This window comes from Mesorhizobium humile (assembly GCF_033977215.1).
In the GTDB taxonomy this organism is placed as follows: Bacteria; Pseudomonadota; Alphaproteobacteria; order Rhizobiales; family Rhizobiaceae; genus Mesorhizobium; species Mesorhizobium humile.
Genome location: NZ_JAVIIV010000026.1, coordinates 1 through 54,243 on the forward strand (window position 1 = coordinate 1; position 54,243 = coordinate 54,243).

General features: G+C 63.9%; 60 protein-coding genes (1 of these 60 only partly in view). 21 read left to right on the plus strand and 39 right to left on the minus strand.

Annotation, left to right across the window (positions count from 1 at the left end; genetic code table 11):
- Positions 1-80 precede the first annotated feature (80 nt).
- The 7 genes from RFM52_RS28175 to RFM52_RS28205 all read right to left on the minus strand — a co-directional run bounded on the left by RFM52_RS28175 (position 81) and on the right by RFM52_RS28205 (position 5,746).
- Positions 81-551, minus strand: a complete 471-nt coding sequence (locus RFM52_RS28175) for a MaoC family dehydratase (protein ID WP_320293375.1) — start codon at positions 549-551, stop codon at positions 81-83.
- The gene (locus RFM52_RS28180) at positions 548-1,009 is read right to left on the minus strand and encodes a MaoC family dehydratase (RefSeq protein WP_320293376.1); all 462 of its coding nucleotides are present in this window, start codon (positions 1,007-1,009) and stop codon (positions 548-550) included. The genes RFM52_RS28175 and RFM52_RS28180 overlap by 4 nt, the downstream gene beginning before the upstream one ends.
- Positions 1,010-1,121: 112 nt before the next feature.
- Positions 1,122-2,096 (minus strand): magnesium/cobalt transporter CorA, encoded by a 975-nt coding sequence (gene corA / locus RFM52_RS28185; protein ID WP_320293377.1) that lies wholly within the window; start codon positions 2,094-2,096, stop codon positions 1,122-1,124.
- A 135-nt stretch (positions 2,097-2,231) separates the two neighbouring features.
- On the minus strand, positions 2,232-3,335 hold the full coding sequence (ychF, locus tag RFM52_RS28190; RefSeq protein ID WP_320293378.1) for a redox-regulated ATPase YchF: 1,104 nt from the start codon (positions 3,333-3,335) through the stop codon (positions 2,232-2,234).
- Positions 3,336-3,452: 117 nt separating this feature from the next.
- Positions 3,453-4,205 (minus strand): tetratricopeptide repeat protein, encoded by a 753-nt coding sequence (locus tag RFM52_RS28195; RefSeq protein WP_320293379.1) that lies wholly within the window; start codon positions 4,203-4,205, stop codon positions 3,453-3,455.
- A 63-nt stretch (positions 4,206-4,268) separates the two neighbouring features.
- Entirely contained in the window at positions 4,269-4,991 is a 723-nt protein-coding gene (gene pth, locus RFM52_RS28200; protein WP_320293380.1) for an aminoacyl-tRNA hydrolase, read from the minus strand.
- Positions 4,992-5,101: 110 nt separating this feature from the next.
- Positions 5,102-5,746 carry a 50S ribosomal protein L25/general stress protein Ctc gene (locus tag RFM52_RS28205; RefSeq protein ID WP_320293381.1) on the minus strand — a complete coding sequence of 215 codons (645 nt, stop codon included), beginning with the start codon at positions 5,744-5,746 and terminating at the stop codon, positions 5,102-5,104.
- Positions 5,747-6,096: 350 nt separating this feature from the next.
- Here RFM52_RS28205 and RFM52_RS28210 point away from each other — a divergent pair, with 350 nt between their 5' ends.
- Positions 6,097-6,741, plus strand: coding sequence for a glutathione S-transferase family protein (locus tag RFM52_RS28210; RefSeq protein ID WP_320293382.1), 645 nt, complete (start codon positions 6,097-6,099; stop codon positions 6,739-6,741).
- A gap of 76 nt (positions 6,742-6,817) precedes the next feature.
- On the opposite strand, the gene RFM52_RS28215 is transcribed toward RFM52_RS28210, so the two are convergent.
- On the minus strand, positions 6,818-7,261 hold the full coding sequence (locus RFM52_RS28215) for a MarR family winged helix-turn-helix transcriptional regulator (protein WP_320293383.1): 444 nt from the start codon (positions 7,259-7,261) through the stop codon (positions 6,818-6,820).
- A gap of 147 nt (positions 7,262-7,408) precedes the next feature.
- Here RFM52_RS28215 and RFM52_RS28220 point away from each other — a divergent pair, with 147 nt between their 5' ends.
- Entirely contained in the window at positions 7,409-8,266 is an 858-nt protein-coding gene (locus tag RFM52_RS28220) for an alpha/beta fold hydrolase (protein ID WP_320293384.1), read from the plus strand.
- A gap of 78 nt (positions 8,267-8,344) precedes the next feature.
- On the opposite strand, the gene RFM52_RS28225 is transcribed toward RFM52_RS28220, so the two are convergent.
- Positions 8,345-9,574, minus strand: a complete 1,230-nt coding sequence (locus RFM52_RS28225; RefSeq protein ID WP_320293385.1) for an MFS transporter — start codon at positions 9,572-9,574, stop codon at positions 8,345-8,347.
- A gap of 112 nt (positions 9,575-9,686) precedes the next feature.
- On the opposite strand from RFM52_RS28225, the gene RFM52_RS28230 reads away from it, so the two are divergent.
- Positions 9,687-10,556 (plus strand): AraC family transcriptional regulator, encoded by an 870-nt coding sequence (locus RFM52_RS28230; RefSeq protein ID WP_320293386.1) that lies wholly within the window; start codon positions 9,687-9,689, stop codon positions 10,554-10,556.
- A gap of 115 nt (positions 10,557-10,671) precedes the next feature.
- Positions 10,672-11,241 carry a dihydrofolate reductase family protein gene (locus RFM52_RS28235; protein WP_320293387.1) on the plus strand — a complete coding sequence of 190 codons (570 nt, stop codon included), beginning with the start codon at positions 10,672-10,674 and terminating at the stop codon, positions 11,239-11,241.
- Between the two features lie 181 nt (positions 11,242-11,422).
- Here RFM52_RS28235 and RFM52_RS28240 read toward each other — a convergent pair whose 3' ends face one another.
- From RFM52_RS28240 to RFM52_RS28275, 8 genes are all read right to left on the minus strand, one after another.
- Complete coding sequence (locus tag RFM52_RS28240) at positions 11,423-11,938, minus strand: hypothetical protein (RefSeq protein ID WP_320293768.1); 516 nt, start codon at positions 11,936-11,938, stop codon at positions 11,423-11,425.
- A gap of 94 nt (positions 11,939-12,032) precedes the next feature.
- The gene (locus RFM52_RS28245) at positions 12,033-12,968 is read right to left on the minus strand and encodes a ribose-phosphate pyrophosphokinase (protein WP_320293388.1); all 936 of its coding nucleotides are present in this window, start codon (positions 12,966-12,968) and stop codon (positions 12,033-12,035) included.
- Between the two features lie 170 nt (positions 12,969-13,138).
- Complete coding sequence (locus tag RFM52_RS28250) at positions 13,139-13,753, minus strand: hypothetical protein (protein ID WP_320293389.1); 615 nt, start codon at positions 13,751-13,753, stop codon at positions 13,139-13,141.
- A gap of 55 nt (positions 13,754-13,808) precedes the next feature.
- Positions 13,809-14,960 carry a M24 family metallopeptidase gene (locus RFM52_RS28255; protein WP_320293390.1) on the minus strand — a complete coding sequence of 384 codons (1,152 nt, stop codon included), beginning with the start codon at positions 14,958-14,960 and terminating at the stop codon, positions 13,809-13,811.
- Entirely contained in the window at positions 14,960-15,748 is a 789-nt protein-coding gene (gene pgeF, locus RFM52_RS28260; protein WP_320293391.1) for a peptidoglycan editing factor PgeF, read from the minus strand. Before pgeF ends, RFM52_RS28255 begins: the two co-directional genes overlap by 1 nt.
- 88 nt (positions 15,749-15,836) lie before the next feature.
- Positions 15,837-16,904, minus strand: coding sequence for a class I SAM-dependent methyltransferase (locus RFM52_RS28265; protein WP_320293392.1), 1,068 nt, complete (start codon positions 16,902-16,904; stop codon positions 15,837-15,839).
- Positions 16,901-17,755: a prolipoprotein diacylglyceryl transferase gene (gene lgt / locus RFM52_RS28270; RefSeq protein ID WP_320293393.1), complete on the minus strand. Its 855-nt coding sequence runs from the start codon at positions 17,753-17,755 to the stop codon at positions 16,901-16,903. Before lgt ends, RFM52_RS28265 begins: the two co-directional genes overlap by 4 nt.
- Before the next feature lie 107 nt (positions 17,756-17,862).
- Positions 17,863-18,102 (minus strand): BrnA antitoxin family protein, encoded by a 240-nt coding sequence (locus RFM52_RS28275; RefSeq protein WP_320293394.1) that lies wholly within the window; start codon positions 18,100-18,102, stop codon positions 17,863-17,865.
- A 205-nt stretch (positions 18,103-18,307) separates the two neighbouring features.
- Here RFM52_RS28275 and RFM52_RS28280 point away from each other — a divergent pair, with 205 nt between their 5' ends.
- The 3 genes from RFM52_RS28280 to RFM52_RS28290 all read left to right on the plus strand — a co-directional run bounded on the left by RFM52_RS28280 (position 18,308) and on the right by RFM52_RS28290 (position 19,803).
- Positions 18,308-18,610 (plus strand): accessory factor UbiK family protein, encoded by a 303-nt coding sequence (locus RFM52_RS28280; protein WP_224636597.1) that lies wholly within the window; start codon positions 18,308-18,310, stop codon positions 18,608-18,610.
- A gap of 314 nt (positions 18,611-18,924) precedes the next feature.
- Positions 18,925-19,425, plus strand: coding sequence for a type III secretion system chaperone family protein (locus RFM52_RS28285; protein WP_320293395.1), 501 nt, complete (start codon positions 18,925-18,927; stop codon positions 19,423-19,425).
- An 18-nt stretch (positions 19,426-19,443) separates the two neighbouring features.
- Positions 19,444-19,803: a tRNA-binding protein gene (locus tag RFM52_RS28290; protein ID WP_320293396.1), complete on the plus strand. Its 360-nt coding sequence runs from the start codon at positions 19,444-19,446 to the stop codon at positions 19,801-19,803.
- On the opposite strand, the gene RFM52_RS28295 is transcribed toward RFM52_RS28290, so the two are convergent.
- From RFM52_RS28295 to RFM52_RS28315, 5 genes are all read right to left on the minus strand, one after another.
- On the minus strand, positions 19,795-20,859 hold the full coding sequence (locus RFM52_RS28295) for a glycosyltransferase family 4 protein (RefSeq protein ID WP_320293769.1): 1,065 nt from the start codon (positions 20,857-20,859) through the stop codon (positions 19,795-19,797). The genes RFM52_RS28290 and RFM52_RS28295 overlap by 9 nt on opposite strands.
- 273 nt (positions 20,860-21,132) lie before the next feature.
- Positions 21,133-22,548, minus strand: a complete 1,416-nt coding sequence (locus tag RFM52_RS28300; protein ID WP_320293397.1) for an ATP-binding protein — start codon at positions 22,546-22,548, stop codon at positions 21,133-21,135.
- A gap of 52 nt (positions 22,549-22,600) precedes the next feature.
- On the minus strand, positions 22,601-23,320 hold the full coding sequence (locus RFM52_RS28305; RefSeq protein ID WP_040989639.1) for a response regulator: 720 nt from the start codon (positions 23,318-23,320) through the stop codon (positions 22,601-22,603).
- Positions 23,307-23,837: a MarR family winged helix-turn-helix transcriptional regulator gene (locus RFM52_RS28310; RefSeq protein ID WP_430699204.1), complete on the minus strand. Its 531-nt coding sequence runs from the start codon at positions 23,835-23,837 to the stop codon at positions 23,307-23,309. The genes RFM52_RS28305 and RFM52_RS28310 overlap by 14 nt, the downstream gene beginning before the upstream one ends.
- 20 nt (positions 23,838-23,857) lie before the next feature.
- Positions 23,858-24,097: a hypothetical protein gene (locus RFM52_RS28315; protein WP_320293398.1), complete on the minus strand. Its 240-nt coding sequence runs from the start codon at positions 24,095-24,097 to the stop codon at positions 23,858-23,860.
- Here RFM52_RS28315 and RFM52_RS28320 point away from each other — a divergent pair.
- From RFM52_RS28320 to RFM52_RS28330, 3 genes are all read left to right on the plus strand, one after another.
- On the plus strand, positions 24,096-24,989 hold the full coding sequence (locus RFM52_RS28320) for a branched-chain amino acid aminotransferase (RefSeq protein ID WP_320293399.1): 894 nt from the start codon (positions 24,096-24,098) through the stop codon (positions 24,987-24,989). The genes RFM52_RS28315 and RFM52_RS28320 overlap by 2 nt on opposite strands.
- Before the next feature lie 147 nt (positions 24,990-25,136).
- Positions 25,137-25,439, plus strand: a complete 303-nt coding sequence (locus RFM52_RS28325; protein ID WP_320293400.1) for a hypothetical protein — start codon at positions 25,137-25,139, stop codon at positions 25,437-25,439.
- Between the two features lie 132 nt (positions 25,440-25,571).
- Positions 25,572-26,210 carry an MBL fold metallo-hydrolase gene (locus tag RFM52_RS28330; RefSeq protein ID WP_320293401.1) on the plus strand — a complete coding sequence of 213 codons (639 nt, stop codon included), beginning with the start codon at positions 25,572-25,574 and terminating at the stop codon, positions 26,208-26,210.
- A gap of 236 nt (positions 26,211-26,446) precedes the next feature.
- Here RFM52_RS28330 and RFM52_RS28335 read toward each other — a convergent pair whose 3' ends face one another.
- From RFM52_RS28335 to RFM52_RS28345, 3 genes are all read right to left on the minus strand, one after another.
- Positions 26,447-26,878, minus strand: coding sequence for a BA14K family protein (locus RFM52_RS28335; protein ID WP_320293402.1), 432 nt, complete (start codon positions 26,876-26,878; stop codon positions 26,447-26,449).
- A 291-nt stretch (positions 26,879-27,169) separates the two neighbouring features.
- Complete coding sequence (locus RFM52_RS28340; RefSeq protein ID WP_006202521.1) at positions 27,170-27,382, minus strand: cold-shock protein; 213 nt, start codon at positions 27,380-27,382, stop codon at positions 27,170-27,172.
- 239 nt (positions 27,383-27,621) lie between these two features.
- Positions 27,622-27,834, minus strand: coding sequence for a cold-shock protein (locus tag RFM52_RS28345; RefSeq protein WP_006202520.1), 213 nt, complete (start codon positions 27,832-27,834; stop codon positions 27,622-27,624).
- Positions 27,835-28,271: 437 nt separating this feature from the next.
- Between RFM52_RS28345 and RFM52_RS28350 the strand changes: the two genes are divergently transcribed.
- Both RFM52_RS28350 and RFM52_RS28355 read left to right on the plus strand, forming a co-directional pair.
- A complete protein-coding gene (locus RFM52_RS28350; RefSeq protein ID WP_320293403.1) occupies positions 28,272-28,658 on the plus strand; it encodes a Kazal-type serine protease inhibitor domain-containing protein in 387 nt (128 codons plus the stop codon).
- 192 nt (positions 28,659-28,850) lie between these two features.
- Entirely contained in the window at positions 28,851-30,491 is a 1,641-nt protein-coding gene (locus tag RFM52_RS28355; RefSeq protein ID WP_320293404.1) for a tetratricopeptide repeat-containing sulfotransferase family protein, read from the plus strand.
- Between the two features lie 269 nt (positions 30,492-30,760).
- On the opposite strand, the gene RFM52_RS28360 is transcribed toward RFM52_RS28355, so the two are convergent.
- The 7 genes from RFM52_RS28360 to RFM52_RS28390 form a co-directional block, all read right to left on the minus strand.
- Positions 30,761-31,114 (minus strand): DUF1428 domain-containing protein, encoded by a 354-nt coding sequence (locus RFM52_RS28360; protein WP_320293405.1) that lies wholly within the window; start codon positions 31,112-31,114, stop codon positions 30,761-30,763.
- A gap of 194 nt (positions 31,115-31,308) precedes the next feature.
- On the minus strand, positions 31,309-31,725 hold the full coding sequence (locus tag RFM52_RS28365; RefSeq protein ID WP_320293406.1) for a VOC family protein: 417 nt from the start codon (positions 31,723-31,725) through the stop codon (positions 31,309-31,311).
- Between the two features lie 148 nt (positions 31,726-31,873).
- Positions 31,874-32,056 (minus strand): hypothetical protein, encoded by a 183-nt coding sequence (locus RFM52_RS28370; protein WP_320293407.1) that lies wholly within the window; start codon positions 32,054-32,056, stop codon positions 31,874-31,876.
- 93 nt (positions 32,057-32,149) lie between these two features.
- Positions 32,150-32,539, minus strand: coding sequence for a nuclear transport factor 2 family protein (locus RFM52_RS28375; RefSeq protein ID WP_320293408.1), 390 nt, complete (start codon positions 32,537-32,539; stop codon positions 32,150-32,152).
- 100 nt (positions 32,540-32,639) lie between these two features.
- Positions 32,640-34,166 carry an ABC-F family ATP-binding cassette domain-containing protein gene (locus RFM52_RS28380; protein ID WP_320293409.1) on the minus strand — a complete coding sequence of 509 codons (1,527 nt, stop codon included), beginning with the start codon at positions 34,164-34,166 and terminating at the stop codon, positions 32,640-32,642.
- A 432-nt stretch (positions 34,167-34,598) separates the two neighbouring features.
- The gene (gene uvrB, locus RFM52_RS28385; RefSeq protein ID WP_320293410.1) at positions 34,599-37,733 is read right to left on the minus strand and encodes an excinuclease ABC subunit UvrB; all 3,135 of its coding nucleotides are present in this window, start codon (positions 37,731-37,733) and stop codon (positions 34,599-34,601) included.
- 369 nt (positions 37,734-38,102) lie between these two features.
- Positions 38,103-39,356 carry a hypothetical protein gene (locus tag RFM52_RS28390; protein WP_430699205.1) on the minus strand — a complete coding sequence of 418 codons (1,254 nt, stop codon included), beginning with the start codon at positions 39,354-39,356 and terminating at the stop codon, positions 38,103-38,105.
- A gap of 140 nt (positions 39,357-39,496) precedes the next feature.
- Here RFM52_RS28390 and RFM52_RS28395 point away from each other — a divergent pair, with 140 nt between their 5' ends.
- On the plus strand, positions 39,497-40,540 hold the full coding sequence (locus tag RFM52_RS28395) for a CapA family protein (RefSeq protein ID WP_430699215.1): 1,044 nt from the start codon (positions 39,497-39,499) through the stop codon (positions 40,538-40,540).
- A gap of 360 nt (positions 40,541-40,900) precedes the next feature.
- Positions 40,901-41,872 (plus strand): DUF3137 domain-containing protein, encoded by a 972-nt coding sequence (locus tag RFM52_RS28400; RefSeq protein WP_320293413.1) that lies wholly within the window; start codon positions 40,901-40,903, stop codon positions 41,870-41,872.
- Here RFM52_RS28400 and RFM52_RS28405 read toward each other — a convergent pair.
- Positions 41,779-42,327 carry a YegJ family protein gene (locus RFM52_RS28405; RefSeq protein WP_320293414.1) on the minus strand — a complete coding sequence of 183 codons (549 nt, stop codon included), beginning with the start codon at positions 42,325-42,327 and terminating at the stop codon, positions 41,779-41,781. The genes RFM52_RS28400 and RFM52_RS28405 overlap by 94 nt on opposite strands.
- Positions 42,328-42,537: 210 nt before the next feature.
- On the opposite strand from RFM52_RS28405, the gene RFM52_RS28410 reads away from it, so the two are divergent.
- Positions 42,538-43,164: a hypothetical protein gene (locus RFM52_RS28410; RefSeq protein ID WP_320293415.1), complete on the plus strand. Its 627-nt coding sequence runs from the start codon at positions 42,538-42,540 to the stop codon at positions 43,162-43,164.
- 65 nt (positions 43,165-43,229) lie between these two features.
- On the opposite strand, the gene RFM52_RS28415 is transcribed toward RFM52_RS28410, so the two are convergent.
- Positions 43,230-43,745, minus strand: coding sequence for a hypothetical protein (locus RFM52_RS28415; RefSeq protein ID WP_320293416.1), 516 nt, complete (start codon positions 43,743-43,745; stop codon positions 43,230-43,232).
- 141 nt (positions 43,746-43,886) lie between these two features.
- Positions 43,887-45,020 carry a hypothetical protein gene (locus RFM52_RS28420; RefSeq protein WP_320293417.1) on the minus strand — a complete coding sequence of 378 codons (1,134 nt, stop codon included), beginning with the start codon at positions 45,018-45,020 and terminating at the stop codon, positions 43,887-43,889.
- Between the two features lie 903 nt (positions 45,021-45,923).
- Here RFM52_RS28420 and RFM52_RS28425 point away from each other — a divergent pair.
- Positions 45,924-46,862, plus strand: a complete 939-nt coding sequence (locus tag RFM52_RS28425) for a diacylglycerol/lipid kinase family protein (protein ID WP_320293418.1) — start codon at positions 45,924-45,926, stop codon at positions 46,860-46,862.
- Positions 46,863-46,934: 72 nt separating this feature from the next.
- On the opposite strand, the gene RFM52_RS28430 is transcribed toward RFM52_RS28425, so the two are convergent.
- The 3 genes from RFM52_RS28430 to RFM52_RS28440 are packed head-to-tail and all read right to left on the minus strand — an operon-like array spanning position 46,935 to position 50,676.
- Entirely contained in the window at positions 46,935-47,855 is a 921-nt protein-coding gene (locus tag RFM52_RS28430) for an NAD(P)-dependent oxidoreductase (RefSeq protein ID WP_320293419.1), read from the minus strand.
- Entirely contained in the window at positions 47,852-49,063 is a 1,212-nt protein-coding gene (locus RFM52_RS28435; RefSeq protein ID WP_320293420.1) for a mandelate racemase/muconate lactonizing enzyme family protein, read from the minus strand. The genes RFM52_RS28430 and RFM52_RS28435 overlap by 4 nt, the downstream gene beginning before the upstream one ends.
- Positions 49,060-50,676, minus strand: coding sequence for a GMC family oxidoreductase (locus RFM52_RS28440; protein ID WP_320293421.1), 1,617 nt, complete (start codon positions 50,674-50,676; stop codon positions 49,060-49,062). Before RFM52_RS28440 ends, RFM52_RS28435 begins: the two co-directional genes overlap by 4 nt.
- Before the next feature lie 188 nt (positions 50,677-50,864).
- Here RFM52_RS28440 and RFM52_RS28445 point away from each other — a divergent pair, with 188 nt between their 5' ends.
- Together RFM52_RS28445 and RFM52_RS28450 are read left to right on the plus strand one after the other, a co-directional pair.
- On the plus strand, positions 50,865-51,260 hold the full coding sequence (locus tag RFM52_RS28445; protein WP_320217521.1) for an acyl-CoA thioesterase: 396 nt from the start codon (positions 50,865-50,867) through the stop codon (positions 51,258-51,260).
- A gap of 116 nt (positions 51,261-51,376) precedes the next feature.
- A complete protein-coding gene (locus RFM52_RS28450) occupies positions 51,377-51,580 on the plus strand; it encodes a hypothetical protein (RefSeq protein ID WP_320293422.1) in 204 nt (67 codons plus the stop codon).
- Between the two features lie 170 nt (positions 51,581-51,750).
- Here the strand turns inward: RFM52_RS28450 and RFM52_RS28455 are convergent, their stop codons facing one another.
- Positions 51,751-52,119, minus strand: coding sequence for a winged helix-turn-helix transcriptional regulator (locus RFM52_RS28455; RefSeq protein ID WP_320293423.1), 369 nt, complete (start codon positions 52,117-52,119; stop codon positions 51,751-51,753).
- Positions 52,120-52,209: 90 nt separating this feature from the next.
- Between RFM52_RS28455 and RFM52_RS28460 the strand changes: the two genes are divergently transcribed.
- From RFM52_RS28460 to RFM52_RS28470, 3 genes are all read left to right on the plus strand, one after another.
- Positions 52,210-52,815, plus strand: a complete 606-nt coding sequence (locus RFM52_RS28460; protein ID WP_320293424.1) for an NADPH-dependent FMN reductase — start codon at positions 52,210-52,212, stop codon at positions 52,813-52,815.
- 196 nt (positions 52,816-53,011) lie between these two features.
- Positions 53,012-53,377, plus strand: coding sequence for an avidin/streptavidin family protein (locus tag RFM52_RS28465; RefSeq protein WP_320293425.1), 366 nt, complete (start codon positions 53,012-53,014; stop codon positions 53,375-53,377).
- Between the two features lie 348 nt (positions 53,378-53,725).
- Positions 53,726-54,243 carry the 5' portion of a winged helix-turn-helix transcriptional regulator gene (locus RFM52_RS28470; protein ID WP_320293426.1) on the plus strand. 31 nt of this gene lie beyond the right edge of the window, so the window shows 518 of its 549 coding nt (coding positions 1-518); the start codon lies at positions 53,726-53,728; its stop codon lies off the right edge, out of view.

Here is a 54,243-nt window from a genome sequence, read left to right on the forward strand (position 1 = left end):
CTCCGCTGGAACACCCCTCATCCGTCTCGGCGCTGCGCGCCGATCCACCTTCTCCCACAAGGGGAGAAGGAGAGGTGCAACTACTCCACCTTCACCAGCACGGCGCTGTCGAACTCGATGACCTTGTCGCCGGTCGAATCGGAGGCCTCGCAGCGCAGCGTGAGCAGGTTCCAGCCCGGACGCCCGGCAAGCGGGCGGTGGGCCAAGGCGGTGCGCGTGAAGGTCACCGTCTCGCCGGCATAGACCGGCTTCAGCCATTTCAAATTGCGGAAGCCGGGCGAGGGGCCGAATTCGGGTTGCGGGCCGGGGCCGGTCCAGCGCACGCCCTCGGTCTCCATGCGCTTTTCGAGGTTGTATTTCATCCAGGTGGCGGCGGTGTGCCAGCCGGAGGCACAGAGCCCGCCAAGCACGCTGTTCTTCGCCGCCTCCTCGTCGACGTGGAAGACCTGCGGATCGTATTTCCTGGCGAACGCCTTGATCTCGTCGGCCTCGAATTTATGCGAGCCGAGCGTGACGGTCTGGCCGATCAGGAAGAATTCGTCGAGGGTCATGCCCCGGCCCCGCGGGTCAGGAACATACCGGTGTTCTCCAGCTCGAAGACGCTTTCGCCGCGCTGGTTGACGAGCTCGCTGCGCATGGTGATCAAGCCGAGCTGCGGCCTCGATTTGGATTGGCGCTTGGACAGTATGGTGACCGTGCCGGTCAGCCGGTCGCCGGCCAGAACCGGCTTCTTCCATTTCACATGCTCGATGCCGGGGGAGCCCTGCGAGGTCGAATCGAGCAGGAAGGCGTCGCACAGCATGCGCATGAACATCGCGCAGGTGTGCCAGCCCGAAGCCGAAAGCCCGCCAAGGATGCTCGCCTTGCCGGCTTCCTCGTCGAGATGCATCGGCTGGGCATCGAATTCGCTGGCGAATTCGATGATTTCGGCAGCTTTTACGTCCTTGCTGCCGATGTCCAGCGAGGCGCCCTCGACAAAATCCTCATAGGCCCAGGTCTTTCCGGTCATGCTGACAATCCGGTTGACGACGTGCGATCCGTAGGTCGGGCACCCCGGATGAAGGCCAATGGCGATTTGGTCAAGTGATTTCTGGTAAGCCAGCCGTCGCCGGCAAACACCGTCAGAGCCAGCCGCGGCGGCGGAAATACCAGAAGGGCAGGATCGCCGAGACCACCATCAGGCCGATGGCGAAGGGATAGCCCAACTCCCATTTGAGCTCGGGGATGATGTCGAAATTCATGCCGTAGATCGACGCGACCAGCGTCGGCGGCAGAAAGATGACGGCGGCGACCGAGAAGATCTTGATGATGGCGTTCTGCTCGATCGAGATCATGCCAAGCGTGGCATCGAGCAGGAAGGAGATCTTCTGCGACAGGAAGGTGGCATGGTCGGCAAGCGAGAGCACATCGCGCGACAGCGTCTTGATGCGGGCGCGCACATCCTTGCTCATCTTGGTCTGGGCCGCGACATGGGCGAGGAAGCCGGCAAGGCGTTGCAGCGAGATCAGGCTGTCGCGGACCGAGGAAGCGATGTCCTCCTTGCGGCCGATGCCTTTCAGGAGCTCCTGGAAATCGCGGTTGCGCTTCGAGGCTTTGGTCGAGCGGGCTTCGAAGATGTCGCGCGAGATCACTTCGACCTCACGGCCGGCGCGCTCGAGGATGTCGGCCAGGCGATCGACGATCGCTTCCAAAAGACCGATCAGGATGGTGTCGCCGCTGGTACAGCCGGTCGCCACTTTCTCGGCGCGCAGCGGGAAGGTCTTGAAGGCTTTGGGTTCGTGGTAGCGGATGGTGATCAGCCTCTTGCCGGCAAGCGCGAAGGTCACCGGCGACATCAAGGGATCGTCGGCCTCGGTCTGCGCCGGCAGCACGGCGGTCATGAAGTAGCCGCCGTCCTCGATATAGAGGCGGCTCGAAATCTCGATCTCCTCCATCTCCTCGCGGGTCGGGATGGCAATGCCCAGCCAGCCCTCGACGCGCGCCTCTTCCTCCTTGGTCGGGTTGAAGAGATCGGCCCAGACGACCCTGTCGCCATCGGCCGCAAGGTCCTCGGTGAGGCGCAGGCGATCATTGTCCACGACGAAGGTTTTTATCATCGCCGGGTCTCCCTTGCCGGAAAGGGTTTCGTTCGATTGCACCGGGATTGCCGACGAAACACCGCCTGCAATAGCCGACTAGCCCCGTGATATCACAAGGTCAAGACAGCGGGCGGTAGCGGCGGAGGACGGGAATCAGGTGTTGAACTTGAACAGCATGATGTCGCCGTCCTGGACGACATATTCCTTGCCTTCGTCGCGCGCCTTGCCGGCTTCCTTGGCCGCCACTTCGCCGCCCAGCGTGACGAAGTCGTTGTAGGAGATCGTCTGGGCGCGGATGAAGCCGCGTTCGAAGTCGGTGTGGATGACGCCGGCCGCCTGCGGCGCCTTATCGCCCTTGTGGATCGTCCAGGCGCGCGTCTCCTTCGGCCCGACGGTGAAATAGGTGATCAGATGCAGGAGGTCGTAGCCGGCGCGGATCACCTTGTTGAGGCCGGGCTCATCGAGGCCGAGCGAGGCGAGGAACTCCATTTCCTCCTCGTCGGAAAGCTGGGCGACTTCGGCCTCGATCGCCGCCGAGATCACCACCGTGCCGGCGCCCTGCGCGGCCGCCATCTTCTCCACCGCGTGCGTGTGTTCGTTGCCGGTGGCGGCGTCCGCCTCGGCGACGTTGCAGACATAGAGAACGGGATGCGAGGTGAGCAGGTTCAGCCCCTGCAGGATGCGCAGATCCTCCGCCGCAATGCCGTTGAGAAGGAAGCGCGTCGGCTTGCCGGCCTGCAGCAATTCCAGCGCGGCCTCCATCATCGGCAGGACGGCCATGGCCTCCTTGTCCTTGCCGGCGGCGCGCTTGCGGATCTGGGCGATGCGGCGCTCGAGGCTTTCGAGGTCGGCGAGCATCAGCTCGGTCTCGACCGTCTCGGCGTCGGCGACGGGGTCGATGCGGCCTTCGACATGGGTGATGTCGTCATCCTCGAAGCAGCGCAGCACATGCACGATGGCGTCGACCTCGCGGATGTTGGCCAGGAACTGGTTGCCCAGCCCTTCGCCCTTGGAGGCGCCGCGCACCAGGCCGGCGATGTCGACGAAGGAGATGCGGGTCGGGATGATCTCCTTCGACTTGCCGATCGCCGCGATCTTCTGCAGGCGCGGATCCGGCACCGCCACCTCGCCGGTGTTCGGCTCGATGGTGCAGAAAGGATAGTTGGCGGCCTGCGCGGCCGCCGTCCTGGTCAGCGCATTGAACAGCGTCGACTTGCCGACGTTGGGCAAGCCAACGATGCCACATTTGAAACCCATGTTCGTCCAGTCCTGTCGGAATTCGATTTTGGTGAGGGCTATGGGCGATAGGGGTGACGAACGTCAAGCCCCGATCGGCCGGGCCGCCTCACGGCCGCTAATCTGGTTATCGCCGGATCACCGCGCAAGCTGGCGCAGCCGGGCAAGACGCTCCGGTTCGCCGCTGACGAAGGCCTGGTCCTTCTCCAGCACAGCCAGCGCCTCTCGGGCGCTGTCGCGAGCGCCGTCCAAGTCGCCGAGACGGGCGCGGCATTCGGCCAGCTCCTCCAGCACATAAGGCGCCTGCGCGCCGTCGGCGGCCGCCGCAGCTGCGGTTTCTTCGGCAAGCCGGTGGGCTTCTTCCAGGCGCTCCAGCGCACGCAACGTCCTGATCACGGCATAGCGCGCGATGCGCAGCTCGCGTTTCTCGCCGGCCGAGCGGCGCAGCTCGACCGCCTGCTCGAACAGCGCCAATGCATCCGCGAGCCGGCCGGCGTCGAAATAGGACCAGCCGAGATTGTTGAGCAGGGGGCCACGCCAGATACCGGCCTCCGGATGCTCGCCGATATGGGCAAGGGCCGTCGCGGTCCATTCGACGGCGTCGTCAAGCGTACCGACGATTGCCAGCATATGCGCGGCATCCGCGGCCAATGCATGAGCTCCGGCTGCCCGCGCCAGTCGCCAGGCTTCGCCGAACAGCGGCCGCGCCGTCTCGCGCTCGCCGGCGGAATTGTAGAGGCGACCGCGTTCGAGGGCGCAGAGCGCGCGGGCTTGCGGATCGTCGCTGGCCAGACGACAGGCCTGGTCGATCAGCGCGTGACCCGCGGCGAAGTCCCCGGCCAGGCCGAGTTTTCTGGCGCGTGCCGCGATATCCGAAACACTGTCCGCCATGCCGATCTCACTTGTGGCCCGGGTGCGATGCCGCTGAGCGATCCCGCGCGGACGCGCCGCCCTTTAGTCTTTTCCAAACAGCTTCTTCAGCATGGCGGCCATCGGGCCGCTTTCGGGAAGTTTTGCCGCCGGCTGTTGCGGGCGCGCCTGGCGGACATGGCTTTGCTGCTTCGGCGGCTTGGGCGGCGGGCGGTCGTCATCGCCGGTCGGCACGAGCTTGTCGCGCAAGGCGAGCGTGACGCGGTTCATGAACGAGCTGTCGTCGCCCTTGGCCAGCAGACCGGCGTCGTCGGCGATTGCCGCCAGCAGGACATCGAGCCATTCGCGGTCGGCCTTGGCGAAATCGCCGAGCACATGGCCGTGCACCATCTCCTTGACGCCGGGATGGCCGACGCCAATGCGCACCCGACGAAAGGCGTTGCCGACATGCTGGTCGAGCGAACGGATGCCGTTATGGCCGCCGGAGCCGCCGCCGACCTTGACCCGAAGCTTGCCGGCGGCAAGGTCGATCTCGTCATAGAAGACGGTGAGGGCGGAAGGTTCGAGCTTATAGAAGCGCAGCGCTTCGCCGACCGACTGTCCGGAGAGATTCATGAAGGTCTGCGGCTTGATCAGCAGCACCTTCTCGCCGCCGAGCGTGCCTTCGCAGATCAGGCCCTGGAATTTTCTCGACCACGGCGAAAAGGAATGGCGGCGGGCAATCGCGTCCGCCGCCATGAAGCCGACATTGTGCCGGTTGTTTTCGTATTTCGCGCCCGGATTGCCGAGGCCTGCAAAGACAAGCATCGCCGTCTCCGGACCTAGAGCATGATGCCGAAAAGTGTGAAGCGGTTTTCGGAAAACATCATGCTCTATTCTCTGATTTGGAGCCGGATGAAATCATCCGGCTCGGAGAATTACTTCTCTTCGGCCGCCGGGGCCGCCGTCTCGGTCGCCGCCGGCTCGGTGGTCGCTTCCGTCTCCGGCTTCATCGCCGACGAGCCTGCAACGGTCGCGATGGTGAAGTCGCGATCGGAGATGACCGGCTTGACGCCGGCCGGCAGCTTGACCGCCGAGATGTGGATCGAATCGCCGATGTCGGTGCCGGTGAGATCAACGGTGATGAATTCCGGGATCGCGTTGGCCGGGCAGTGGAACTCGACTTCGTGGCGGACGATGTTGAGCACGCCGCCGCGCTTGATGCCGGGCGACTTGTCCTCATTGATGAAGTGGACAGGCACGTCGACATTGACTTCGGTGTCCTTGCCGATGCGCAGGAAGTCGACATGGACAGGAAAATCCTTGACCGGGTCGAGTTGGAAATCCTTCGGCAGGACCTGGATCTTCTTGCCGTCGACATCGATCGTGGCGATCGTGGTCAGGAACCCGCCGCCATGGATCTTGTAGAAGAGATCCTTGTAGTTGAGCGCAATCGCCAGGGGAGGCTGCTTGTCGCCGTAGATAACTGCAGGCACTTTACCGTTGCGGCGAACTGCACGGGCGGACCCCTTACCGACCTGTTCGCGCGCTTCGGCCTTGAGCTCGTAAGCATCGTGGCTCATGGCATTTCCTTTCGCGTGTTATGGAGCGCTTGCGGCAAGCACGAGGCCAACCGTAAACGTCGAAAGCCGTCGCGGCCCTGCACGATCTGTCCGATGCGTTTGGCGATCCAAATGCGTCTGGGGATCATGCGAGGCCTGGCCGGCCTTCCTCCGCGTTGCCTCCAAGGGTGTCTACGCGGGTGGCGGCTCTATAGCGGAAGGCGGGCAAGGGCGCAAGCGGTTGGGCTGGAAGGCTTGCAGGGTGGTTTCCAGCACCGAATGCATAAACCGGAAATCCCATTTGCGACAAATGTAGGAACAGGCGGTTCTCAGCCGTCCTGCGGCATGCAACCAGACCCGTGGGGACCACTATGAAACTCCTGTTCAGCCGCAATCCCAATCCTCGCCTCGCGGTCGCGACGGCGCGCTATCTCAAGGCGGAGATCGCGTTCGAGTTCGCATCGCCCATGGCGCCGGGGCAGGCCGAACGCTATCGCGCGCTCAACCCCAATCTGACCTTGCCGATCCTGGTCGGGCAGGGATGGAGCCTGTGGGAAGCCGACGGCATCGCCTGCCGGCTTTCGCGCGAGGTTCGTTCGGATTTCTGGCGCGGCGGGGACGACGAGCCGGACATGATCCGCTGGATCAGCTGGGGCAAGGAACGGTTCGCCTTCGCTTGCGACATGGTGCATTTCGAGCGCGGCACCAAGCAGCGCTATGGGCTTGGTCCTATCGATCGGGAGCTGGTCGAGGAGGGACTGAGGCAGTTCCATAAAGCCGCGGCGGTCCTCGAGCCTGAGCTTTCCGCGCGGGAGTGGCTGGTCGGCAGTTCGATCTCCTATGCCGACTTCCGCATGGCGACGTTCCTGCCTTTCAACGACGTCGCCGGGTTGCCGCTCGCCGACTATCCGGCGATCCGGCGCTGGTACGGCCGGCTGGAGGCGATCGACGCCTGGCGCGATCCGTTCCAGGGGCTGGAGGCGCCGCCGCTTCCACCGGTCAGGTTCGAGGCGTGACCCGCATCCGCTGAGCCCGTCCAAAGGTGCCGGGACGCAAACCCTTCCGCCGTGCTTGACCTCGTTTTCAGCACATCTAGGCGGCGTCAACCGCCAGGCCGCCGTTCAGCGCATCGCGCAGCGCCTGGATTTGCCGGTTCAAGGCATCGAGCTCCGCCAATTTCATGCCTGAGCGCTCGATCAGCGTCTCGTTCAGGCAATTGCATTGGACGAGCAAGGCTCGTCCGCCAGGGGTCAGGTCGACCTGCACCTGGCGCTCGTCCGTATGGCTGCGCTGGCGGGTGACAAGGCCAGCCTGCTCCATTCGCTTCACCAGCGGCGTGATGGTGCTCGATTCCAGGGCCAGCCGATGCGCGATGCTGCCCACCGACATGCCGTCCGTTTCTCCCAATGCGTTGAGCACGAGATATTGCGGGTAGGTGATCCCCATCTCGTCCAGCATCGGCTTGTAGGTGCGGTTGATCGCCATGCTGGTGGCGTAGAGCGTGAAGCAGAGCTGATTGTCCAACGGGAGAGGCACGGCGCATTCCTTTTGCCGACTGAGCATTCGTTATGTACCACGGAAAATGATATCGCGATACATATTTCCATGGACAAGGGTTGCGGTCTCCGTTATCAGGTGATTATCGCGATATTGTTTATTGCGATATCAAAAAAGGAGATTGAGATGACCTCGCAGACCAAGCCAGGTTCGGGCAGCGGCACGATCACCACCAAGGATGGAACGCAGATATTCTACAAGGATTGGGGAACCGGCCAGCCGGTCGTCTTCCACCATGGCTGGCCGTTGAGCAGCGACGACTGGGATGCCCAGATGCTGTTCTTCCTGGGACAGGGTTACCGCGTCGTCGCGCATGACCGGCGCGGCCATGGCCGTTCCAGCCAGACCGATACCGGCAACGAGATGGACACCTACGCCGCCGACGTGGCCGAGCTCACCACGCATCTCGGCCTCAAGGACGCCATCCATGTCGGTCACTCGACCGGCGGCGGCGAGGTGGCGCGCTATGTCGCCAAGTATGGCTCGGGCGGCCGCGTCGCCAAGGCCGTGCTGATCGGCGCGGTGCCGCCGATCATGCTGAAGACGGCGGCCAATCCGGGCGGCCTGCCGATCGAGGTGTTCGACGGTTTCCGCGCGGCGCTGGCGGCCAACCGCGCCCAGTTCTTCCACGACGTGCCGGCCGGCCCGTTCTACGGCTTCAACCGTCCCGGCGCCCAGGTTTCCGAAGGCGTCGTCAACAATTGGTGGCGCCAGGGCATGATGGGCGGCACCAAGGCGCATTACGACTGCATCAAGGCCTTCTCGGAGACCGACTTCACCGAGGACCTGAAGACAATCGACGTGCCGGTGCTGGTCATGCATGGCGACGACGACCAGATCGTGCCGATCGCCGATTCCGCGCTCATCTCGATCAAGCTGCTCAAGAAGGGCGAGCTCAAGGTCTACAAGGGTTTCCCGCACGGCATGGCGACGACGCATGCGGACGTCATCAACGCCGACCTGCTGGCCTTCTTCAAGGCTTGAGGCAGGTCGCCAAACACGAAGCACCCGCCAAGCGGCGGGTGCTTCGATCTTCAGAGGCCGTTCGGAGTGCCCGGGCAATCAGGCCCTTCGCGCTTCCTTCATGTTGGGCAGGAACACGGTCAGCAGGCCGAGGAAGGGCAGGTACGAGCAGACCTGAAATACGAAATCGATGCCCTTCATGTCGGCGACGACGCCGAGCACCGCGGCGGCGATGCCGCCCGTGCCGAAGGCGAAGCCGAAGAAGATGCCGGCGATCGTGCCGACCCGGCCTGGCACCAGCTCCTGCGCGAACACCACGATGTTGGAGAAGGCCGAGGACAGAATGAGGCCGATCATCACGGTGAGCACCATCGTCCATTCCAGATTGGCGTAGGGCAGCGCCAGCGTGAAGGGCAGCACGCCGACGATCGAGAACCAGATCATCGCCTTCTGTCCGTAACGGTCGCCGAACGGGCCGCCAAGCAGGATGCCGAGCGCCGACGCGCCGAGGAACAGGAACAGCATCACCTGGCTCGTTTGCACCGAAACGCCGAACTTATGCATGGAGTAGAAGGTGTAGTAGCTGGCAAGCGAGGCGATATAAGCGTTCTTGGTCAGCACCAGCAGCGTCAGGACGGCGAGCGCGCCCATCACCTTCTTGCGCGGAAAGGGCGACACGTGGGCACCCTGCTTGCGAGCGGCCTGTGAGGCGCGCATACGGCTGTACCAGCCGCCGACCTGCCAAAGCACGAAGATGCCGATCAGCGAGCCGACGGCGAACCAGGAGATGCTGGTCTGCCCGAAGGGCACGACGATGAAGGCGGCGAGCAGCGGCCCCATCGACTGGCCGAAATTGCCGCCGACCTGGAACAACGACTGCGCGAGGCCGAAGCGGCCGCCCGAGGCGAAGCGGGCGATGCGCGAGGATTCCGGATGGAAGATCGCCGAGCCGATGCCGATCAGCGAGGCGCCGACCAGAAGCAGCACATAATGGCCGGCATAAGCCAGTACGATCAGGCCGACCAGCGACGAAGCCATGCCCCAAGGCAAGGAATAAGGCATGGGCCGCTTGTCGGTGACCATGCCGATAACCGGCTGCAGCAGCGAGGCCGTGACCTGGAAGGTGAAGGTCAGAAGGCCGATCTGCCAGAAATCGAGACCGTAATTGTCCTTGAGGAGCGGATAGATCGCCGGCAGCAGCGACTGCATGATGTCGTTGATGCCGTGGCAGAAGCTCACCGAGAGGATGACGGCAAAGGCCGTCGCCTGCGCCGAGGTGCTGCTTGCCGTCGCCGGCGCGGCGACGGAGGTGGCGGTCGTATCAGTCAAGGCAAATGCTCCGTGGTCTTCTCGCGGCGAACCGCAGGCCGCCTTATAGGCCTGTTGCCAAGCGACTTCTTTCGTGGTTTGGTCCAATAGTTTCGCAAGTGGGCCATCTCCGATGCCGCATGGCAGGGAAATCTTCAAAGGCGATGCCGCTGAGCTCGGGCGTCTGCACCAGACACGCTGGCAATGGCTGGAAGAGGCCGTCGGGCCAGCGGTGGCGCTGCCGACCGAATATCCGGACGGCTATCACGTGCCGCAGCACCGCCACAGCCGCAGCCAGTTGCTGCATGCGCTGGTTGGCGTGGTCCTGGTGAAGACCAGGCACGGGCGCTGGATGGTGCCGCCAGACCACGCGATGTGGATCCCTGCCGGGATCGAGCATTCCGTCGAGATGCTGGGTGATGTCTCGATGCGCTCGGTCTATGTGATGCCGGATGCCATTCCCGGCCTACCGGAAGGGTTGCGCGTCGTCGGCATCACGGAATTGATGCACAGCCTGATCGTCGAATCGGAGAAGCTGCCGCAGGGCGGCGAGCTCGAGGGGCGCGCCGCGCTTGTCATGGGGCTTTTGCTGCACGAGATCCCGAACCTGCCGGAACGGCCGCTCGGCCTGCCTTTCCCGTCCGATCCGAAGCTCGCGGCGCTTTGCCGGCGCTTCGTGGCGGCCCCTTCACCGCATGCGACGATCGACGAATGGGCAGATGAAGCGGGCATGAGCCGCCGGTCGTTCACCCGCGCCTTCCATCGCCAGACCGGGCTGTCGCTGTCGACTTGGCGCCAGCAGGCCTGCCTCTTCGCGGCGCTGCCGAGACTCGCCGATGGCGAGCCGATCACCAGGGTGGCGCTCGATCTCGGCTATGACAGCGTGCCGGCCTTCATCACCATGTTCAAGCGCATGCTTGGCGCCTCGCCGCGCGGCTATATGCGCGGCGCGCGCGATGCCGGCGAAAACCCGCGCCGCACAGGCGGTCCGATCGCCGCGTGACGCAGCGCCGGCGGCGCTGAGCGGATGCGCCGGCTCCAGCCTAAGGTTCCAATTCCGATTGCAATTTGCAATCAGTTATGCTCCTTTTGCGAGAAAGCGAAATCGGAGGCCTCCCATGGCGACGATCGTTTATGCCATGCTGACATCGCTGGATGGCTATATCGCCGGGCCGAGCGGGGACATCGACCTGCCGGTGCCCGAGGAAGAACTGCATCGGCATTTCAACGACGAGATGCGACGGACATCGATCGCGCTTTGCGGGCGCAGGATGTATGAAACCATGCGTTTCTGGGACAGCCCGGAGCGCGAGATCGCCGCTGAAGACGTCGAGCGGGATTTTGCCTACGCCTGGCGAGAAACGCCGAAGGTCGTGTTTTCAACCACGCTTCAGGAGGTTGGGCCGAATGCCCGTGTGGTCAAAGGCGACGCGGAGGCAGTGGTGAGGGCGCTCAAGGCGGACACGGACGGCGAGATTTCCGTCTCCGGCGCCGAGCTTGCCGGGCATCTTGCGTGTGCCGGCCTGATCGACGAGTACCGGCTTTACGTGCATCCGGTCGTGCTGGGCGGCGGCAAGCCGTATTTCCGGTCCGGCCTGTCGCTGGCGTTGAAGCCGCTCGGCACGGAGTGCCTTGCGCAAGGGGTGACGCTGCTGCGCTATGCGCCCGCGGCCACCAGTTCCGATTAATCGAACAGGCTCGACACCGATTCCTCGGTTGCGGGGCGCGCCCGCTTTCGGCGTCTGCGTTCAGCGAATTCTTGCCGGGTGCGGAAACTGCTCGCTCGGATCAATCGAACAAGCTCAATCGATTCTTCGGTTGACGTGCGCGAGATCGCCTCACAGCGTGCCGTCGAACTCGAAGGTATCGTCAATCAGCCCTGGTCCAGCCGAAAACCAGCCACTTATAGCGCGAGGTCTTTTCGGGCTCCGCCGTGTAGGTCATCTGGAGGTCGCCGCCCTTGGCGTAAATGTCGAGCCTGGGCGCCGTATCCAGCGCAAGCCACAATGAATCGTTTTTGAAGGACCATGTCCCGCACCAAACGCAAGATCCCGATGCAGGGTCTCCCGGTTGGTGAAAATTGTAACGGCCGTCCGCCGTGATCTCCAGATAGTCGAACGCGCCGTAGAACGCCGTCACCGTTTGCTGAAATTCCGTCGCGGCCGCCTCCATGTCGGGCGATGCGGGCTCCTTCAGATCACGCGGCGGCCGGATAGCGGACCCAGTGATTGTCCATTTGCCAATGAAGTCCTTTTCGGTGGGCAGATATTGCGTTTGAGCCCGCGCGGTCGAAATCGAAGCAATAGTCGGTGCATAGGCCGTGCCGACGACGCCGATTGTCAGGAGCGTCGCCGCGACGCCAGCCATTTTGATTCGATTCAGCATCAGCTGCATACCTTTCGCGACGATGTCAGGACGTCTTGTCGTTCAGATTCTACAGGTCGTTCGGATTCTATGGGCGCCCCGACAGGGCGAAAAATCAGTCGAACAGGCTCGACACCGATTCTTCCGTGGCCGTGCGCGAGATCGCTTCGCCCATCAGGTCGGCGATCGAAATGACGCGGATGTTCGGGGCGTCGAGCACGCCCTGCGTCGGCTGGATGGAGTCGGTGATCACCAGTTCCTGCAGCTTCGATCCGGCGATGCGGGCAACGGCGCCACCGGAGAGCACGCCATGGGTAATGTAGGCGGTGACGGAGGTCGCGCCATTGGCGAGCAGCGCGTCGGCCGCGTTGCAAAGCGTGCCGCCGGAATCGACGATGTCGTCGATCAGCAGGCAGTCCTTGCCGGCGACGGCGCCGATGATGTTCATGACTTCCGACTCGCCGGGACGCTCGCGGCGCTTGTCGACGATGGCGAGCTGCGCGTCGAAGCGCTTGGCCAGCGCACGCGCCCGCACCACGCCGCCAATGTCGGGCGATACGACGACGACATTGCCGAGCTGCTTGTACTTGGCCTTCACGTCGCGGGCCATCACCGGCACCGAGAACAGATTGTCGGTCGGGATGTCGAAGAAACCCTGGATCTGGCCGGCATGCAGATCGAGCGTCAACACGCGGTCGGCGCCGGCACGGGCGATCATATTGGCGACCAGCTTGGCCGAGATCGGCGTGCGGCCGGAAGCGCGGCGGTCCTGCCTTGCGTAACCGAAATAGGGGATGACGGCCGTGATGCGCTTGGCCGAGGAGCGCATGAAGGCGTCCATCATGATGAGCAGTTCCATCAGATGGTCGTTGGTCGGATAAGAGGTCGACTGCAGGATGAAGACATCCTCGCCGCGCACATTCTCCTGGATTTCGACGAAGATTTCCTGGTCGGCGAAGCGCCTGACGCTGGCCTTCCCTAGCGGGATGTTGAGATAGCGAGCGACCGCTTCGGCCAGCACCCGGTTGGAATTGCCCGCGAAAAGCTTCATGCACCGTTCCTGGTGAAGGATGGAGAGGCCGGAGAGACTCTCAAGAGCCTTTTATGCGGGCTTTTAGCGGCCCGCGCCGGTATTGCAAGCCTCGTTGTGGGGAATCCCTCCGGCGACCGCAACAAACATGGAAAAACATCGCAAGCCGGCAACAGTTCGGCCGGCAATAGTCAACCGGCGCCGCCGCTGCCAAGCCAGGCTGCGAACTGGTCGATCGTCTGGTCGGCAATGGCCTGCATGGTCGCGGGCGCCACCGTGGGCCAGCCTTCGCCGCTGCCGGCCGCAGGCGCCTTCTGCTGGCCATTGATGCGGTGCAGGCGATTGCCCGAGGGGTCGTAAATGTCCCAGACATAGATGACGGTCGTGTCCTTGCCCTCGGACATCGTCGAAAAATAGCCTTTCAACACATGCGTCGCCGTCTGGTCCGTGCTGCCGACAAGCGTCAGGCCGCGCTGCCTCGCACGGGTCTGCAGTTCCGCCGTCAAGGGCGCCGCGGCCTCCACGGATGCGCCTACGATCGGCGCCACCTGCAGCCGCGTCTTGGCGAGGGCTGCGGTCTGGGTGGGCGTTGCGGGTGTCACGGATGTCGCCGTGGTCGAAGGAGCGGGCGCGGTCGTGGTCGGAGACGTGGCCGTTGTCGAGGTGCCCTGCGGGAAGGCCGAAGACTGGGCCGAGGTCGCCGGCGGGGTGATGGCCGAAGGCTCCAGGACGTCCTTGGCATTGGTGCAGGCGCCAAGCGCCAGCGCCGCAAGCAATGACACGGTCGACACCTGCGATCGTCTCATCTGCCTGAAAACTCCTTACTGGCGAACGCCCCCGCGTGAACCAACCATTATGGATTCACTGCACGATCAAGTCGAGATCATGGCGCGACAGCGGCTTGGGCGCCGATTCCGTGGTCAGGTAGGTGCGGCCGAGCGTCATCGCGGTCTCGGTCTCGGAGTCCATGATGATCATATGCGCGAACAGCGTCATGTTCGGTGCGATCGGCTCGGTATTGCCCTGGTAGAACATCGGCATGTCCATCCAGGACGGCGTGAAGCGGGCGCCGACCGAATAGCCGCAGGCATTCAGCCGGTGCTTGGTCAGGTTGTGCGCCTCGAGCGTGCGGGCATGCGCGTCGAAGACGTCGCCGAACGTGTTGCCCGGCGTCATCGCCTTTTCGACCGCGAGCAGGGCGGCACGGGAAGCGTCGAACAATTCCTGGTGGCGCTTCGACACCTTGCCGGTCAAAACGGTGCGCATCATGGGGGCATGATAGTGGTGGAAGACGCCGGCCCATTCGAGCGTCAGCTGGTCGTTCTTGGTGAGCTTGCGGCGGCCGGCCTTGTAGCGGCAGAGCAAGGCATCGGGGCCAGAGCCGATGATGTACTCGTTGGCGGGATAGTCGCCGCCGCCGGCAAAGACCGCGCCCTGCATGGCGGCGAGGATGAGCCCTTCGTCGCCGCCCTGCTTGATCAGAGGCAAGGCGGCGTCCAGCGCGTCGTCGGAAAGATTGGCGGCCTTTTCCGCCTTGGCGATTTCGGCCGGGCTCTTGAACAGGCGCAGCCGGCCGACGATGCCTGAAGCATCGGCGATCTGGCCGAAAGTCTGCAACTGCTCGTCCACGCGGCGGCCATTGTAGGCGGTCAGGCCATGGGTGTCGTATTCGACGCCGATGCGGGCGCCGAGCAGGTCGAGGTCGTTGAGCAGGTTCCGCAGGTCGATCGCCGGATTGGCGCCCTGGCGGTCGGTCCACAGCACGATGTTCTCGATGGTCGAGGTATGGCGCGCTTGCCTCAGATCAGCTGAACGGGTGAGCAGCACCATCGAGCCGTCGGCCTTCACCACCAGGCACTGGAAGAAGCAGAAGCCGAACGTGTCGTAGCCGGTCAGCCAGTACATGCTCTCCTGCGCGAACAAGAGCACGGCGTCGAGCTTCTTGTCGGCCATCTCGATGAGCAGCCGGTCGCGCCGCGCGTCGAATTCCGATCGTTCGAAATGCAGCGCCATTACTCTTTCTCCAGGACGATTGCTGAAACCTGGCGCCCGTAATCCGCTTCCTTGCGGTGTGTGGTACGCCGGTAGGAATAGAAAAGCTCTTCTTCCGCGTAAGTGCAGCGGCCGAGGCCCTCGGCGGTCACGCCCGCCTTGCGCAGCCGGTCGACCGTATATTGGTTGAGGTCGAACATCGAGTGGCCGGCGGTCTTCGACGGCCTGAAATAGTGGTGATTGCCGGTATCGGCCTCGACGAAGCGGGTGACGAATTCCGGCCCGACCTCGTAATTGTCGGGGCCGATGGAAGGACCGAGCACCGCGACGATGCGCTCGCGACGGGCGCCGAGGCCTTCCATCGCGGTGATGGTGTTTTCGAGCACGCCGGTGAAGGCGCCCTTCCAGCCCGCATGGGCGGCACCGATGACGCGCGCCTCGGCGTCGGCGAACAGCACCGGCCCGCAATCGGCGGTCGAGGCGCCGATGGCGATGCCCGGACGATCGGTGACGATGGCGTCGGCCTTCGGGCGAGGGCCCGCGAAGGGTTCCCTGGCGACGACGACATCCGGCGAGTGGATCTGGTGCGCGGTCAACAGGCGATCCGCCGGCACGCCCATCCAGTCGGCAACGCGTCGCCGGTTCTCGGCGACCAGCGTCTGGTCGTCGCTGGAGCCCGTGCCGATGTTGAGCCCCCGATAGATGCCGTCGGAGACGCCGCCGATGCGGGTGAAGTAGCCGTGGCGCATGCCTTGCGCCTTTTCAAGCAGCGGCGAGCGTACTGGATTGGGTCTGCTCTGATTCAGCATGGTTGGGTTTGTCGTCTGTGCGGGGCGGTCTCGTCAAGGCGAAGTTCGGACGACTGGCAGGACCAGGCGTCGGGACCGCCTGCCAATCTCAAGCGGCTCTCGCCGCCGGCAGGATCTTCATCACCTTGAACAGCTCGCCCATCGCGTCGGGGCCGGCCAGGCGTTCGACCGCGTCGGAGATGGTTTGACGGGCCTGCTCGTCGGCGTTCGCCCCGAGCGCGCCGGCGCGCTCGATCAAGCCCATGCCAAGCAGGAATTCTCCCTGCGTCGTCATCTCGACACGAAGCCCATGCGGGCGGACCGCTGTCGCAAGCGCGGCGAAATCGACATGCGAAGTGAGATCGGCCTCGCCGGGGCCGGCCAGCACGTCTTCATGCCGGTGCCGGCGCAAGGCCTGCAAGGTGTCGCCGATGCCAGGCTGCAAATGACCGTAGTCGATAAAGAGGCCCGCGCCGCCCTGGGCAGCGATGCGCCCCGCGATCACCGACATCAATGCAACACGGGCTGGCGCCACTTCGGCGATCGCGCCTTCGGGCGCGCCGGAGGCATCTTCGGGCAACAGCGTGGGATCGAGCGAGCCGGCGCCGGCAAAGAAACGCAGCTCGTCATTGTCGCCGAGACCGACCATGCGCTCGCGCCAGCGTTCGCCGACATGCACGAACTGCCGGATCGGCACGGCGTCGAACAATTCGTTGCCGACGATCAACAGCGGCTGTCGCGGCAACGCGTCGATGGTCTGGTGCCAGGCAAGCGCCGCGTTTTGGCCTGCAAGCGTCTGTTTCTGGATCTCAGCCAGGCGCGGGCTGGTCTCGATCATGGCAAAGGACGCGCCGGCCACGAGCGCCGGGTCGAGCCGCGACCAGGTGCGCAGCATGTCCTTCATCAAGGTGCCACGGCCTGGTCCGATCTCGGCGAAGGTCGCCGGCAACGGCCGGCCGGCAGCTTGCCAGGCCTGGTAGAGCCAGACTGCCACGAGCTCGCCGAACATCTGGCTGATCTCGGGCGCCGTGATGAAGTCGCCGGCGGCGCCGAATGGCTCGCGCGTCGTGTAATAGCCGTTCTGGGGATCGAACAGGCAGAGCGCCATATATTCGTCGACCGGCATCGGTCCAACGGCTTCGATCAGATCGACGATGCGCTCCTTGAGCCGGGTCATGCCGCTTGCGGCTGCGCCATCGTCTTTGCGGTGACCATGGCCCATATGCCGGCCAGCACCATCGGCGTGGACAGGATCATGCCCATGGTCAGCCAGTTGGTGCCGAGCAGGTAGCCGAGCTGCTGGTCGGGCTCGCGGAAAAACTCGACGAAGATGCGCGACAGGCCGTAGCCGCAGATGAAGGCGCCGCCGACGAAGCGCGGCGTCTTCAGTTTCAGGCGCGAATGGGTGAGGAAGCGCAGCACCAGGAACAGCACCAGGCCTTCGAGCAAGGCCTCGTAGAGCTGGCTGGGATGGCGGGTGAATGGCCCGCCATTGGGGAACTCGATCGCCCATGGCACGTCCGACGGCCGGCCCCAGAGCTCCGAATTGATGAAGTTGGCGACACGCACGAGGCCTAGCCCAACCGGCACGCCGGCCGACACCACGTCGAACAGCGTCCAGGTGTGGATGCGGCGCTTAAGCGAAAACAGTGTCATGGCGAGGATGACGCCGAGCAGGCCGCCATGGAACGACATGCCGCCCTGCCAGACGGCGAAGATATCGAGCGGATGCGCGATGTAGCGCGGCAGGTCGTAGAACAGCACGTAGCCGGTGCGCCCGCCGAGCACGACGCCGATCGCCGCCCAGACGATGAAGTCGTCGAGGTCCTCGGGCTTCATCGGCAACTTGCCGTCCGGCCACAGGCGCGTATTGGTGACCAGCCGTTTGGCGTACCACCAGGCAAAGAGGATGCCGACGATATAGCCGACGCCGTACCAGTGCACCGCCAGCGGCCCGATTTGAACGATAACCGGATTGATGTTGGGGAAGGGCAGGGAGGCCAGCGGCAGCAGGAAATATTCGCTCAAACTGGGATCTCCCGGTTGCGGTCGTCTATCGGGCGCGGACCATGCGGCAGGGTTTTGGCAGGGTCAAGGCAAGGCGATTGATGTTCTGAACGCCACGGCGAGCGATTTCAAACCTGAGGTTTGCCGGCGACAATCTGCCTTAGAGCGTCGTTGATCCTGTCCTGCCAGCCAGGGCCATCTTCCTGGAAGTGGTCCAGTACAGCGCGATCGATCCTTATCGAAACAAGTTCTCTGACATTTGGCGCCGCCGCGGCCTCGCGAATTGGCGCCGCGGGCTTTTTGACGGGCTTGAAGGCGGCTTCCGCGGCTGCGAACGGGTTTGTCGGTCGGCGCGGGGGCGTTGCCATTGGTCAATCCTGACTGAGTGCTGGAACAATACACGAGCACAATAGGCGATTTGGCGACTTCAAGTACAGGTCGGGGCGATGCGATAGCTTTGTTCAGGCATGGCACCGCCATGCGCCATAGCAACGCAGAGGCGGCATCAACCTCAACGTTCTTGCATTCCGCGTCGCGCCCCACTACGTCAAATCAAGCAAGCGAGGATCTGCCATGTCGACCGGACCGAACCGCATTCTCGATGAATTCGCAAAGATCATGACCGATGCCGCGGGTGCCGCGCAGGGTGTGCGTCGCGAAGTGGAGACGGCGTTCCGGGCCCAGGCCGAGCGCATGCTGAATTCCATGGATGTGGTGCAGCGCGAAGAGTTCGAGGCCGTGCGCGAGATGGCGGTCAAGGCGAGGGAAGACAACATCCAGCTGGCGACGCGCGTCGAGGCGCTCGAGGCCAGGCTCGCCGAACTGACCGGGCAGGCCGCACCTGCGGGTGCTGCAAAGCCCCGCGCAAAAAAATAATCGTTAAACTTTTCCACATAGCGCGATCCGAAAAATCGCTTTGCCGTGAATCGCTTACCGGCATTGCATGAATCTTTGTGACAGCCACCTTTCCACATGCGGATGACGCAGTGCGAAAAATTGGGCTGTTCACGCGACTCCCGATCAATAGACTGAATTTGTTGCATGATTCGAAGCAGGGTCATGCGCCGGGCGGTGGGGTCCGGTTGGGGTCTTTGCGTTGGAAAGTCCTGACCGTCCGAGTTCTAGACAAGATTGTTCGTCGTGTGTGCCCCGCGGAGCGTGTGGCGCTCCCCTGAACACAGGAAGCATTCATGGAACTCCTCGAACTCGAATTCTCCCGCGAAATCCACCCGGTGGATGTCATCGAGCAGGTGGCCCACAACAACGACTGGTCCTTCGAGCGCGCCGGCGACGACGAGATTGCGATTTCGGTGGCCGGCAGCTGGACAGACTACCATGTCTCCTTTTCCTGGATGGAGGATTTCGAGGCGCTGCATCTGGCCTGCGCCTTCGACATCAAGGTGCCCGAAACGCGTGCGCTGGAAGTGATGCGGCTGCTGTCGCTGATCAACGAACAGATGCTGTTCGGTCACTTCGACCTGTGGGAACAGGAAGGCGCGATCATGTTCAGGCAGTCGCTGCTGCTTGCCGGCGGGGTCGAGCCGTCGAGCCAGCAGGTCGAGGTGCTGTTGTCCTCGGCGCTCGAGGCCTGCGAATGCTATTTCCAGGCCTTCCAGTTCGTCGTCTGGTCGGGTACATCGGCCAAGGACGCGCTGTCCAGCGTGCTCTTCGAGACCCATGGAAACGCCTGAGCCAGGCCGACATCACCGATGAGTTCCAGCAGCGAGCGCAAGCCCGAGATCAGCTTTGCCGATTTCGACCGTGTCGACATCCGGGCCGGCACGATCGTCGAGGCCGAGCCGTTTCCGGAGGCGCGCAAGCCGGCGATCAAGCTGAAGATCGATTTCGGTCCGGCGATCGGGGTGAAGAAGTCGTCGGCGCAGATCACCAAATACTACGCGCCGGAAACGCTGATCGGCCGCCAGATCTTCGCGGTGGTCAATTTCCCGCCGCGCCAGATCGGCCCGTTCATGTCGGAAGTGCTGACGCTCGGCTTTCCCGATGAAGAAGGCGCGGTGGTGCTCGGCGCCATCGAGCGTAAAGTGCCGGACGGCGGGCGCCTATTCTAGGACGAGGCTGGGGCGACCTTGAGCCAGCCGATCCTGATCGGCGCGCTTGCCTGGCATGCCCAGCGCTTCGTCGACCACGTCGAGGAACATTTCGGCGCAGGCCTGCCAGCTGTAGCGCATCGCGCGCTGGCGGGCTTCGGCGCGGTCGACGTGAAGCGCCTTCATCGCCGCTTCACCAAGATCGTTCGACACGGCTCCGCCGACGCCATCGCCGACAATGTCGATCGGTCCGGTCACCGGATAGGCGGCGACGGGCGTTCCGCTGGCCAGCGCCTCGATGATGACGTTGCCGAAGGTGTCGGTGCGGCTCGGGAAGACGAAGACATCGGCCGACGCGTAGATCTCGGCCAGTTCGTCGTTCGGGCGATGGCCGAGGAAATGCGCCTTGGGATAGCGCGCCTTGAGCTTTGCCAGCTCCGGTCCCTCGCCGACGATAACCTTGCTGCCGGGCAGGTCGAGATCAAGGAAGGCGGTCAGGTTCTTTTCGATCGCGACGCGGCCGGCGCACAGGAAAACCGGGCGGGGGAAGCCGGTTTCCTTGCGCTTGTCGGGCCGGAAATGGTCGGTGTCGACGCCGCGTGTCCAGGGCCTCAGCTTGGTGAAGCCGCGTGTCGCGAGATCGTCCGCCAGCGATTGCGTCGCGACGAGCGTGCCCTGTCCCGAATTGTGGAAGTCGCGCAGCCAGCTGTAAGCCCAGCGCTCCGGCACCGGCAGGCGGGCGCTGAGATATTCGGGAAAGCGCGTGTGGTAGCTGGTGGTGAAGGGGCGGCCCACCTTTCGGCAATGCCGGCGCGCCATGATGCCGAGCGGACCTTCGGTGACGATGTGGATGTGGTCGGCCTTGGCGGCGTCGATCATGCGCGCGACATGGCCCGGCGTCGTCAATGCGAGCCGGATGTCGGGATAGGTCGGCATCGGCAAGGTGCGAAAGCGGTTCGGCGTCAGGAAATCGAGCTCGACGTCGAAGGGTTTCAGCGCCTCGGTAAGGCGTTCCAGCGTGTGCACCACGCCATTGACCTGCGGCCGCCATGCGTCGGTGACCATCAGGATACGCATGGCGATCCTGATGTGCATGATGATCCTTTGCCGGAATGGCTATCGGACGCGCCGGCGCGGTGCCGGAACGGCAACCAGGCAGCGGCCCGCGCCTCGCTCCAGCGCACCCGGCTGGGCACGGGATCGAAGCAGGGCGGCAGGGCCGAATCAACGAGGGTCGCGCGCTTCATGCGCGCTCTTGACCATGATTTCATGACGCGCGGATGAAGCTGTTTTTGATTGAGCATGATCTTATCCGAAAACCGGCTTCCACTTTTCGGGATCATGCTCTGGCTAGGCGGGCACCTTGATCACGGCGCGCAGGCCGCCGAGCGGGCTGTCCTCGAGGCCGATGTCGCCGCCGTGGCTGCGGGCAATGTCGCGGGCGATCGACAGGCCAAGTCCAGTGCCGCTGGCGTCGAGGTTGCGCGCCTCGTCGAGCCGCAGGAAAGGCTTGAACACCTCTTCGCGCTTGTCGGCAGCGATGCCCGGCCCGTTGTCGTCGATGGTGACGGTGAGCGAGCCGCGGCCATGATTGGCGTGGACCTCGACGGTCTTGGCATAGCGGAAGGCATTGCCGATGACGTTGGACAGCAAACGGGCAAAGGCGTTCGGCCGCACATGCACGGCCGGATCACCGGTCAGCGTCGTCGTGAGCTTGCAGCCACGCAATTGCGCTTCCTCGCCAAGCTTCTGGAAATAGGCGTTGAGGTCGAAACGGCCGGTATCTTCCGTGGCCTCGCCACGGGCAAAGGAGAGATAGCCTTCCAGCATCGACTGCATGTCGTCGATGTCCTGGTTCAGCGCGGCCTTGGTCTCGGATTTGCCGCCAGCCAGCGCCAGCTGGAGCTTGAATCGGGTGAGGATGGTCCTGAGGTCGTGGCTGACGCCGGTCAGCATGGCGGTGCGCTGCTCGATCTGGCGCTCGATGCGCTCACGCATCTGGATGAAAGCGAAACCCGCTCGGCGAACCTCCTCAGCGCCGCGGGGGCGGAAATCGCGCGGCATCGGCCGGCCCTTGCCGAAACTCTCGGCGGCTTCGGCCAGCGTCAGGATCGGCCTGATCTGATTGCGCAGGAAGGGAATGGCGATCATCAACAGAACCAGCGAGGTGCCGACCATCCAGATCAGGAAGATGTGGGTGTTGGAGGCATATGCCTGGCTGCGCCGCACGAAAACGCGCAGCACCTTGCCTTCGAGCTGGACGCGGACCTCGACGACATTCGAGTTGCCGACCGTGTCGATCCAGAACGGACGGTTGATCTGTCTCGTGATCTCCGACGACAGCGCCTCGTCGAGGATCGAAAAGAACGGTTTCGGGCCGGGCGGCGGCAGCGGGTCGGGCGGCAAAAGATCGACCTTCAGCTGCATGCGGTCCTGGGCGATGCGGATGATGTTGGCGTAGTCGGCGTCATGCGGATAGGTCTCCATCATGTCGATGACGGCCGCTATGTCCGAGATCGTCGCCTGCGACAGGCGCTGGGTTACCGTCTGCCAGTGCCGTTCCATGAAGACGAAGGCAACAACCGACTGCAGCAGGATCATCGGCGCGATGACGATGATCAGCGAGCGGGCGTAGAGCCGCTTCGGCATGTAGAGCGCGACCAGGCGCCAGAACCGGTTCCAGGCGCGCGGCATCGCCCTCAGCGTCCGCAGCGCGAGATCGCCGGGGCCGCCTCCTTCAGGCTGTTCCAGTTGCGTGGTCGCCATTCGCCCTTCCGCTCGTCGATGGCCTGTTCAGCAAAGGGCCTTCGACGGTAGTTTATTCGACGCTGAGCCGATACCCAATACCGCGCACCGTCTGCAGCCATACCGGATTGGACGGATCGCGCTCGATCTTGCGGCGCAGCCGGTTGATCTGCACGTCGATGGTGCGTTCGCCGACATCCGATTCATCGCCCACTAGCTCGTGGCGCGGTATGGTCTCGCCCGCCCGCGCGGCGAAGATCGCGAGGATCTCCTGCTCGCGGTCGGTCAGCTTAAGCGCTTCGCCGCCGCGCTTCAATTCGCGCTTGGCGATCTGGAACGTGTAGGGCCCGAACACCAGCTGCTCGACCTTCGGCGTGGCCGCCGGGCCGCCACGGCGCAGAATGTTGTTGATGCGCAGGATCAGTTCGCGCGGATCGAACGGTTTCGGCAGGTAATCATCGGCGCCGGCTTCCAGTCCGGTGATGCGGCTGTCGGTCTCGGACAGCGCCGTCAGCATCAGGATCGGCACATTTTTCTCGGCCCGCAGCGCCTTGGTAAGGTCGACGCCGGTTTCACCCGGCATCATGACATCGAGCACCAGTAGGTCGAAGTCGAGGCCGGCGAGCTTGCGCCTGGCCTCGCCGGAATTGCCGGCCACGGTGACGCGAAAGCCGTTCTCGGACAGATACTGCTTGAGCAGGTTGCGGATACGCGTGTCGTCATCGACAACCAGAAGATGCGGCGCGTCATCGTCGGGCGCTGCCGGATGATCGACCTTCTCAATGGTCTCCATGGTTCTTCCCCGATGTTTGCGCAGGCACAATGTCGATCTGCGCTCTTAGTTCCGGATTGACCATCGCTTCCAGGAAGCGCTCGATCGTGGCGCGTTCGGTGGCTCCGGAATCCTCCAATGCCGCACGGATGCGGCGCGACTGTGGCCGCGCCAACGCCAAGGCCAAGGCGCGACCCTTGGCGGTCGGGTAGAGTTCGCGCTGCCGGCGGTCGCGCGGACCTTGCACCTGGACGATATGGTCGGTGTCGATCAACTGCTTCAAAACCCGCGCGAGGCTCTGCTTGGTGATCTTCAGCACATCGAGCAGTTCGGCGACGGTGAGGCCCGGCCTGCGGTTGACGAAGTGCAGCACGCGATGATGGGCGCGGCCGAAGCCGTAGTCGGCCAGTATCTGGTCCGGGTCGGAGGTGAAATCGCGATAGGCGAAGAAAAAAAGTTCGATGATGGCGAAGTCGATGCCGTCCTCATCGGCGATCGCCGTCCTGATCGGTTTACCGGCTGCGGGGCTCGTCATCATTTCTCCATGCGAGGCGGGAATTATGTCAGTACTATTGACGTAATTTCCGGGCAATGATAATTTTTGACAAGCTTTTCGGCGGATTGCGAACGAAAAGGCAAGGGGAAGCCGTTTTTCCGGAACTTCCTGAGTTTGCCACGGATTGAATATCCGCCTACGCTTTCAAGCATTGGCCAGCGTTTCGGATCCTGGGCGAGGCCGGTGCGAAAGGCTTTAAAAACACCACGATTTGCGGGCGCCTGCCCGCGGGAGGTTTCCATGGCATCCGTTCCCTTCGATCAATTGGACGGCTTCATCTGGATGAACGGCGAGTTCGTCAAATGGGCCGACGCCAAGGTCCATGTGCTGACCCATGGCCTGCACTATGCAAGCGCCGTCTTCGAGGGCGAGCGCGCCTATGGCGGCCAGATCTTCAAGCTGACCGAGCATAATGAACGCCTGCATGAATCGGCGCGCCTGCTCGGCTTCAAGATTCCCTATCCGGTCGCCGAGATCGACGAGGCCTGCCGCACGCTGCTGAAGAAGCAGGGTTTCCAGGACGCCTATGTGCGCCCGATCGCCTGGCGCGGCAGCGAGCAGATGGGCGTCTCGGCGCAGAACAACCGCATCAACTGCGCCATCGCCATCTGGCAGTGGCCGAGCTATTTCGATCCGGCGCAGAAGCTCAAGGGCATCCGCCTCGATGTCGCCGAATGGCGCCGGCCCGATCCGCGCACCGCGCCGTCCAAGTCGAAGGCCGCCGGCCTCTACATGATCTGTACGCTGTCCAAGCACGCCGCCGAGGCCAAGGGCTACGCCGACGCCATGATGCTCGATTGGCGCGGCCAGGTGGCGGAAGCCACCGGCGCCAACATCTTCTTCGTCAAGGACGGCAAGATCCATACGCCGACGCCTGACTGCTTCCTCGACGGCATAACCCGCCGCACCGTGATCGGCCTGGCGAAGGATCGCGGTTTCGAAGTGATCGAGCGCCCCATCATGCCGGAGGAACTCGAAGGTTTCGAGCAGTGCTTCCTCACGGGCACCGCCGCCGAGGTCACGCCGGTTTCGGAGATCGGTCCGTACCGATTCGAGGTCGGCGAGATCGCCAAGACGTTGATGAACGACTATTCTGCCGCAGTGCAACCAAAGCATGCGATTGCCGCAGAATAGCGTTTAGTCACAGCTTTTTTATGCAACAGGGGCGGTTTTCGAGCCGCCCCTTTTATTTAAGCTTTCGCGCATTTGACTTTCGAACGGTTCGGCGTCTCATGGTGGTGTCGGCCCGAGGAGGCTGGCGGCTATGGAGGGACCAGTTACATGGATACGAACACGATTGTTCAGATCGTTGTACAGGTGATTGCGGGTGTTATCGGCGGACAGGCAGTAGGTGTGGCACTGAAGCAGGCGGCGATGGGCCAGCTCACCAAAATTCTCGGCGGCGCGATCGGCGGCGTCGGTGGTGCAGCCATCCTCGGTAGCCTGCTCGGCGGCGCCGATCCGGCAGCAGCCGCGGGAGCGGCGGGAAGCGCGATCGATCTGAAGAACATCCTTGGAGGCGCCGGCGGCGGCGCTATCTTGACCGGTATCATCGGCGCGGTCATGGGCGCGATGAAGAAGTAAGGCCTGCCACTTCAGGTTTCAAAATGGGCGGCTTCGGCCGCCCATTTCCTTTTGCGGACTATTCGCGTCGGCCGACGGTGGACGCGGCACGCCATGGCCTCTACATCACGGCTACATCTCGAAAGGAAAGCCATGGGTCAGCTCAATGCCGGCATCGTGCCGGTCACGCCGTTCCAGCAGAATTGCACCATCCTGTTTGACATGGACGACAAGACGGGCGTCGTCGTCGATCCCGGGGGCGATGTCGACAAGATCCTGTCGGTGCTGAAGGACAATGCCATCACCGCCGGCGCCATCTGGATCACGCACGGCCACATCGACCACGCCGGCGGCGCGATGGAGCTCAAGGATGCGCTGGGCATCGACATCATCGGCCCGCACGAGGCCGACAAGATGTTGCTCGACAATCTCGAGAACCAGGGCAGGCGCTACGGCATCGCCGGCGTGCGCAACTGCGTGCCGGACCGCTTCCTTGCCGAAGGCGAAACGGTGTCGTTCGGCAATCATCAATTCGAGGTGCTGCATTGCCCGGGGCACGCGCCGGGCCATGTCGTCTACTACAACCGGGCGGCCAAGTTCGCGCATGTCGGCGACGTGCTGTTCCGCGGCTCGATCGGGCGCACCGATCTGCCCGGCGGCGACCATGCCGCGCTGATCGCCTCGATCAAGGGCAAGCTCCTGCCGCTTGGCGACGACATAGGTTTCATCTGCGGCCATGGCCCGGGCAGCCGTTTCGGCGATGAACGGCGGACCAATCCGTTTCTGACCTAATGCATGTCGCGCAAAAGTGACCTCGGTTTTGCGGCAACGACATGCATCAAACAAAGGACCTAAAGCGCGTCGCCTGAATCCGTTTCAGCGCGATGTGCTTTAGGCTGTGCCGACGGAACCCGTCGCCCTCGGCTCGGCCTGACCTGAATCCCGGCGCAGCCATCATTGGCGAGTGCTTCAAAAAAAAAGCGCCGCCGGAGGCGACGCTTTTCTTGGGGAGGGAACCCTGGGTTGGCTTAGTTGGCGACGCAGAAGTGCTGGTCGCCGTCATTGCCGGTGAAGGTGCCGGTCCGCGAGTTGAAGCTGCGGTAGCGGTCCGAGCAATACTCGTACCAGGCGCGGGTCCACGGCTCGGCATAGCGGTCGGCATAGACGGTACGCGGCTGCACGTAATAGCGCGGCTGCTGCACGTAATAGCGACGCACCGGCCGGTCGACATAATAGTCGTCACCATAGGCCGGTTCGTAATAGCGCGGCCCGGGGTTGCTGAGCGCGCTGCCGATCAGGGCGCCCGCCGCGAGGCCGACAACGCCGGCGGCGAGGGCATCACCGCCACGGTCGTGATGATGGCGCCAGCGCCAGTCATCGGCATTGGCCGCCGAGAAGGTGACCAAGGTGGTCGCGGCAATGCCAACGCTCAGGATGGCGGTCTTGAGAAAGCGGTTCATTTTCGGTCTCCTTCGCGCCGGCCCGCGCATTTTTTTGGGGGATACAGACCGGCTTTAGCAAAGGTTAATAGAAGACCTTGGCTGAACGGAGGCTGAACGGAAATCGGCGCAAACGATTTTTCGTGGCCTGGCGATTTTTCGTGGCTTGGCGATTTTTCGAGCCCGGGCGACTTTTTCGAGCCTGGGCGATTTTTTCGAAGCCGGGTCGACTTTTCCGGACCTGGGCACAATCCATTCCGGGCGGGAGCGGTCCCGCCTCAAAAGCTTCCGTCGGATCCGTCGTGAGCCGGCTTAGCCGATCGACAGATTGACGGCCTTCGGACCCTTGCCGCGCTTGTCCGGCTCGGTGTCGAATGTCACTTTCTGCCCATCCTCAAGACCGGGAAGGCCCGACGCCTGCACAGCCGAGATGTGGACGAAGACATCCTTCGCGCCATCATCGGGCGTGATGAAGCCGAAGCCCTTGGCATGGTTGAAGAATTTGACGGTGCCGGTCTGCGGCATGGGAAACTCCTTTGATCCCATCAAGTCAAGTCTCGGGCCGGCAAAACTGCCCGAGAGGAAATTTGTCCTTTATTTTAGCGCTATCGGCAAGAGAAAGTTTTCGCCTGCCGATGCAGGCATTTGCGCGCAAAAAAAGGCGCGACCGTTTCGGTCGCGCCTTCGCAATTTCAGGCCTGTCCAGAAGCCGGTTCACGATCCTGCCGCATCATTGCATCCGCAAGGACAGGCGGTTCCGGCGATCAGGCGGCGCGCAGGTTGACCGCCTTCGGGCCCTTGCCCATGCGGTCCGGCTCGACGTCGAAGGTGACCTTCTGGCCGTCGACCAGCGTGCGCAGGCCAGAGGCCTCGATCGCGGAAATGTGGACGAACACGTCCTTGGCGCCGCCATCCGGCGTGATGAAGCCGAAGCCTTTGGTGGCATTGAAGAACTTTACGGTACCGGTCTGGGCCATTGGGGAAAACTCCTTCACCCGTGTCAGTCTTGTGGTTTGCCCGCTGCCTCGCGCCTTGGGCAAATCCTGGTGGTTGCTTCGGCGGTCATGCATTCGCGCATGGTCAAACCCCCCGCCGAAAAACGGGGTTGTCAGAGATTCACACTTATCGGGGAAAGGTCGTCCAAAACGTTCCGCTCTCCGGGTCGCAAATGCCCGAACATGGTTTTTATTACACGGAAACGTGAAGGTTGCAATACGACGCTCGCGGGCGGCCCGCGGCGCGTCCAACGCTGGGGTCTCGATAGACCCGGCCTCTTCACCGGTCATCGGCCAGAGACGGGCCAAGCATGGGCCAGCGCGAGGCTGCTCTCGGCTCCACAAACGGTGGTTGCGTTTGTGGCGGGGAATGCGAGGATCGCGAGCCGGCGTCACGCGCCGGGATGGAGAAGGGACATATGCGGTTTCTTGCGGTCTCGCGGCAGGGCATCGTCATTTTCATGCTGTCCGCGCTGCTGGCGGCCTGCACCCTCGTCGTCGACGATGGCCCGCGCCCGCGGCCGCCCCAGCCACATCCGCAGCTCTGCACCATGCAATACCAACCGGTCTGCGCCCGGCGCGGCGGCGACCGCCAGACCTTCGCCAATGCCTGCCTGGCTGAAACGGAAGGCTACCGCATCGTGCGCGAAGGTCCTTGCCGCGACGGTGGTGGTGGGGAGCAGACGTTCTGCACGCGCGAATACGCGCCGGTTTGCGGCAGGCGCCACGGACAAGTGCGCACCTTCCCGAACGCATGCGAGGCGCGCGCGGCGGACTATCGCATCGTCGGCGACGGGCCCTGCTGAGAAGGCGGCGGCGTCCACCTTCGCGAATGGATACCGCGCTGGGCGCTGACGCTTTGTCTTGAATCTCTTGCCCGCATGGCTTAGGTCCGGCGGACCAACAAACACGGCAGGTTTCCCATTAACAGAGATCACAGAAGAGCGGCAAACGCCGGTGGCAGGCCAGGTGGCTCGGCCAGCCCGCTCGACCCGTATGTGCAAAAGGCGCTGCAACTGCATCAGGCAGGCCGGCGCCAGGAGGCCGAGGCACTCTACCGGCAGGTCCTGGGGCAGCAGCCAAACCATGCCGCCGCGCTGCATTTCCTCGGATTGCTGCTGCACCAGACCGGCAGGAGCGAAGAAGGGCTCGACCTCATCGAGCAGTCGGTGACCTTGCAGCCCGAGAATGCCGACTTCCTCAACAATATGGGCACGGTCATGCGCGACCTGGGGCGCATCGCCGCCGCGGTCGATTTCTTCCGCGGCGCGGTGGATATCCGGCCGGACCAACTGGCCGCGCGCGACAATCTCGGTTCGTCGCTGAAGCAACTTGGCCAGTTTGACGCGGCCGAGGAGATCTATCGCGGCACGATCGGCCGCAACCCGTTCCATGTCCGCGCGCGCATCGGCCTTGCCGAGACGCTGCAGGAAGCCGGACGGCTGGACGAGGCGATCGCGCTGTTTCGCGAGGCGCTGTCGATCCGGCCGAAGGACGCCGAGCTGCTCTACGGGCTGGGCGTCGCGATGATGGAGAAGGGCAAGCTCGACGAGGCCGCCGATCTCGCGCGCCAAGCGGTGGCGATCGCTCCCGCCATGGCCAAAGCCTGGCTTCTGCTGACACAGGTCAAGCGCCAGACCGAGCGCGACAAGGAACTCTCCGGCATGGAGGCCGAGCACGCCAAGGCGCCGCAGGGCAGCCTCGCGCGCATGCAGCTCTCCTTCGGCCTGGGCAAGGTCAATGACGACCTCAAGGATTATGGCCGCGCCTTCGACTATTTCGCCGAGGGCAATGCCATCCGCCGCAAGGTCATCAACTACGATGCAGCCCGCACGCGCAACGAGTTCGAGGCAATGAAGGATGCCTTCGACACGGCCTTCTTCGAGAAGCACAGGCCAAGCGGCATTTCCGACGACACGCCGATCTTCGTCGTCGGCATGCCGCGTTCCGGCACCACGCTGGTCGAGCAGATCATCGCCAGCCACCCCCAGGTCCTTGGCGCCGGCGAGTTGAACATCCTGAAGACGGCCGTCGGCAAGCAGTTTCCGATGAACATGCCGGGCGGCTTTCCCGCCGGTATCGCCGACGTGCCCGACAAGGCCTTCGCCGAAGCCGGCCAGGCCTATCTCGACATGCTGCATGCCCGCTATCCGGGCTATCGTCATGTCACCGACAAGATGCCGGGCAACTTCCTGCTGGTCGGCTTCCTGCACATGATGCTGCCGAAGGCCAAGATCGTCCATTGCGCGCGCGATGCGGCGGCGACGTGCCTGTCGATCTTCAAGGTGCATTTCCGCGGCGACAGCCACCGCTACGGCTACGACCTCGGCGAGCTCGCCGACTTCCATAATCTCTACACCGACATCATGGCGCATTGGCACAAGGTGCTGCCGGGCGTCGTGCACGATGTCCGCTATGAGGATTTCGTCGCCGACCAGGAAGGGCAGACGCGGGCGTTGATGGCGTATCTCGGCCTGCCTTGGGACGACAAGGTGCTGTCGTTCCACGAGACCGACCGGCCGGTGCGCACCGCATCGGCGGCGCAGGTGCGCCAGCCGATGTATCAGGGCTCCGTCGATCTATGGAAGCGGTATGGGGATAAACTCAAGCCGCTGCTGGACAAGCTCCAGAACGGATAGGGCGGCATTATACCGGTAGGCCGTTTGCTCTGAGTCATCGCAGACCTTCGAGATTAGCCGCTGCCTCGCAATTTCGTCATTCCAGGGCGAAGCAGGAGCGAAGCTCCATCGCGGAGACCCTGGAATCCATGCCGTTACCTGCGCGAAGATTGCAGCGGAACAGAATTCTGGACCGTAGCGGCGCCTCTATGTCACGGCATGGATCCTCGGGTCTGCGCAGGAGCTCCGCTCCTGCTCCGCCCGTGGATGACGACCGATGGGCCGCCCGACTACAGCTCCATGAACGGCTGGAAGCCGCCGAAGATCATGCGCTTGCCGTCGAATGGCATGGCGGACCAGTCCATCTTGAGACGCTCATCGGCCATCACCTTGGCCATGACCGCGTCGCGGCTCTGTCTGGATTCGTAGACGACCCAGGAGAAGATAACGACCTCATCGTCCTTCGCCTGCACGGCGCGCGGGAACGAGGTCAGCTCGCCGTAAGGCACGTCGTCGCCGACGCATTCGACATAGGCGAGCGCGCCATGCTCCATCCAGACGGCGCCGCCCTTGTTGGCCAGCTTCTTGTAGTCGTCGAGATTTGCCTTCGGCACGGCAAGCACGAAACCATCGACATAGGACATGATGAAACTCCTCGGTTGGGTGCAGCTCTCCCTTCTCCCCCTGTGGGAGAAGGTGGATCGGCGCGCAGCGCCGAGACGGATGAGGGGTGTTCCAGCTTGGCGCCAAGCTTACCCCTCACCCGGATTGCCAGCCGAATTGCGAAGGGCAATTCGGGGCAATCCGACCTCTCCCACAGGGGGAGAGGTAGAAGGGCTCACTTCACCGGCGCGTTCATCGCCCAGGCGACGCCGAAGGGGTCTTTCACCTGGCCCCAGCGGTCGCCCCAGAACATCACCTGGAGCGGGGTGACGACCTCGCAGCCGGCATCGACCGCGCGCTTCCACCAGGCATCGATATCGTCGCTGCCGAGATGGAGCTGCAGCGTATAGCCCTGCGCCGCCTGGTGCGGATGGCCGTGCTCGGGATAGGCATCACCCAGCATCAGCGTCGAGCCGTTGACATAGAGATGGATGTGCATGGTGCGGCCCTTGTCGTCCGGCGGATAGGCGAACACTTCCTCCGCGCCGAAAGCCCTCTTGTAGAATTCGGCGGCGTTGATGGCGCCGTCGACCTGCAGGTAGGGGGTCAATCCGCCAAGGACCTTGGCGCGGGGCGGGGTCTGGTCGTTCATTCTCGTGTTCCTCTTCACGGGTTGATCTGGTTTGCCACCCAAGGACGGACGAAGCGGCGGCGATCCTACATGCCTCTCGAAAATTTTCTAAAGGGCCGGTTCCCGGCAGTCCGGGCGACCGGAGAACAATCGCATTGGATATGCCACTTTATATGACCTTCGCCGAGAACGTGGCGGCGCGGCGGCTGTCGCGCGTTTCGAAGATTTCCGGAAAGCCGATGTCCTTGCGCAGTTCGGCGGGCAGCGAAAGCAGGATGCGCTCGCTGCGATGACGGGCACGCGCAGCGGCATAGCGGTTGGCGAGGCGGCCGATGGACGACAGTACCGACATGTTGGTTCTCCCTGGTTGATGCCGGCATCATCGTGTCGGCGTCCCAAGGACGAGGCGGCAGCAGGCGATCCGACAGATCGCTGCGATCTTTTTTCAGAACACCGACGCGGCCAGCGCGGTGTCGTAATATTCCACCATCTCGACGATCTCGCCGTCGCGCACCGTCCAGAAATCGGCGGTGCGCATGATGAACTCCTCGCCGGTGGCGCGTCGCGTCATGTGGATCTCGACCTGTGCCGCGACCTTGTCGCCGCCGTCGACGATCTCGACCGGGACGAAGTGCCGGTATTCGAAGTCGTCGTCGAGCGCCAGGAGCCTGGAGAGGAATTCCTGCTTGCCGTGCGCGGTGCCGGCATGACGCGATTGCCGGGGATCGGCAATCCAGCGGAACACGACATCCTCGGCGCAATGCGCGAGGGCGCCCTCGATGTCACGCTCCGCATAGGCCTGGTAGAGATTGCTGACGATGTCCACTGCACGCATGGCCCGTTCCCTCCATGTTTGAGCAATTCAAGATGCTCCTTTTTTAGCAGATGGAAAAGTATTGCCGGGCCGGCGGTGCCAGCCCAGCAGATATTGTCTCTCAGTTCGGCGTTTCGGCGACCGAGCGGAAGAATGCCTCAGGGTCGTCGACCTCGGTCAGTCGCCGCCTGTCGATCAGCCAGAAGCGGTTGCCGACGGCGCGGATGAAGGAGCGGTCATGCGAAGCGAGCAGGCAGCTCGCCTGATGCTTCAACAATTCGTCCTCCAACGCTTCCTGGCCGTCGATGTCGAGATGGTTTGTCGGCTCGTCGAGCAGATAGAAATTGGGATGGACGAGCCGGAGCACCAGCATCATCAGCCTCGACTTCTGTCCGCCGGACAGAGCGCCGATCTTCCGATCCTGCATCTCGATCGCGACGCCGGCGCCGGCGAGCAGCGAGCGGGCGCGTTGCTCGCCGACCTCGAAGCGGCGCGAGACCATCGTAAGCGGTGTGTCGTCGCCATCGATGCCCGACAGCGCCTGGTCGCTGTAACCGAGCACGGTCGACGGCGTCACCTTGATGTCCGCGACCGAACCCGGCTCGGCGATGGCGTCGCGGATCATCGCGATGAAGCGCGTCTTGCCGACGCCGTTGCGGCCAAGCAGCACGATGCGATCGCCCTGGCAGATGTGGCGCTTGCCGGTCCTGAGCAGCAGCGTGCCGTCAGGCGTTTCGACCGCCGCGTCCTCCAGCGTGATCAGCACCTTGGCGTGGGTGCCGCGGTTGGCCAGCTTGATCGCGCCGGCCGAGCGCTCGCGATGCGCCGCCACGGCGGCATCCTCCAGCTTCTCGGCCCGCTCCTTGAGCTGCCTGGTCTTCACCGTCAAAAGGTCGCTGCCGGAATTGATGCCGATATTGTTGAGTTTGGCGGCCTGCTTGCGCAGCTGCTGGGCGATCTTGATGTCCCGCTCGAACTTGCGCGCCGTCGATGCGTCGAGCTCGTCGAGCGCCTGCCGGGCGCGGGAATAAGGCAGCGCGAACACCGACGAGTCTTCGGGACGCAGGAACAGCGTGCGGTTGGTGGTGGCGTCGAGGAAGGCACGGTCGTGGCTGGCGATGATCACCGGCACCTCGCGCGGCAGCGCGTTCAGCCATGTTTCCAGCTGGCTGATCCTGACGAGGTCGAGATGATTGGTCGGCTCGTCGAGCAGAAGCACGTCCGGATCGGTGACCCAGACGCGCGCGATCAGTGCCAGCCGCTGCCAGCCGCCGCTCAGCGCGCGCATCGGCCGGGCGCGCATGTCTTCCGGCACTTCGAGTGAATCCAGCACGACATCGACGCGCCAGAGCTCGCTGTCGCGCTGCTCGGCCGGCAAGGCATCGGCGACGACGTCATGGAAGCTGCGGCCGAGCAATGCGTCAGGGACGGATTGCTCAACATGGCCGACGCGCAGGCCACGCGACCGGGTGATGTCGCCGAAGGTGGCTTCGAACTCGCCGGCCAGGCATTTGAGAAGCGTGGATTTGCCACGGCCATTGGCCGCGACGATGCCGAGGCGATCGCCGGCGGCGACGGTGAGGTCGAGATTGGAGAAGAGCGGCGCACTCATGGTGACGCCGAGGGATTTGAGGCTGATCAGGGCCATGTCGATTTCTCTGGTCTGTCCGGAAAATCCGGCGAATGCACTTTGACGGCGCGCCGGCAGACCATCAGGCCAAGCTCAGCGACACCACGAAGGGCAGACCAAAAATCGAAGCGGGGGAAATTCCCGGACCGTCCTGGTCAGCCCTGCAAGCAAGCTCGCAGGGCGCAAATCGGGCCACGCTGACGATGGTGGTAATAGTTCACGCAGCCCTCCTTCAGGATGTTCGAGACGAGGGATGGGTACACCGGGGGAGGGGTTGGTGGCAAGGGCGCTTTACCTTCTCCCCTTGTGGGAGAAGGTGGCCGAGCGAAGCTCGGTCGGATGAGGGGTGTTCCAGGGAACGCAAACGTCTCACTCCGCTGGAACACCCCTCATCCGTCTCGGCGCTGCGCGCCGATCCACCTTCTCCCACAGGGGGAGAAGGAAAAGGCGCTACTGCCCCGGCCGCCCGGTCTTGCCCGGCCGTCGTTTCTGCCGGCGCTCGTCACCCGGGTCTTCGTAGGAACCGATGCCGGCGCGCTGGCGAACGATTGGTTTAGAGGAGTCGTCGCGTTCCTTCGCGCCCCCCTCTGTCCTGCCGGACATCTCGCCCATTTGGGGGGAGATCGGCTTTGGCTTCGCCGGCACTTTTCCCTCGACCGGCTTTTCCGTCCGCCGCACCGTCATTTCGTCGAGCGAGTTCTTGCGGAACAGCGGCTTGGTGCGATCGCCGGGAATGCCGAAATCGGAACCGTGCGCTTCGGACGCCGACTGTTTCTTGAACAGCGAGCGCGACACCGCGCCGGCCGGGGTTGTCATGTCCGTGCCTGGCCCCATGTCGTCGATCGACGGCTTGGCGAACAGCGGCTTCTTCATCGGCACGGCGCCGTCGGCGCCCATCTCGTCGAGATGCGGCTTGCGGAAGAGGTTGGGCCGGGCAGCCTTGGCCGCCTCCTCGGCGGCGCGGGCTTCGTCGAGTTGGCGGAAGCGCTCCTGTTCCTCGACCGTACGATGTTTGGCCACGCCCTTGTTGTGCTTGCCCTTTTCGCGGCCCGATGCGGGACTTTGGCTTTCCACCTCGCGCGCCAGCGGATCGTCGGAGATGGCAAGCTCCATCTCGCGCAGCCGCTTGATCTCGTCGCGGACGCGCGCGGCCTTCTCGAAGTCCAGATTGGCGGCGGCATCGCGCATCTGCTTGTCCAGCGCCTCGAGATGGGTTTTCAAATTGTTGCCGATCATCGCACCGGCATCGTCGGTGAACTGCGAGATGTCGGCGCGGACATGGTCCTTCTCGTAGACCGAGTCGAGGATGTCGGCGATGCGCGACTTGACCGATTCCGGCGTGATGCCGTTGGCGGTGTTCCACTCCATCTGCTTCTCGCGGCGGCGGTTGGTCTCCGCCATCGCCCGCTCCATCGAGCCGGTGATCTGGTCGGCGTAGAGGATGACCTTGCCGTCGACGTTGCGGGCGGCGCGGCCGATGGTCTGGATCAGCGAGGTTTCCGAACGCAGGAACCCTTCCTTATCGGCATCGAGGATGGCGACGAAGCCGCATTCGGGAATGTCGAGGCCTTCGCGCAAAAGGTTGATGCCGACCAGCACGTCGAAGGCGCCGAGGCGCAGGTCGCGCAGGATCTCGATGCGTTCCAGCGTGTCGATGTCGGAATGCATGTAGCGGACGCGGATGCCGTTCTCATGCAGGTATTCGGTCAGGTCCTCGGCCATGCGCTTGGTCAGCACGGTGACCAGCGTGCGATAGCCCGCCCGGGTCGTGTCCCGGATCTCGCCGACGACATCGTCGACCTGGCTCTTGGCCGGACGCACCTCGACCGGCGGATCGATCAACCCGGTCGGGCGGATGACCTGCTCGGCGAAGACGCCGCCGGACTGCTCCAGTTCCCAGCCGCCGGGCGTCGCCGAAACGGCCACCGACAGCGGGCGCATGGCGTCCCATTCCTCGAAGCGCAGCGGCCGGTTGTCCATGCAGGAGGGCAGGCGGAAACCGTATTCGGCAAGCGTGGCCTTGCGGCGGAAGTCGCCGCGATACATGCCGCCGATCTGCGGCACGGTGACGTGGCTCTCGTCGATGAAGATCAGCGCATTGTCCGGCACATATTCGAACAAGGTCGGCGGCGGATCGCCCGGCTGGCGGCCGGTGAGATAGCGGGAATAGTTCTCGATGCCGGCGCAGGAACCGGTCGCCTCCAGCATCTCCAAATCGAAGCGCGTGCGCTGTTCGAGCCGCTGCGCTTCCAGAAGACGGCCAGCCTTTTCAAGCTCTTGCAGGCGGTGCTTGAGCTCCTCCTTGATCGACTTGATGGCTTGATTCAAGGTCGGGCGCGGCGTCACATAGTGCGAGTTGGCGTAGATCTTGACGCTCTTCAGTTCGCCGGTCTTCTGCCCGGTCAGCGGATCGAATTCGGTGATCGACTCGATCTCGTCGCCGAACATCGAGATGCGCCAGGCCCGGTCTTCCAGGTGAGCCGGAAAGATCTCGATCGTGTCGCCGCGCACGCGAAACGAGCCGCGCACGAAGTTGATGTCCTGGCGCTTGTATTGCTGGGCGACGAGGTCGGCGAGCAGGGAGCGCTGGTCGAGCCGGTCGCCGACCTGCATCTGGAAGGTCATCGCCGTATAGGTCTCGACCGAGCCGATACCGTAGATGCAGGAGACCGAGGCGACGATGATGACGTCGTCGCGCTCGAGCAGCGAGCGCGTCGCCGAGTGGCGCATGCGGTCGATCTGCTCGTTGATCGAGGATTCCTTCTCGATATAGGTGTCGGTGCGCGGAACGTAGGCTTCCGGCTGGTAATAGTCGTAGTAGGAGACGAAATACTCGACCGCGTTTTCGGGGAAGAATTTCTTGAACTCGGCGTAAAGCTGCGCGGCCAGCGTCTTGTTGGGCGCCAGGATGAGGGCGGGGCGCTGCGTCTCCTCGATCACCTTGGCCATGGTGAAGGTCTTACCCGAGCCGGTGACGCCGAGCAGCACCTGGGTGCGGTCGTTCCGGTCGACGCCTTCGACGAGGTCCTTGATGGCGGTCGGCTGATCGCCGGCCGGCTCGAAATCCGATACCATCTTGATGGCGATGCCGCCTTCCGACTTTTCCGGCCGGGCGGGTCGGTGCGGCGTCCAGAGCTGGCCGTCCTTGTGCAGCGGATTGCCGGATTCGATCAACGCCGACAGTGCCGCGACGGTCGCGGTGACGCTGCTCGAGGAAACCGACTCGGCGTCCTCCAAGCTGATGTCGAGGCCGGCCACCGGGTTGAGGCCGGCAGCCGCGCGTTCCTTCGCCGACGCCGCGCCGCCCATCGAGGTGCCGCGCGCCGTGCGTCCGGGCGCCGAGGAACGTTCGGGTATCTTTTTCGGTGCTTTCGCCTTCGGCTGCTTCTCCGCCTCGCGCTCGATCTGCCCGGCCCAATCGGAGATCGAGCCGGTCAGCGGCGCGCCGGAAAACTCTGCCTGCGGCGCTTCGGCGAAGCCGCCTGGGTTCAGCGGTTCGGCGGCGTCGAGGAATTCGGTCAGCGGGTTGCGCCGCTTCGGCGCGCCGTCTTGCGAAGGCGTCTTCTTGTCAGGATGTCTGGCCATGACCCCGAATATGGGTGGACTCGGCCAAAATGGAAAGGGCCGATTGATTGGGCGCCGGCCGAGCGCGGACGCTGCTGACAGAAGGCTGTCAGGAGAGACGTCATGACTTGGTGAGCCGGGTATCGTCTACCGCCGACGTTGCGGTCGCGGCAAGCGCCGCGGCGATGCTGCGTGTTGCAGGCCGCTATGGGCCACGAGCGCTATTGGTTGTCGCCACCTCGAGGATTGGGTTCCCGCCAGAGGCGGGGGAGAGGTGTCCGCGAAGCGGACGGAGAGGGTTCTTCGCAGGGCGCTCCCTCTCCGTCTCGGCTTCGCCGAGCCACCTCTCCCCCATTGCATGGGGGGCGCGGAACCCAGTCCTGCCATGTCTCAGTTGAACCACAGCGCAAAGGTCAAAAATCCGGCGCCGCCGAACTGGCGCTGGATCTGGTCGAAATCGTCGCTGCTGAGGATCTTGCCGCTTTCGAGATAGGGCGCGATGCCGGGGCCGGTGATCGACAGCACCAGATCGAAGGGTTTCGGCTCGTCGAAGAAGCGCTTCATGTTGATGCCCTTGCCGGTGATGCGGAAATGCGGCAGCAGCACGCGGCCTTCGAGCAGGTCCTCGGCCACCGTCAGCGTGGCCAGCCAGGCCTGCACCTGTTCCTCGCCGACCTCGAGGCCGGTCAGTGGGTTGATGCCCTTCTGCTGTGGTCCCGGCAACCATTCGCGGTCGTTGTCGGTCTCGGCCAGGATTGCTTTCCAGTTCTCGCGCGACAGCCGGATCATCTCCAGCAGGTGGCGGCGCGCGGCCTGCCGGCGTTCCGGCTCGATCACCGGCCAGTTGACGAGATGCACCAACGAGATGAAGTCGGCGAAGCGCCATTCCGAGGCGAACATGTTGCCGCTCATGCCGCCGTCCGGCGGCACCAGTGCGTCCTGTAGCGGCAGTTTTGCCCGCGGGAAGAGCATGTGGAAGGAGCCGTCGAAGGCATTGCGGAAATCATGCGCCAGCCAGAAATCGGCCTGCGCCATCAGGAATTCGGCGTAGCCCTGCAGCCAGAAACCGTCGGCGCGGTCGAAGCGGAAGGTGAGCGAGGGCGCGGTATTGCTCGTGTCGATGCTGCCACGTGAGAGCGACGCCATGATGGCGGCGAAGCTTTCGTCTGGCGCAATCACGCCGTCTTCGTTGAGATCGATACCGGCGCGGGTGAGGTCGACAACCATGCCGATGTCGGCGTTGGCTGGGACTGAGCCGAGCGTGGCGGCGGATTTTTCGAGCCGGTCGCGGAAGGCGACCAGGATGGCTCGGAATTCTTCGTAAGTCAGCGGCTGCGGGTTGGGATTGTCCGGCACGGGCAACCGCATCAGCGGCAGCATGAAGGATTTCGGGCTCTCGAACCCGTGGCGATGCAGGCCGCCGGCGAGGAGCTCAAGTGCGGTGAAGAATTCGCCGGCGCCGGCCGCATAGGCCGCTGCCGGGTCCTTGGCCGCTGCCACCTCCAGCGTCGCCAGCGCAGTGTTCCGCTCGGCCACGCTTTTCGCTTCGAACATCGACTTGGCCGCGTCCGGCATCTCCGCCCAGGCGAAGGACGCCGGCAGGAACATCGACAGGGCAATTGCAAACACTGCTTTGAGCGACATCGTCATCGTCCTCCACTGCGCGGGGCGCGGTGAGCATACACGTATTTTGGCCAGCCCGAGATATCTGCCGCGGGATCACTCGGCGGCCGGCTTCAACCGGCCCGTCAGACAGTCTACACAGGACAAAACTGGACGTGTCCGTGTCGAATTATCCGCTCTCCTACAAGCTGTCGTGGCTGCCTCGCCTGCTGAGACCGTCGCTTGCCGGCGACCGGAACGGTTTGGCAGCGCCCGCGGCGACGTTGATCGATCCGCAGCCCATGCGGAAGGCACGGGTGGCCTTCGTTGGCGACATTTCGGCGGTCGCCAATCGCGATGCGCCGGAATGCGATCCGGCGATCGCCGCGCTGCTTTCATCCGCCGACCTCGTGGTCGGCAATTGCGAAAGCCCGATCGTCGAACGCCCACATGCGGCAATGGGCACGTGGCTTGGCACGCATCACGCGATGAGCGAGCGTTTCCTGGCGCATGCGCTGAAAAATGCCGGCATCGCGCGCGACAGGCTCGTGCTGTCGCTGGCCAACAATCATGTGCTCGATCAGGGCATAGCCGGTTTCGAGGAAACGCTCGCGGCGCTCAGGCGGCTCGGGATTCGAACCATCGGCACGGTTGCGGGCGGACCGGTCCAGCGTCATGCCGCCGGACCGCTGGCGATCGGCTTTGCCGCCTTTACGCTCTGGCGCAACACGGACGCCGCGCCGTTCGAGGAGCGCATCTCGAGGCGTGCGGCCGAATGGCCGCTCGACGCTGTTGCCGGCATCGACCTCGCCTGCGCGGTGCCGCACTGGGACTGGGAGTTCCGGCACTTTCCACGGCCGGCGACGCGGGCGTTGGCGAGGCGGCTCCAGGATCGCGGCGCGCGGCTGATCGTCGGGCATCACTCCCATGTCGTGCAGCCCGTCGGGCGCATCGGCGGCAGCGTGATCGCCTATGGCCTTGGCGATTTCCTCGGCACTGCCTTTGCCAGGCTGCCTTGGCCGGCACGCGTCGGCTCGATATTCGTCGTCGATGTCAGCGCCGATCCGGCCACGCGCGGCGCGATTGCCGCCTACAGGATGCATTTCTTCATGCGGTTGCGGGCAGGCAGCCATGAGCGGCTGGTGCCGGTCGAGGCCCTGGATGGCGCGCTCAAGCCGCGGGTCGCTGGCCGGCTGGAGGCGATTTTTCCTACCTTGAGGGACTAGTCCCCTGGCACAGAGTGCGTTGGCAGATCCCATGCTTGGCGATTGGCTGAAACGCCCGTCGCGATCGTCATCCACGGGCGGAGCAAGGAGCATAGCGACGCGCGCAGACCCGAGGATCCATTCCGTGACTTGGAAGCGACGCGCGTAGACCCTAGAATGACGAGGTCCGGCAGCCTTCAGCTCATCGCCAGCGTTTGCGCTGACTACCCCCAACGGACGTTGATAACCTTGCCCGCCGACAGGCCTGCAATCTTTCAAAATCCCTGTGTTGGGGAACTAGCCGCCTACCGCCGCGAGCGCAGGCGACTTTCGCGCGAAAGCAGCTATCATAGCCCATCTCAGCGGCGGCCGGGGGTGGCCATGGAAGCAGCGGATTTCATGCCGAGCGAGGCGGTGATCGCGGGCATCAGGCGCGGCATCGAGGACTATGAGGCGAAACGGGCGTCGGCCCAGCGGCAGGTGCGCTGGCGGGTGCCGGTGTTCGTCGGCTTGGTCGTCTTCTTCGTCGCGCTCATTGCCTGGCTGTTCAACGCCGCCGCCGATCCCCACGAACAGTGGTTCTCGACGCCGCATGTCTTTCTCTACCTTGGCGGCATGGTCGCGGCGATGGTGCTCTATTTCCGGGCGCTGAGGCCGGCGACGCGGCTGCAGCAATCCTTCCGCGACACGCTGCTGCCGCTGATCTTCGGCTTCGTGCGCGATGTGCGCTACCAGCGCGGCGTGCGGCCGAACTCTTTCGACAGGATGCCGCGCGAAACCGTCGGCGCTTTCAACCGGCAGAGCTTCGACGACATCATTTCGGGACGCTATGAGGATTTTGCGTTCGAGCTTTACGAGGCGAAGCTCTGGGAAGGCTCGGGCAAGAGCGAGACGGTTGCCTTCAAGGGCGTCATCGTCGCGTTCGAGACCATCGAGCCGTTCCCGGGAACGCTGGTTGCGGCGCGCAAGGCCGGTAAGGTAACGCACTTCTTCCGCGGCATGTTCGCCTCGAAGATGCAGGAGCTGTCCTCCGGCGTCGAAGACCTCGATGCCACCTATGAATTCCGCACCGACAATGTCGAGGCGGCGCGGCCGCTGGTGACCGGCCGGATGGCGCAGGCGCTGACCTGGCTACGCGAGACATGGCCCTACGATCAGGCGCGGGTGGCGCTCAGCGGCAGCGACGGCTTTCTGTTGATGCCGCGATCGAAGAACTTCTTCGAGCTGCCGGATATTGCGCAGCCGATCGATTACACCATTCATGTCGCGCCGATGATCACCGATCTCGGCGCGATGCTGGCAACGGCGGCGCTGGTGCGCAAGATCGGCGCGAGGGACGAGGCGGCCGGGTAAGGTTCAGCAATCGAAGCCGTATGCAGAACGCAGGTTATCCGCCTCTTCCTTCGACATCTTCTTGAGCATAACGCAGACGGTAAGCTGCCGACCTGATGGCCGTTTTTGGTGTAGCCCCAGTCGGAAATATCGTCCCTGGTGAATTCGATGTTCTGGCCGAGGACGACGTTGCGGACGATTTCCGGTTCGTTCGCCAATATGCCGACGAGGCCGGTGTCGGTCCGCTTGAATGGTATGACCCAGAAATGCTCCGTCGCATTGCCGTCGACGATCATCACCTTCAGCTTGAACTTATCGGTTCCCGGCAGCGGAGCATCGGACAAAGCCAGGAATTCATCCAGGCCGGATCGCGCCTTCTCGATTGCCGCGGCCATCTCGGCGTCGTCCGAGGCGATCATCATGGCCTTGTCGTCGCTTTGCGCCCAAGCATGCAAAGGAGCGAGCGCCAGCAGCAAGCATAGCGCGATACGAATGGCAATTGTCATGACACCCCCCGGTCAAGGCCAATATCCTTGCGCATTATTTTCGAGCAATGTGTCGGCTTTATCAATCAGAGAACCGGCCCACGCCAATTGTCATCGGGGAATGATAAGGAAGCGGCTTCGGCTGCCGAAACGAGGCCGCCATCGAACGCGGTGATCAGAACTGCGCGGAGAGGACAGGATATGCGACTGAGATTAGCGGCAGCAGTGCTCGCGGTGATCGTGCTTTGCACCGGACCAACCCGTGCCGACGACCCGAAGGCGTTCAAGCTGACGATCGACGGCGTGACGGTCGACATCGATCCGGGCGAGGATATCGACGTGACGCTGCCCGGCGGCAAGACCAGCAAGGTGCGGATCGACCACAATGATTTCGCGACCTTCTCGGGCGGCACATTCTCCTTCGTCCATCCGAGCACCAATTCGGTCACCAAGACCGATCTTGGCGACGGCATCGCCCAGTATCTGATGGCATCGGCGCTCGGCACCCTCGTCGTGGTGCAGAAATACGACAAGATGAACCCGGTCTCCCTCACCCAGCTGATGCTGCAGGAGATGACCAAGGAAACGGTCCGGGCGGGTGGACAGCTGACGCAGCGGCCGACGACCCGCAAGCTCGCCGACGGCAAGGAGTTGACGGGCCTCAAGGCCACCGTGAAGACGCGCACCGACAGTGCGGATTTCGAGATCGTCGGCTTCGGCACCGTCGATCAGGGGCTGCTCTTCATCACGCGCATCGGCGACCAGGACAACGCCACCGAACAGCCGCTGATCGACAAGTTCTGGGAGACCTTGAAGATCAAGCTGTAGGGCGCGTGACGATGTTCAGGTGAGGCCGGCTTAACTCGAGTCTCGACACGCCTTGTTGGACAGGCTCACAGCCCGGTCAGACCGGCCAGCCAGTTCGCCGAGCGCTTCGCCGCGTCCACCGTTGCGCCGGCGGCGCGGCTGAGATCGGTCTTGACCACGGCATAGCCGGCCGTGGTGCGGTAGAGCACGGCGCGTCCGCCATCGACCGACCCGTCGAAGGCCACGGGTTTCGCGGCCTCCGTTTCGCTGGCGGTCACCGTTCCACCGACCGGGGCGCTGGGGCGATGGTCCAGCTCGGGCGGCAGCGGGGCGATGGTTTCGACGACGCGGTTCCTGGGCTTCAGATCCGGTCTGGAGGCTTTCGCGGCAAGCTCGGACGACGAGGCCGAGCCCTTGACGCGGCAGATGCCTGAAACCAGCGGATAGTTGAAATTGCGCTGGTGCAGCATCTGGCTCTTCATCGCCGCCTCGCAGTCGGCGATCGTCGACCATTTGGCCGGCGTCTCGCCGATATACTCACAGAGCTTGGCGTCGCAGTCGCAGCCGACGATGGTCATGGCGACAAGGGCGGTCTTGATCACGGTCTTGTCCCTTCGAATTGCCTCCCAATCCCCAATCGCATCAATCCATGCCGAACAAGGCGGGATTTGGCCGCGATTGTGAAATGTGGATGACGGGACGTTTCCGAAGGTTGCTCAGCCGGCCACTGTGACCGAAATGCCTCAGTCGTCGGCGTAAACATGTTCCAATTTGGCACCGGCCTTGGCCAGAGCCGGCAGGACCAAATGCAGCTTGCGCACGGCGACGGTCAGCGCGATGCGGCGCGTGTCGGGCGATACCGGGATCGGCTGGTTGAACAGGATGCGCGAGCCGTCGGGAGCGGTGATCTCCGCGCCCGCGGTCACCGTGATCATGATCTCGTCGTTGCCGCCGATCTCGACGAAGGAGATGCCCTTGTCGATGAGGCGCAGGAGCATCCCGGTGAAGGCCTGCGAGCGGCTGGTGACGAAGATGGTGCCGTCGCCGCCGAGATCGCGCTCGAGGAGCGTGTCCGGCTCGTTGCGCGCCGCCTCGCCGACAGGGCCTTTGGCCCAGACATGGATATCGGGCGGGCTCGGGTCGCCGGCGCCGGCCAAGGCCGATTTGCCGAGATCGGCGCCCCATTGCTTGACCGTGTCGGCCAGGCCGAAGGCGAGCTTGCGTTCGCTGGTGCGGATGGAGTCGTCGCCGGTGGCGGGCTCGACCGCAAACAAGCCGGCGCGCTTTTCGGCATAAGGAAAATCGGTCCAGGGTCCGGTGTCGAGAAAGGCGGCGTAGTCGGCGGCGACCTTGGCCTGGTAGATGTCGGCCGCGACGCGCTTGCCGGCGGTTGCCTCGGTCACCCGGCCGACCGTGTTCTCGTAGGCCCACTGGGTGGCGTAGTCGATCGTCAGGCCGGTGCCGATGAGCGTCGGCACGACGTAATCGAGGATGTCGATGCCGCGAGCGGAAGTCACACGGGTGATCGTTGCGTAGTCCTGCCAGCAATGGCCGACATAGGCCCAATAGGGAAAGCCGCTCGGCTGATCCTTGCCGACAAAGGCAGCGTAGTCGTGCGCGGCATGGACGGCCGCCCATTTCGGATAGGCGAGCCATGCCGCCTGCCCAGGCACCTGATAATCCCGTGTCGCCTGTCTCACCTTCGCAGCGAGCTGTGCCGGCGGAGCATCCTCGGCGATGCCGGGCAGTGGGGTCTTGTCGAGCGCCGGGGTGGTGAGAAAGCCGTAGGCCAGTCCCAGAACCGGGATCAGCACCACGAGAACGATCAGCCAGAGGATTGTCTTGATGAGCCGTCTCAGCCAGCGCAGCAGGAACATGTCAGGCCGCGCCTGGATCGAGGGGCCGGCATATCGGCATGCAAAGACCGGCACGGTCGGCGAAGATGCCGGCGACGGCAAGCTTGCGGATCAGCGGCATGAAGCATCCCCCTTCACGTCACGCTGAACGTTAGCCGATTTTAGCGCGGGGAACAGCCCGGTTGGGCAACAAAGGCGAAAGAGGTTCCCGGCGCGGGCGAGCCTCGCGCACCACTCGCCTGCCTGATGGCGCACGGCAGCGATCGGTGGGAAAGCTGTCCCAAAAAGACAGTTGGCGCTGGGATTTCTCCCAGCGCCTCCCTGTCAGATCAGGAACCGGTTGAGGCAGCAACTTCCGTAAAGTCGTCGCGCCAGGCCAGCCTTGATTTTGACGGTCCTGCCAGTCGCCACCCGAGGGCAGCTCCCGTTCCAGACCACGCCGATCTCCACCCTTGCGGGCTTCGCCCAGCGTGCCATCGAAGGTTTTTCCCGGCCTTCATGGCAGCATCGGTCCGCCGTCGGCGTTGGCACGCTTTCCGCGGCACCCGTAGGTCTCGGCATCCGTCCCTCCAACAGGCAAGCCTGCTCTCGTTCTGGGCCGTACGGGCCTCAGGAAATCCGCCTTGCGCTTTTGCCTTTCGGCTGGGGCGTTCAGTGGCCGCCTGAGATGGGTTCAACGTACGCCGGGTAAGGGGTTTGGGGAATGCCGGTGAGCCTGTGGATAGCGGGATTATCGGGGACCAATGGCAAAAGCCTCGGAATCCGCCGGCCGAACCCCTTAGACAGCCTGCCCCGCTTTTTTAGCAACCTTGGATGTTGGAGCCTTGCTCCGCCGCCCGGTCCGCGTTTCAATACCGGCAAAAGAGTTTGGTCGCCAGAGCGGGTGCCGCCGCGTATTTGCGACGAGCCTCGGGGGAGGTCGGCTTGAAGGTCGGGGTGGTTCTCAATCCGATTGCCGGAGGCGGCAGGCTCAAGCGTCATTGGGCGGAGGCGGCGGCCTCGCTCAAGACGAATTTCGGCGATTTCGACCTGCGCGAGACGCAAGGCGGCGGCGACGCCGAGCGGCTGGCGATCGACCTTGCCGCCGGCGGATGCGACCTGGTGATCGCGGCCGGCGGCGACGGCACCGCCAGCGAGGTGGCCGACGGGCTGCTGCAGGCGCGGCAGGAGACCGGCCGCGAAAGCGCGCTTGGGCTCCTGCCGTGCGGCACCGGCATCGACTTCGCGCGCGGGCTTGGCCTGCCGCGCGGTATCGATGCGACACTGAAGCGGATCGCCGAGGCCGAGGGCCGCAAGATCGACGCCGGACGCATTTGCTACATCGACGACCATGGTGCGCTGGCCAGCCGCCATTTCATCAACATCGCCAGCCTCGGCCTGTCCGGCGCGACGGATCGCGCCGTCAATGCCGACAAGCGCAAGGGCAGGGCCTCGGCCAAGGCGCTGTTCTTCTGGCGCACGGTGCTCGAGTTCGTCCGCTACCGCTTCCAGGATGTCCGGATCACCATCGACGACGGCGAGCCGGTCGAGGCGCGCATGGCGCTGGTGGCCGTGGCCAACGGCAAATTCTTCGGCGGCGGCATGATGATCGCGCCGGACGCCGAGCTCGCCGACGGCCAGTTCGACATCGTCATCCTGCGCGCCGCCGGCAAGCTCGGCCTGATAAGGGACATCCGCCTGCTCTATGGCGGCCGGCATCGCAATCATCCGTCGATCACCATCCTGCGTGGCCGCAAGGTGCTGGTCGAGCCGCTCGGCGATATCGAGAAGAATAGCGCGCTGGTCGACATAGACGGCGAGTCGCCAGGCCGGATTCCAGCGACCTTCGAGATCCTGCCCGGTGCGCTGACGCTGAGAGGTTGAATCAACTGGCTGAGAGGCTGATTCAATGTTTGTGGTCAGGCGATTGAAATGGCTGGCTAAATTTTTGCCGGATTACAGTTCCAGCTTGGCTGGGAAGCCCGGCGCGCGAAGCTCCGTGCCGACCGCGTCTTCCAGCAGCTTGACGATCTTGGTCGACCAGGCATCGCCGCCATAGGCGCGCTTGCCCTCCTCGAAGATCGCGTTGACGCGTGACGCGAGATCGAGAGGCGCGCCGAAATCCCTGCCCATCGCGAGCGCGAAGCCGAGGTCCTTCAGCGCCAGGTCCATGGTGAAGCCGATGTCGTAGGAACCGTTCAGAATGAGCTGGCTCTCGGTCTCGTGGACGAAGCTGTTGCCGGAAGAGGCGGCGATGGCGTGATAGGCCTGGGCGAGGTCGAGCCCGCCCCGTTTGGCCAGCATCAGCGCCTCACCCGCGGCGACCAGATGGATGAAGGCCAGCATGTTGGTGATCACCTTGATCACCGCCGCCGAGCCGACCGGTCCCATCAGGAACGACTTCGCGCACATCGCCTCGATGGCCGGGCGATGGCGTTCGTAGAGCGCGGCGTCGCCGCCGACGAGCGCGGTGATCCTGCCCGCCGCCGCCAGATGCACGCCGCCGGTCACCGGGCATTCGAGCGTCTCGATGCCTTTTTTCGACGCAAGGGCGGCGAGCCGCAGGATCTCGTCGCGGCCATTGGTCGACATCTCGATCCAGGTGCCGCCGGCGGGCAGGCCCTGGAGCAATCCGTCGGGGCCGGCGAGCACCGCTTCACTGACCTTCGGCGAGGGCAGGCAGGTGATCGCATTGCCGGCACGGGCGGCCTCGGCGGGGCTCGCCGCCGCCGTGGCGCCGAGCGCGACGAGACGCTCGACCGCCGCCGGGTCGCGGTCGAAGACCGTGACGGCAAAGCCGTTGCGCCGCAGGCTGGCGGCAAGGTTGCCGCCAAGATGGCCAAGGCCGATGAAGGCGTAAGCGAGGCGCGCGGTCACGGCATCAGCGGCGTCTGCATCATCTGCAGATGCAGGTCCTTGCCGCTATAGGGATGGGCGTCGCAGACCTCCTCGTTGAGCTCGACGCCGAGGCCAGGCTCCTTCGACGGGATGACGTTGCCGTCCTGCCATTCGATCTTCTTCTTGAGCAGTTTTTCGTGGAAACCGTCCCACTGCCTGAGCGATTCCAGGATGAGGAAGTTGGGCAGCGTGACGGCAAGCTGGATGTTGGCTGCGCCGACGATCGGGCCGCAATAGCAGTGCGGCGCCACCTGGATGTGGTAGGCCTCGGCCATGGCGGCGATCTTCTTGGTCTCCAGAATGCCGCCGGAGCGGCCGAGATCGGGCTGCAGGATGGTGGCGGCGCGGTTCTCGATGACGCGGGCAAACTCGAACTTGGTCGTCAGCCGTTCGCCGGTGGCGATCGGAATGGACGTGCCGCGGGCGACTTGCGCCATTACCTCGGGCATGTCCGGCGGCACCGGCTCCTCGAACCAAAGCGGATCGTAGGGCTCGATGGCGCGCGCCATGCGCAGCGCGCCCGATGCGGTGAACTGGCCATGCGTGCCGAACAGGATGTCGGCGCGCGTGCCGACCGCCTCGCGGATCGCCTTGATCATGCGCGCCGACAGATCGATGTCGATCAGGCGCGGCTGGTGGCCGTCATAGGCGGTGTAGGGTCCGGCCGGGTCGAGCTTCACGGCGTTGAAGCCCTGCTCGACATATTCGAGCGCGCAGGCGGCGGCCATGTCGGGGTCGTTGTAGACGTTCCTGCCGCGTGCATCCTCCGAATGGACGCTGCCGGTGTGCGGATAGAGATAGGTGTAGGAGCGCAGCGTCTCATGCACCTGGCCGCCGAGCAGCTTGTAGACCGGCTTGCCGGCCTCCTTGCCGACGATGTCCCAGCAGGCCATTTCGAGCGCCGAGAAGCAGCCCATGCCGGAGACGTCGGGGCGCTGGGTGAAGCCGGACGAATAGGCGCGGCGGAAGAAGTTCTCGATGTCGTGCGGATCGCGGCCGACGAGATAGCGTTCGGCCATGTCCTCGATCATCCTTGCGGTGACGTGCGCGGAGAAGGTCGCGTTGTAGGCTTCGCCATAGCCGACCACGCCGCCATCGGTGGTGAGCTTGACGAAGATGAAATACTTGCCGCCGATGCCGGGCGGCGGGTTGCCGACAACCCAGGTCTTCACATCGGTGATCTTCATGTGTGGTCCTCCAGAACCAGGTCGGCGCCTTTCCATCCGGTCAGGATCGAGGCGGCGTTGGTGTTGCCCGTGATGTTGTCGGGGAAGATTGAAGCGTCGATGACGCGCAAGCCGTACAGCCCGTGAACCCTCAGCCGCGGATCGACCACGGCGCGCGACGCGTCCGGCCCCATGCGGCAGGTCGAGACCGGGTGATAGACGGTGCCCGAGCGCTTCCTGAAATCCTGGATCAGGTCGGCGTCCGACTGTATCGAGGGGCCGGGCAGAACCTCTTCCTCGATGATCTCGGCCATGGCCGGCATCGCGGCGATCCTGCGCACGAACTTCACCGCCGCCAGCATCTCGTCGACGTCGGCATTGGTCGAATAGGCGTTGGGGGTGATCCTCGGATAGTCGCGCGGATTGTTCGAGCGGATCATGATCTCGCCGCGGCTCGATGGCCGGCAGTTGGACAGGCCGATCGAGAAGCCCGGCCAGGGGTCGGGCGTCAGGATAGGACGCTCGCCGCTCTTCGGGATGACGGTCGAGAAGGCCTGGAAATAGAGCTGCATGTTCGGCCGCGTCATCGACGGGTCGGTGCGGAAGAAGCCGCCGGCATTGTTCATCGACAGCGACAGCGGACCAGAGCGCAACAGGATGTACTGCATGCCGACGAGCAGCTTGCCCCACCACGGCCGCAGGATCTGGTTGAGCGTCGGCAGCTTGCCTTTAAAAGTGTAGTTGATGCCGACATGGTCCTGCAGATTGGCGCCGACATTGTCGTTGGCGTGGACGACCGGGATGCCGAGATCGCCGAGCAGTGCCGCGGGGCCAACGCCGGACAGTTGCAGGAGTTGCGGCGAGTTGACCGCGCCGCCCGAAAGGATCACCTCTCGGCCGGCGCGCGCGGTCTTCTTCTGCCCGTTCTGCTCATATTCGACGCCGACGGCGCGCTTGCCCTCGAACAGGATCTTCGTCGCCAGGGCATTGGTCTCGACGCGGACGTTGCCGCGTTTCATCGCCGGCCGCAGGAAGGCGCGGGCGGCGGACATGCGGCGGCCGTTCTTCGTCGTGATCTGGTAGACGCCGACGCCTTCCTGGGAGGCGCCGTTGAAGTCCGGATTGAGCGGCAGCCCGGCCTGCTGGCCGGCGGCAAGATAGCGCTTGGTCAGCGGGTGCACCGCGTCGGTGCAGTCGGTGATGTGCAAGGGGCCGCCGACGCCGCGCCACTGGTCGGCGCCGGCCGCATTGTCCTCCATCGCCTTGAAGGAGGGCAGAAGATCGTCATAGGCCCAGCCGGGATTGCCGGCGGCGGCCCAGGCGTCGAAATCCTCGCGCGCGCCGCGGATGAAAACCATGGCGTTGATCGAGCTCGAGCCGCCGAGCAGCTTGCCCCGCGGCCAATGATCGGCATTGCCGGCGAGGCCGGGATCCGGCTCGGTCTTGTAGTTCCAGTTGACGGCCGGGTCGAAGAAGGTCTTGCCGTAGCCGAGCGGCATCTGGACATAGAACCTTTGATCGGTCCCGCCGGCCTCCAGCACCAGCACCGAGAAGCGACCCGACGCCGACAGCCTGTCGGCAACGACCGAACCGGCCGAACCGGAGCCGACGACGATGAAATCATAAGTCTGCATGGTGGAAGGAAGGGCTCCGCGATGTCGGGCTTACCCTAGACATTGCCGGCTCGCGGCGTCGCCGTGGCTTCCGGCATGGCTTGTGAAAAAAGCGACCGGCGACGTGGCGCACATTTCGCTTTCAGCAGAGCTTGCGACATGGCAGTCGCATTGCTACGCAACAGCAACTGACCTCCAAGGATTTCGCCATGGTGCATTACGCGGACGGAAAACCCCTCGGCGATCTCACCTTGAGGACGCTCGCCATGCCCTCCGACGCCAATGCCGCCGGCGACATCTTCGGCGGTTGGGTGATGGCGCAGATGGACCTTGCCTGTGGCATCCGCGCCGCCGAGCGTGCCAAGGGCCGCGTGGTCACCGCCGCGGTCAAGGAGATGTCCTTCGCCAAGGCGATGAAGATCGGCGATACGCTGTGCATCTACACCCATGTCGAGCGTGTCGGCCGCACCTCGATGGTGCTCAAGGTCGAGGCCTGGGCGCAGCGCTACCTTTCCGACCTGATGGAGAAGGTCACCCATGCCGATTTCGTCATGGTGGCGCTCGACGGCGAAGGCAAGCCGAAGCCGGTTCCGGCCGAGAGCTGACGGGATACCGATTCTCCCAGGTTGGCCGTTTTGTAACAACGCCCGCGCGGGAGATGCGCTTCGCGACATCCAATGGTTGCCTTCGCGCCCCAGTTTGTGGGCGCGGGGGAAAGACAATGCGTCAACACATGCTGAACGGCTGGCTCGTGGCAGCCCTTATTGCTCTGGTCTGCCTGCTCGGCATAACGGCCTATATGGAGGTCAGGAAAGACCTTCCACGCGTCGCCTGCATGCCGGATCACGCGGTGGCCGGCAAGAGGGTCGCGCAATCGGAAAGCTGCTCGACGGCGTGCTGCGGCAGCACCGCTCCAAGCGCCTGATCGGTGGCCGGCTAAAGACGGTCATCCTTGTCGAGGCGGTTGCGCGGAGACGCAGGCGAGGCTGGCGGCGTGGCCGCGGCGGATCCGATCAAAGCCAAAACGCGAGACAGGGCCGGCACCGAGCCGCACGGTTCATCCAATGGTTCAGAAACCATTGAACTACAAGGGTTTCAGGCCTGCTGGCTGTCGAATTTCGCGCGCGCTTCGCGGACCCGATTGGTGTTCTTGCGCGCCCATTCGCCAAGCGCGCCGACCGGCACGAGTAGTTCGTGGCCGAGCTCTGTCAGCTCGTAATCGACACGCGGCGGAATGGTCGGAAACACTTTTCGCGTCACGAAGCCATCGCGTTCGAGACCGCGCAAGGTGGTGGTCAGCATCTTCTGCGAAATGCCGCCGACGGCGGCGCGCAATTCGTTGAAGCGCAACGCCCCGTCGCCCAGCTTGCCGACGACGAGGACGGTCCATTTGTCGCCGACCCGTTGCAGGATCTCCGACACGGCACGGCAGTCCTCGGTGATGTGCGGGTGCCTCAGTAACAAAAACGTGCCTCCTTGCGCGCCGATTTGTCAGTATCACATATAGCGCCGGTATCCAAACGATACCAGAAATTCCCGCAAGGAGAGCCCCTTATGTCCAAACCCAAAATCGCCATTGTCGTCGGTTCGACGCGCGCCGCCCGCTTCGCCGACGTGCCGACGCAGTGGATCGCCAAGATCGCCAAGTCGCATGCCGATATCGACGTCGAGATCGTCGATCTGCGCGACTGGCCGCTGCCCTTCTTCGACGAGGTCGCTTCCTCCGCCTGGGCGCCGTCGCAGAACGAAGTGGCGCAGCGCTGGCAGAAGAAGGTCGCCGAGTTCGACGGCTTCATCTTCACCGCCGCCGAATACAATCACGCTCCGACCGGTGTCCTGAAGAACGCCATCGATTACGCCGCCAATGAATGGAACAAGAAGCCGGCTGGTTTTGTCGGCTATGGCTCGGTCGGCGGCGCGCGCGCGGTCGAACAGCTCCGCCTGATCGCCGTCGAGCTGCAGATGGCGCCGGTCAAGTCGGCCGTTCATATCGCCTGGGGTGATTTCCTTGCGGTGCGCCAGGGCGAGAAGAAGCTCGAGGACCTCGAGCACCTGAACCAGTCGGCCGCAGCACTCGTCAACGACGTCGCGTGGTGGGCCAAGGTGCTGAAGGCGGCCCGCGCCGCCGACGCGATCGCCGGCGAAGCCCAGGCCGCCTAAACGGTCGGTAGAGTTTATCCTCCCAGTGGAAAAGGGGCGGTGCCAGCACCGCCCCTTTTCAATTTGCGGGAACCAAGCTGCCTGCCTTGCTTGGTCCCGGCCACGTTTTGGCGGTCACTTGACCGCCCGGAACGGCGCGTTAGATGCAGGCCCGAATCCACCGAAGACGAAGACGATATAGTCGTGGAGGAGCGGAATGCCTTGGCTTGGCAGATGGCGTAATCAATATGGGTCCGTCCTCGACATAACCGGCGAGGACGGCGGCCGGATCGAAGGCACGTTTCGCACAGCGCTCGAAGACAGCAGCTTCTATGGACAAACGGTGCCGATACTCGGCATCGCACATGGCGATGTGATTGGAGTGACGGCCGCCGGCGAGGGTACGGCCGGCCCCGCCGCGGTGAGCTACACCGGCATATTGCGGGACGGCAAACTGGAGACGATGTGGCTGACGGTGGCGGGCAGCACCATCACCGGCAAGGAGGGCGAAACCGCTTCCCGCAAGCAAGTAGGAACCTGGCGCGCCTTCGGCACCAGCCTCGACACCTTCGTCCGAGAATAGCCAAACAGCCAGCAGGCACTAAGCGCCGTCCTCGCGCTCCGCTATCGCGCGATCGTTGTTGGCGATCAGTTCGCGCCTCTGCGGCATGTACATGCCGAAATTTGCGTGATGTCTACGCCAAGCCTTTTGATCGCCAGGAATGGCGCCATCGTCCGCATCGTATGGCTGACCAAGCCGTCTCTCCGCTGACTCAATCTACGCGATGAAACCTCATGCTTCTCCGGCAGGCCCTGAGGCGCCGCTCATGACTCTGTGTCGGCCCAGATCCCAAGTCGCGCTGTTTGGTGACTTGCATTATGCAACTAACTAGGCTAGTTGTGACTTGCATCTTGATAGTGAGTAACGAAAATGGTTGCCAGGACAAGCTTCGAAACGCGCCCATGCCCCATAGCCCGCAGCCTCGACGAGGTCGGCGAGTGGTGGAGCATCCTGTTGTTGCGCGACGCCTTCCAGGGCCTGACGCGCTTCGACCAGTTCCAGAAGAGTCTTGAAATCGCCCCGAACATCCTGACGCGGCGACTGAACAGCCTGGTCGAGCGCGGGCTGTTCGAGAAACGCGCCTACTGCGAGCGGCCGCTTCGTTATGAATATGTGCTGACGGCCAAGGCCCGCGATTTCCGGCCGGTGCTGCTTACGCTGCTTGCCTGGGGCAACAGGCATCTGGCGCCCGAAGGTCCCAGCCTTGTCGTGGTCGACACGGCGGATGGGCGCTGGGCCGATCCCGTTCTGGTCGATCGGGAGACCGGCAGGGAGCTCGACGGCGGTGGCTTCACCATGGCGACAGGACCCAAGGCGAGCGACCGCATGCGGCAGCGCTACCGCTTCAGCAGCGAGGGCTCGGGCCTACCGCTTGTGGAGAACGCTGC

Coding starts and splice junctions, on each gene's coding strand:
- RFM52_RS28465 (WP_320293425.1), top strand. CDS start 53,012: ATGCCTTGGCTTGGCAGATGGCGTAATCAATATGGGTCCGTCCTCGAC.
- RFM52_RS28375 (WP_320293408.1), bottom strand. CDS start 32,539: ATGCGTGCAGTGGACATCGTCAGCAATCTCTACCAGGCCTATGCGGAG.
- RFM52_RS28315 (WP_320293398.1), bottom strand. CDS start 24,097: ATGGAAACCTCCCGCGGGCAGGCGCCCGCAAATCGTGGTGTTTTTAAA.
- RFM52_RS28330 (WP_320293401.1), top strand. CDS start 25,572: ATGGGTCAGCTCAATGCCGGCATCGTGCCGGTCACGCCGTTCCAGCAG.
- RFM52_RS28340 (WP_006202521.1), bottom strand. CDS start 27,382: ATGCCGCAGACCGGCACCGTCAAATTCTTCAACCATGCCAAGGGCTTC.
- RFM52_RS28180 (WP_320293376.1), bottom strand. CDS start 1,009: ATGACCGGAAAGACCTGGGCCTATGAGGATTTTGTCGAGGGCGCCTCG.
- RFM52_RS28295 (WP_320293769.1), bottom strand. CDS start 20,859: ATGCGTATCCTGATGGTCACCGACGCATGGCGGCCGCAGGTCAATGGC.
- RFM52_RS28300 (WP_320293397.1), bottom strand. CDS start 22,548: ATGGCGACCACGCAACTGGAACAGCCTGAAGGAGGCGGCCCCGGCGAT.
- RFM52_RS28325 (WP_320293400.1), top strand. CDS start 25,137: ATGGATACGAACACGATTGTTCAGATCGTTGTACAGGTGATTGCGGGT.
- RFM52_RS28445 (WP_320217521.1), top strand. CDS start 50,865: ATGGTGCATTACGCGGACGGAAAACCCCTCGGCGATCTCACCTTGAGG.
- RFM52_RS28380 (WP_320293409.1), bottom strand. CDS start 34,166: ATGGCCCTGATCAGCCTCAAATCCCTCGGCGTCACCATGAGTGCGCCG.
- RFM52_RS28285 (WP_320293395.1), top strand. CDS start 18,925: ATGGAACTCCTCGAACTCGAATTCTCCCGCGAAATCCACCCGGTGGAT.
- RFM52_RS28320 (WP_320293399.1), top strand. CDS start 24,096: ATGGCATCCGTTCCCTTCGATCAATTGGACGGCTTCATCTGGATGAAC.
- RFM52_RS28195 (WP_320293379.1), bottom strand. CDS start 4,205: ATGGCGGACAGTGTTTCGGATATCGCGGCACGCGCCAGAAAACTCGGC.
- RFM52_RS28440 (WP_320293421.1), bottom strand. CDS start 50,676: ATGCAGACTTATGATTTCATCGTCGTCGGCTCCGGTTCGGCCGGTTCG.
- RFM52_RS28240 (WP_320293768.1), bottom strand. CDS start 11,938: ATGCTGAATCGAATCAAAATGGCTGGCGTCGCGGCGACGCTCCTGACA.
- RFM52_RS28370 (WP_320293407.1), bottom strand. CDS start 32,056: ATGTCGGTACTGTCGTCCATCGGCCGCCTCGCCAACCGCTATGCCGCT.
- RFM52_RS28280 (WP_224636597.1), top strand. CDS start 18,308: ATGTCGACCGGACCGAACCGCATTCTCGATGAATTCGCAAAGATCATG.
- pgeF (WP_320293391.1), bottom strand. CDS start 15,748: ATGCTGAATCAGAGCAGACCCAATCCAGTACGCTCGCCGCTGCTTGAA.
- RFM52_RS28460 (WP_320293424.1), top strand. CDS start 52,210: ATGTCCAAACCCAAAATCGCCATTGTCGTCGGTTCGACGCGCGCCGCC.
- RFM52_RS28345 (WP_006202520.1), bottom strand. CDS start 27,834: ATGGCCCAGACCGGTACCGTAAAGTTCTTCAATGCCACCAAAGGCTTC.
- pth (WP_320293380.1), bottom strand. CDS start 4,991: ATGCTTGTCTTTGCAGGCCTCGGCAATCCGGGCGCGAAATACGAAAAC.
- RFM52_RS28360 (WP_320293405.1), bottom strand. CDS start 31,114: ATGTCCTATGTCGATGGTTTCGTGCTTGCCGTGCCGAAGGCAAATCTC.
- RFM52_RS28210 (WP_320293382.1), top strand. CDS start 6,097: ATGAAACTCCTGTTCAGCCGCAATCCCAATCCTCGCCTCGCGGTCGCG.
- RFM52_RS28245 (WP_320293388.1), bottom strand. CDS start 12,968: ATGAAGCTTTTCGCGGGCAATTCCAACCGGGTGCTGGCCGAAGCGGTC.
- RFM52_RS28400 (WP_320293413.1), top strand. CDS start 40,901: ATGGAAGCAGCGGATTTCATGCCGAGCGAGGCGGTGATCGCGGGCATC.
- RFM52_RS28250 (WP_320293389.1), bottom strand. CDS start 13,753: ATGAGACGATCGCAGGTGTCGACCGTGTCATTGCTTGCGGCGCTGGCG.
- RFM52_RS28390 (WP_430699205.1), bottom strand. CDS start 39,356: ATGTCGCTCAAAGCAGTGTTTGCAATTGCCCTGTCGATGTTCCTGCCG.
- RFM52_RS28335 (WP_320293402.1), bottom strand. CDS start 26,878: ATGAACCGCTTTCTCAAGACCGCCATCCTGAGCGTTGGCATTGCCGCG.
- uvrB (WP_320293410.1), bottom strand. CDS start 37,733: ATGGCCAGACATCCTGACAAGAAGACGCCTTCGCAAGACGGCGCGCCG.
- RFM52_RS28310 (WP_430699204.1), bottom strand. CDS start 23,837: ATGATGACGAGCCCCGCAGCCGGTAAACCGATCAGGACGGCGATCGCC.
- RFM52_RS28435 (WP_320293420.1), bottom strand. CDS start 49,063: ATGAAGATCACCGATGTGAAGACCTGGGTTGTCGGCAACCCGCCGCCC.
- corA (WP_320293377.1), bottom strand. CDS start 2,096: ATGATAAAAACCTTCGTCGTGGACAATGATCGCCTGCGCCTCACCGAG.
- RFM52_RS28305 (WP_040989639.1), bottom strand. CDS start 23,320: ATGGAGACCATTGAGAAGGTCGATCATCCGGCAGCGCCCGACGATGAC.
- RFM52_RS28275 (WP_320293394.1), bottom strand. CDS start 18,102: ATGGCAACGCCCCCGCGCCGACCGACAAACCCGTTCGCAGCCGCGGAA.
- RFM52_RS28230 (WP_320293386.1), top strand. CDS start 9,687: ATGCCGCATGGCAGGGAAATCTTCAAAGGCGATGCCGCTGAGCTCGGG.
- RFM52_RS28220 (WP_320293384.1), top strand. CDS start 7,409: ATGACCTCGCAGACCAAGCCAGGTTCGGGCAGCGGCACGATCACCACC.
- RFM52_RS28205 (WP_320293381.1), bottom strand. CDS start 5,746: ATGAGCCACGATGCTTACGAGCTCAAGGCCGAAGCGCGCGAACAGGTC.
- RFM52_RS28290 (WP_320293396.1), top strand. CDS start 19,444: ATGAGTTCCAGCAGCGAGCGCAAGCCCGAGATCAGCTTTGCCGATTTC.
- RFM52_RS28365 (WP_320293406.1), bottom strand. CDS start 31,725: ATGAACGACCAGACCCCGCCCCGCGCCAAGGTCCTTGGCGGATTGACC.
- RFM52_RS28175 (WP_320293375.1), bottom strand. CDS start 551: ATGACCCTCGACGAATTCTTCCTGATCGGCCAGACCGTCACGCTCGGC.
- RFM52_RS28235 (WP_320293387.1), top strand. CDS start 10,672: ATGGCGACGATCGTTTATGCCATGCTGACATCGCTGGATGGCTATATC.
- RFM52_RS28420 (WP_320293417.1), bottom strand. CDS start 45,020: ATGTTCCTGCTGCGCTGGCTGAGACGGCTCATCAAGACAATCCTCTGG.
- RFM52_RS28450 (WP_320293422.1), top strand. CDS start 51,377: ATGCGTCAACACATGCTGAACGGCTGGCTCGTGGCAGCCCTTATTGCT.
- ychF (WP_320293378.1), bottom strand. CDS start 3,335: ATGGGTTTCAAATGTGGCATCGTTGGCTTGCCCAACGTCGGCAAGTCG.
- RFM52_RS28265 (WP_320293392.1), bottom strand. CDS start 16,904: ATGACCCGGCTCAAGGAGCGCATCGTCGATCTGATCGAAGCCGTTGGA.
- RFM52_RS28410 (WP_320293415.1), top strand. CDS start 42,538: ATGCGACTGAGATTAGCGGCAGCAGTGCTCGCGGTGATCGTGCTTTGC.
- RFM52_RS28255 (WP_320293390.1), bottom strand. CDS start 14,960: ATGGCGCTGCATTTCGAACGATCGGAATTCGACGCGCGGCGCGACCGG.
- RFM52_RS28350 (WP_320293403.1), top strand. CDS start 28,272: ATGCGGTTTCTTGCGGTCTCGCGGCAGGGCATCGTCATTTTCATGCTG.